Origin of the sequence: Fulvimarina endophytica, assembly GCF_003403015.1 — a bacterium.
GTDB classification, from domain to species: domain Bacteria; phylum Pseudomonadota; class Alphaproteobacteria; order Rhizobiales; family Rhizobiaceae; genus Fulvimarina; species Fulvimarina endophytica.
Map to the genome: position 1 here is coordinate 7,501 of NZ_QURL01000011.1, position 57,509 is coordinate 65,009.

Below are 57,509 nucleotides of genomic sequence, written 5' to 3' on the forward strand. Positions count from 1 at the left end.
GAGGACTGCTGCTGCTTCGACAGGTCGATGCCGACGAGCTCGCGCGCGAGATCCTTCAGCCCGTGCCGGTCCGTATAGGTGCGGGTGAGACGGGAGGCGATCTTGGTGCAGAAGATGCCGTCCGTCATCGCGCCGAAGGCATGGTAGAGCGCGGCGACGTCGAAGCGGGCATAGTGGAAGATCTTGGTTCGGGAGGCGTCCTTCAGGAGCGCGGCGATGTTCGGCGCCTCGCGCTGCCCCTTGGCGATCTGCACCACGTCCGCCGTTCCGTCGCCCGGCGAGAGCTGGACCACGCAGAGCCGGTCGCGACGCGTGTCGAGCCCGAGGGTCTCGGTGTCGATGGCCACCGGGCCGGTATAGCGGTCGAGATCGGGAAGGTCGCCCTTGTGGACACGGATGGTCATTGCGCTGGTCTCTCCTGGCTTGGCGTCTTGTGTCTGGCGTCTTGCGGCATGATGCGTGTTGCGGGGACGGGCACCAAGGCGGATCGTGCGGCGCGGTCCTCGCGCCACCCGTTGCGGGCTTTCCCCACCGAGGGGCTCCGTGACCGGATGCCGTCTTTCGAACCCTCGCTGTAGCCGGTTTGCCTGCGGGCCACAAACCGGCACTTGCGAGGGCACGGGGTGAGTCTTCCCTCGTCGCTGCGGGCAACACGGATGCGTTTTCGACTTTTTATGGAGCGCGAAACGCGCTAGCCCCGTTGCGATGCCATCGGACAGGCCGGCATCGAAAGACGACTGTTCAAGGATCCGGGAGACGGAGGCTCGATGGGCAAGACTGGCGGTGATGGACCGGAGGCGCGGATCGCCAGGCGGCTGGTCTGCCTCGTTCCGGGCTACGAGCCCATGGAGCCGGACGCCCATATCGCGCGCTTTCGCAGGGCGGCGGAGCGCTCGGCTTCCGTCTTCGGCGCCCAGGTCGCCTTCACCGCCGGCCCCGACGCCTCGCTCGGCGAGGCTGCGATGCAGCCGGACGGCCCGTTCCACCGTCTCGGCGCAGCGCTCACCCCAAAGGACGGGGCGGAGGCGACGCACAGCCGGATCGTCCTCTTCGCCTGGGACGATCTCATCGCCGCCTATGCCGGGCGCCCGCTCGCCAAGCGGATCGCGACGGGCTTTTCCGCGCTTTTCGCCTTCCTCTTCAACGGAACGTTCCTCAGCTATTGCCGGACCTCCTGGCGCTATGGCGCCTTCTTCCTGTTTCCCCTTCTCCTGACGCTCGCGATCCTCGCCCTCGCAAGTTTCGTCGCGCTCACCCTCGGCACGATCTTTCCCGGCCCCACCACCTGGCTCGTCGGAGCGCTGATCGCCGGGGTCGTCGCCTCGATCCTCTTCCATCTCGCCGATAAGCGCTGGCATCTGATGGTCGCCCTCGACGACTGGAGCCTTGCCCGCGATCTCTGCGAGCGCTCGAACCCCGCCATCGAAGCGCGTATCGCCGCCTTCTCGAAAGCCTTCAGCGCGGAGGCGGCGCGCGGCGATGTGGACGAGATCGTCGTCGCGGCCCATTCACTCGGGGCGAGCCTTGCCGTTCCGGCGCTCGCGGCGGCGTTCGAAGACGGGTTCGCGCCACGCACCCCTTTGCATGTCCTCACCGTCGGCTCGAGCCTCATGAAGACGGCGCTTCATCCGGCCGCCGGCTGGCAGCGCGAGGCGGTGCGCCGGATTCTCGTCGACCATGCCGTTGCCTGGACCGACTGCCAGGCGCTGAGCGATCCGATCAACTTCTACAAGTCCGATCCGGCCCGATCCCTCGGCATCGCCGCCGATCCGGGTCCGGTGGTGGTCAAGCTGCGCCTGAAGCACATGGTCTCGGCCGACACCTATCGGCGCATCAAGCGCGACTTCTTCCGGCTGCACCGCCAGTTCGTACTCGCCGTCGAGCGCCGCTGCCCCTATTCGTTTCACATGCTGCTTCTGGGTCCCGCGCCCCTCGAAGCGTTCCGCACCCTTAAAAGCGTCGACCGCCCGCCCCTCTGCGCCCCCGGCACGGATCCGCAGGCGGGTCGCGAGGACGCATCCGGCCGGGCAGCCAAAGGGAGGATCGCCCGATGAGCGCGTCCGGTCTTGGAATTCTCGTCTGGGTCGCCATGGTCGTCGGCTGGTACGTGATCCGCTATCCCTTCGAGCGCCGGGCCAAGCGCGGCAAGGTCGCGATCACGCGGCGCGGGGGACCCGAGACCCTGCGCATGCTCGTCTCCTTCAGCGGGCTCGGTCTTGTTCCCGGCCTCTACGCCGCGACCGGCTTTCCGGCCTTCGCCGACTATTCGCCCCTCACGATCCAGATCGCCCTCGGCATCGGGCTCGCGATCCTCGCCCTCGTTCTCTTCCGGCTGACCCACAAGGCGCTCGGCAAGATGTGGTCGGTGTCGCTGGATCTGCGCGAGGAGCATAAATTGGTGACGAGCGGCATCTATCGGCGAGTGCGCCATCCCATGTATTCGGCCTTCTGGACCATGGCGCTCGCCCAGGCCTTCCTCATGCCGAACTGGATCGCCGGCCTTGCCGGGCTCGTCGGCTTCGGCACCCTCTTCTTCCTGAGGGTCGGACCGGAAGAGGCGATGATGCGCTCGGCCTTCGGCGAGGACTACGACCGGTATTGCGAGCGCACGGCGCGGATCCTTCCCGGCATCTACTGACCGGTCCGGCGCCTTTCTCCCACGAATGGGCTCAAGCCAGCGACAGCCGGTCGGTGCGTCCCTGATCCTCGAGATCCCAGACCGCCGACCAGTCGCTCCCGTCGCGCGCGAGGATCATGTAGTTGCGCTCCTCCACGTAGATCGTATGGGCCGAAGGCATGCGGTGCATGCGGATCTTGCGTCCGGGCAGCGGGCTTTCGCCGAGCCGGGCAAGGAGGGTGAGAACGAGCGCATAGGCCTTCGGCGGCGCCCGGTGGGAGATGCCGGAGGAGACCAGCTGGTGGACGAGGCTGCGATCCTTCAGCTTCATCTCGCCGCGGGTGGCGAGATGAATCTCGCCTGACAGGAGGGTGACCCGGTTCGGCCGGTTCTCCTGGGTCTCGGCGATCGTCGTCAGCATCCGCTTCCACTCGTCGCGGTGGGTTCGGCTCTGCCACTGGTCGCGCAGGTCGTCCTCGTAGTCGCGCGCCTTCGGCACGTGGTCGGCGACGAATTCGAGCCAGGACAGGCGCGGGCCCATCACCGGAACGCTCGACATCACGAGGATGCGCGTCTCGGGCGGCGCGCCGCGCATGGCCGCCTCGAACCCCGCCCATCCCTTGGGTCCCATCACGCGGGTCGGGCGCCGCTCGCTGCGCATGTCGGGAACGACGAGGCGCAGACCCGGAAAATCGAGCGTATAGCCGAGGCTCTCACCGGACGGGTCGTGGAAGTTGGCGGGCAGATCCGTTCCGCCGACGCCGAGCTGGAAGAGGAGGAACATCTCGCGCGCCGCCTCGAACAGGCCCCGGCCGATCGGGCCGTCGAGAACCGGTTCGGCATGGCTGCCCCATCCGTCGAAGATATCGTGATCGTCCCACATCATCGCCGCCGGCACCTCGGCCGAGAGGGCGGCCATCGCGGGGCGCGTATAGGTGATCGCATAGCGCTCGAAATAGAAGCGGCGCACGGCCTCCCGCGCCTCGGCGGAGAGCGGCAGCGTCCCGCGATCCTCTTCGGGCGCCTCTTCCCAGGCGGAAATGTCCGGATGGCAGTCGAGGACGTCGTCGGCATAGAGCTGGTCGCCGCCCTCGCAGATCAGCGCGAAGGGATCGCGCGTGTGCTCCTCGGCGAGCCGCATCCACATGACGTCGCGTTCCTCGAGCGGGCGGTCGAGGTCTCCGTCCTCCTGGCCGTTGCACGAGACATAGGCGATGCGCAGATCCGCGGTCCCGCACGGGGCGATGCGATAGGTCCGCCCCTCGATCCTATAGGAGATAGCGGCCTCGACCGGGGCTTTTATCCGGTAGCGCCAGACCTTGGAGGCGAAGAGGGAGGCGAGGCATTCGGCCTCGACGGGGCCTTCCGTATCGCCCCCCGCGCCCGCATCGCTAAGCGTGAGATCGGGTGCCGGCCGGTCGGCCGGGCGCACGAGGACGATGTCGACGAGGTGGACGCCGCCGGAAGCGCCGCGCGAGATCAGGATCGGGCCGACGGAGTGCCCCGCCCCGGGGGCTGCGCCCGTCTTCGTCGTCGCTTCGCTGGTCATCGTCGGTCAGCCTCGCCTTCAGTCCCGTCCCGGGCGCGCGGCACGGGAGATCGCTTGTCTGGAGGCATGATCTAAGACGGCGAGGCGCAATCGCAACGCGGCGTTTCGCACCCGGACCCGAAGGACGGAGACCGAGGCCGGTTTTGGGGGCGCCGGCGCGGGACGGCTTATCGGCCGGAGGTCGCCGGTGCGCCGAAAAGGGCCATGAAGGGATTGGTCGCCGGCTTCTTGTCCGGATCGTCGAGGGCCATGGCGCTCGCGCGCCCGCCCGTCTGTGCCTCGGGCTGCGTCAGTTCGGCGAAATCGAAGCTCGGCCGTCCCGCCTTCACATCGGCCTGGGTCGCGAGCTTGGCATGGCGGCGCAGGGTCTTGCCGATCTTCTCGTAGAAGGAATTGCCGCCCGCGATCGCCACGTAATGCATGTTCGGATAGCTGAAATTGTGCCCGGCGGTGTGGAAGAAGCGGGCATTGCGCACGCCCTCGTGCCGCTCGCCGCGCAGGATGCGTGCCGCGCTCGCCATCGCCAGCTCCTTGCCCGCCCCCATCTCGCGGGTCATGACGCCTGGGGCGAACTGGCGGTTCTGGGCGACGACGGAACAGACGTCGTCGGGAAAGGACGGGCTCTCGACCCGGTTCATGACCACGGTTCCGACCGCCATCATGCCTTCTTCCGACGAGCGGTTGCTCTCGAAATACATGGCGCGCGCGAGGCAGGTCTGCTCCTTGAGGTCGACGGAGCCGAGAACCTCCTCGACGACGGGCTTGCCGGAGCCGACGCAGCCGGAGATCGTGACAACTGCGGCCAGAGGAAGGACGGCGCGCGCGAGGGTGGAGAGCGGGATCGTTTTCATGGCCGAACCGATCGGGTCGGAATCGGGCAGTTTCGCGTCACATTGAGGCAAGGGCGTTTCTCGGCCTGCAACTGTTGCCGGTTTGCGACGCCCGCCGCCGGCTTCGGGCAAGCCGGGGCGAGAGGGCAAAGCCCCCCAATCGATGCCCGAAGAGGCCGATCCGTCTCCCGACGACCGGGGCTCAGATCCCCGCCTGGGCGACGAGATAGCCGCCATAGGCGAGAAGCATCGCCGCCCCGGTCTTGCGGCCGATCACCCCTCGCGTGAAGAGATAGACCGCGCTGGCTGCTGCGACCGCGATCATGACCGGGCCGTCGACGAAGGCGAAGCGCTCGTCGACGGGGATCGGCATGATGATGGCGGTGATCCCCAGAATGCAGAGAATGTTGAAGATGCAGGAGCCGAAGACGTTGCCGAGCACGAGTTCGGATTCGTTCTTGCGCGCGGCCACGATCGCTGTCGCAAGTTCCGGCAGCGAGGTTCCGATCGCGACGATGGTGAGGCCCACCACGGCTTCGGAGATGCCGAGATCGCGAGCGATGCCGGTCGCTCCGTCCACCATGAAACGAGCGCTGAAGACGAGCATGGCGACACCTGCGACCACCGCCACGCCTGCGAGAAGCGGCGACATCGACGCCGTTTCGACGGCCTCGTCCCCCTGCGCCGAGGCCCGCGCCCGCCGCGTCTCCAGAACATAGCAGACGGCCACATAGACCAGCAGAGCGCCGAACAGCAGGAAGCCGGCGATCCGGTCGATCGTCCCCGTCAGGAAGAGGAGCACGATGACGATCGAGGCGGCCAGCGTCACCGCCGCGTCGCGCCGGATCGCCGGATCGCGATTGGGCAGCGGGGCGATGAGTGCCACGAGACCGATGATGAGGAGGACATTGGCGATGTTGGAGCCGACCACATTGCCGATCGAGATCGCCGGCGAGCCGGCAAGGGCCGCCTGGATCGAGACGAGGAGTTCGGGCGCGCTGGTTCCGAAGCCGAGAATGACGAGACCGACGATGAGCTTGGAGAGGCCGAGCCTGGCTGCAAGATCGGTGCTGCCCCGCACGAGCCCCTCGCCGCCTGCGACGAGCAGCGCCAGCCCGGATGCGAGAAGGAGGAGGTCCCAGGCCAGATGCGTCACGTCTCGTCCCTTCGGTCGTCTCGTTGGCGGGTTCGTGGTCGCGCGGCGAGGGAGCGAAATCCGTCCCTCAAACGCGGCGCCGTGCCGAAGATGGGATCGGCCCCGCGCAGTGGAAGAGCTTCGCCGGCTGACAATCGCGTCAGAATCGGCTTGAACGGACGGGGATGCGAACGAAAAACGGGCACCCGGCCTGACCCGGATGCCCGTTATAGATGTGTCTCGGCTAAGATGCGGCCCATCTGGGACGACTCAACTCCTTGAAGGGTGAGGTCCGAACCGGACCCGGCCCGCCGGCGCCGCCCCGTGTCAGACCCGGCGCTCGACCATCATCTTCTTGATCTCAGCGATCGCCTTGGCCGGATTGAGCCCCTTCGGGCAGGCCTGGGTGCAGTTCATGATGGTGTGGCAGCGATAGAGCTTGAACGGGTCCTCGAGCGCGTCGAGACGCTCGCCGGTCGCCTCGTCGCGGCTGTCGATCAGCCAGCGATAGGCCTGGAGCAGCACGGCCGGGCCGAGATAGCGCTCGCCGTTCCACCAGTAGGACGGGCAGGAGGTCTGGCAGCAGAAGCACAGGATGCACTCGTAGAGACCGTCGAGCTTCTCGCGGTCCGCATGGCTCTGGCGCCATTCCTTCTGGGGCTCGGGCGATTCGGTCTTGAGCCAGGGCTCGATCGAGCGCAGCTGGGCATAGGGAACCGTGAGATCGGGCACGAGATCCTTGACCACCGGCATGTGCGGCAGCGGATAGATCGCGATGGCCCCGTCGATCTCGTCCATGCCCTTGGTGCAGGCGAGCGTGTTGCCGCCGTCGATATTCATCGCGCAGGAGCCGCAGATGCCCTCGCGGCAGGAGCGGCGCAGGGTCAGGGTCGAATCGACCTTGTTCTTGATCCACAACAGCGCGTCGAGCACCATCGGACCGCAATCGTCGACATCCACGTAGAAGGTGTCGAGACGGGGATTTTCGTCGTCGTCCGGAGACCAGCGATAGACCTTGAACTCTCGAAGATTGTTCGCGCCCTTCGGCCGATCCCAGGTCTTGCCTTCGTTGATCGTCGAATTTTTCGGGAGGGCGAGTTCGACCATGGTCGTTCATTCCGGCTTGTTCGTAATGGTTCCAACATAGCGAGTGCGGCGCAAAACGAAAGAGGCGAATCCGCGCGCCCGCCGACATGCGGGCGCGATCATCACGTCAATGGGCGCGCAGGGCAAGGACGCCGAAGAGCTCCTCGGCATCGCTCCAGATCGCCTCGAGCGTCCATCCGGCCGCGCGCGCCGTTTGCGCGAAGGCGCCGAGATCGTATTTGCGCGAACTCTCCGTATGGATCGTCTCGCCGGCCGCAAAGGAGAACGTCTCGTCGCCGACCGCGACCCGGGTCTCCGCCGTGCAGAGAATATGCATCTCGACGGCCGCCGCCTCCTCGTTCCACCGGGCCTCGTGCTCGAAGGCGCGAAGATCGAAGGTGCCGCCGAGTTCCCGGTTGATCCGGGTCAGGATGTTGAGGTTGAAGGCGGCCGTGACCCCTTGCGCGTCGTCATAGGCGGCAAGAAGCCGCGAGACGTCCTTCTTGCGATCAAGGCCGAGGACGAACCCTCCGCCCTCGCCTACATGGCCGCGAACCCTTCGCAGAAAGGCCTGCGCCTGCGTCGGGCCGAGATTGCCGAGGGTCGAGCCGGGGAAGAAAGCCCCGCGACCCTCGCTCGCAAGATCCTCGGGCAGGTCGAAATCCGTCGTGAAATCGCCGGTGACGGGGCGCACGAGGAGGCCGGGAAACGTCTCGCGCAGCCGGTCTGCGGACTGTTCGAGAAAATCGCCCGCGATATCCATCGGCACGTAGCAGGCCGGGTCGTCGAGCGCGCCAAGGACGATCTCGGTCTTCAGCCCCGAGCCCGCCCCGTATTCGATCAGAACCGCCTTCTCGCCGAAGAAGGCGCCGATCTCGCCGGCATGATCTGAGAGGATGCGCGTCTCGGTCCGGGTCGGATAATATTCGGGCAGACCGGTGATGCGCTCGAAGAGCTGTGAGCCGAAATCGTCGTAGAGCCATCGGCTCGGCAGGGTCTTCTGCGGCTTCGACAGGCCTTCGAGAACGTCGGCGCGGAAGGCCTCGCGCTGGCCGAGGCCGTCCGCCATCGCATCCACGGCGGTCATCCGTCCTCGGCGAGACGCAGGCCGGTGAACTGCCAGCGCGCCTCGGGCGGGAAGAAATTGCGATAGGTGCGGCGGATATGGCCGGGCGGGGTCGCGCAGGAGCCGCCGCGCAGCACGAACTGGCCGCACATGAACTTGCCGTTATATTCGCCGACCGCGCCGGGCGCGGCCTTGAACCCCGGATAGGGCAGGAAGGCGCTGCGCGTCCATTCCCAGCAGTCGCCGAACATCTGACGAAGGCCCGTGCCTTCCTCGCGCCCGCCCGCGGGCTTCGGACGCAGCCGCCCGGTATCGGCGAAATTGCCCTCCATCGGAACGCCCGCCGCCGCATTCTCCCATTCGGCCTCGGAGGGCAGGCGCTTGCCGGCCCATGCGGCGAAGGCGTCAGCCTCGAAATAGCTGAGATGGGTGACGGGCGCCGAACGGTCGACCGGCTGGAAGCCGCGCAGGGTCATCGTCCAGTAGTCGCCGCCGCGCTTCTCCCAGTAGAAGGGCATGGACCAGCCGTTCTCCTTGACGTCGGCCCAGCCGGCCGAGAGCCAGAGCAGCGGGTCGCGATAGCCGCCATCCTCGATGAACGCGATCCATTCGCCATTGGTCACGAGCCGGTCGCTCAGCCGGTAGGGCTCGATCAGAGTACGATGGCGCGGGCCCTCGCAGTCGAAGGCGAAGCCCTCGCCGTCATGGCCGATCTCCACGATGCCGCCCTCGAAGGAGACGAAATTCGCAGGTTCCGGCTCGCCGCCCTCGACCGCCACCGGGCCGGGATCCTTGAAGGCCGGCTTCAGCGGGTTCTGCGAGAACAGATGCAGGATATCGGTGAGGAGAAGCTCCTGGTGCTGCTGTTCGTGCTGGCAGCCGAGCCCGACGAGCTCGGCGACCTCCGCGTCCGGCCCCTCGCTGAGAAGCCGGTCCATGGCCTCGTCCACATGGGCGCGATAGGCGAAGACCTCCTCCAGCGAGGGCCGGGTGACCATGCCACGCCGGGCCCGCGGCTGGCGCTCGCCGACCGTCTCGTAATAGGAGTTGAAGAGGAAGTTGTAGCTCTCGTCGAAAACGCGGTAGCCCGGCACGCGCTCCTTCAGGATCATCGTCTCGAAGAACCAGGTGGTGTGGGCGAGATGCCATTTGGCCGGGCTTGCATCGGGCATGGACTGCACCGTCGCGTCCGCGTCCGAAAGGTGGGAGCCGAGGGCCCGCGAGGCCTCCCGGACCGCCCGGTAGCGTTCGGCCAGATCGCTGGATCGGGCATCGAGGGCGAGGAAATCGGATCGAGCGCTCATGGGGGTTCCCGTCATCTGTCTGATCGGATCGGTCTCGGCGGTGCGGCAGGTTCGAGATCCGCACCAGGACTCAATGGATCAGGCAGGACTTGGTTCGCGGAAGGCCGAGAACAACCCGGCCGAGTGCGTGGCCGGCTGCGAAGTGACGTCGCAGGCGAACCCTTCGAACGCCTCGCCCGGCCACGCTCCCCGCCTCACTCCGGCGCCTCGCCCCGGCGCTCGCGCTCGGCGACGTCGGCGCGCACCTCGGCGACCTCGGCTTCGGTGATCAGGCCCGCATCGCCTGCCGCCCGGGCCGCCTCGTAGAGGGTCGGCGCGAGGGTGACGGGAATGTTCAGCGCCCGAAGCTCGTCGATGCCGTTGGTGATGTGGCTCTTCAGGATCCCCTTGGTCACGTCGCGGATATGCACCTGCAGCACCCGGCCCGGATGGGCGGCGGCGATATCGGCATAGATGCGTCCGTCGTCCTGGCCGGAATCGCCGATGAGCAGGAAGTTCAGATGGGGATAGGCGCGGAAGATGCGCTCGATCTGCTTGGTCTTGTGCCCGTCATGGCCGCCGGTCAGCCATTTCGTGGCGTCGAGGCCGAAATCCTTCAGGAAGAGCGGCCCGCGCGGAATGTCGTGGATGACGAGGAAGCGCTCGAACAGGTCGTAGAGGTTCCACGGGCTGGAGGAGACGTAGAAGACCGGATTGGTCATCGCCCCGTCGGCGCCCCGCGCCAGCGCCCGGTAGAAGTGCGAGACGCCGGGAAAGGCCGTGCGCGTCTCGGCGGAATTGGCGACCACGGTGCGCCAGTGCTTGACGAGGTTGAACGCGCCGGTCTCCACGATCGTGTCGTCGATATCGGAGATCACCCCGTATTCGGCGCGGCTCGAGACGACGCGGATCGGCAGCTCGGCGCCGATCGGCGCTTGCGCACGCTCGTAGCCCGGCGCCTTGCCCAGTTCGATGCGCGCGAAATCGACGGGTTTGTCGAGGCTTTCGGGATCGATGTCGATGAGAAGGTCGAAATAGCCTTCGATGTCGGTCCGCGTTTCTCCCTTTTTGTCGCCGATCTCCCAGAAGATCCTCGCATCGGCGATCTCGTCGGTCTCGTAGCGCTTGAAGGTCAGCTTGATGTTCTCGAAGAGCGAACGCGTCGGCGGCGCGCTGATCGCCCCGTTGTCCTCGATCACGCGGCCGCGGATCCACACCCCCTCCGCCCCCGCCATGCCGGCGAAGGGAAGAAGAATGGGGGTTCCCAGCATGTCGAGCTTGCGCTTGATCCTGAACCGGACGCGGTCCCACCGCTTCTCGGTCCAGTAGAGGGCTTTTCTGACGGTTCTTGCGGCCATCGGGCCAACATAGGCCTTGCGGCGCAAGCGCCAATCGCGGAACGCGCAGCCGGGTGGAGAAACCCTGCGCGAGCCCGGTTCCATGCACAGTCTTCGCTCGCCTTCCTTCTTGCTTTTGCCCTTTTTTTGCCCGACACCCCGAAGCACATGAACCAAGGGGACGAGACGGTTTGGCGCACAGGACGCTGGCTTTCGGCGACGAACCGCCGCTTCTGGTGGATCGGCGGCGCAAGCCTGACCGACGACAGGTATCGCTGCGCTGGCTCGCCGGCACGCTCCTGACGGGCGTGACCTCGAGCGCCCTGATGGGCATCGCCCTGTCGGCGGCCCTCGAAAACGGTCCCGGCGTCTCGGCACCGGTCCATCTCGCAAGCTTCGGTCCGGCGCCCGCCATCGCGCCCGACATCGCCGAGCGTGGCGGGCGCGTCTTCGCCACCGCCGTGCCTCTCGCCAGTTCCCATCAGGTCGTGGAACTCTCCACCCTCGTGCGCGAGGGCGACCGGGAGGTGGTCTCCACCCGTCCCTTCGCGCTCGTCAACATGCTGCTCGCAGCGCGCCATCCCAAGACCGAGGACTATCCGGCCTTCGATCCGATCGCGGTCCTCGCCGATACCGACGGGCCCTCCGAGGCCGCCGTGGAGGACCGGTTGTCCCTCGCCTCCACCGAGATCTACGGCGAGCGGATCGAATCCGATATCCGGCTCGAACTCTCCGATTTCCCCTTCGACGAAGCCGGCTACGAGGATGCGCCGGCGATCACGTCCGAGGAATCGGAGCGTCTGGTGCGCCAGACCCTGCCGTCCCTCCACGACACGCCGGTCCAGGTCGCCTCCCTGTCGCGGGTCGATCCGTTCCGCTTCGGCCTGAGCCAGGGCGACGAGGACTACGAGCCCGGCTCGGCCTTCCGCATCATCCAGGAGAACGTCTCCTTCGAGCAGTCGGAATGGTCCACCGACTGGCCGCGCTTCTACGAGGAGATCCTGCCGCTGCGCGAGGCCCAGACGGTCGGCGACGCGCTGGCAGGCCTCTCCGAGCGCGGCATCGAGAGCGAAGAGGCCGGCGAGGCGCTGGCGGGTCTTTTGAAGAACGGCGAGCTGAAGAGCGGCGACGCCCTGCGCCTCGGCATCGAGACGGCCGGCGAGACGCGCCAGGTCGTGCGCTTGTCGGCCTATCGCGGCAAGCGGCATCTCGGCACGGTGGCGCAGACCCGGGACGGCATGTTCGACCGGGCGGAAGCCCCGGAAATGGCCGATTCCGTCGCCGCGATCTTCGACGAGCGGGCGAACGAGGCGCCCATGCGCTCGGACATGCCGACGGTCTATGACGGCCTCTTCCAGGCCGGTCTCGCCTACGGGTTCGACCAGGCGACCTGCAAGGAGCTGATCCGCACCCTCGCGAGCGAGGTGGACCTCCAGTCGAGGCTGTCGCCCACCGATGCCCTGACGGTGTTCTACACCATGGACGAGAACGCCGAGGAAGGCGCGGGCACGAACCAGTCGGACATCCTCTCGGTCTCCCTGAAGATCGGCGACCTGCAGAAGACGCTCTACCGCTTCAAGCCGAAAAACGCCGAACACGCCTCCTATTTCGACGCCGACGGCCGCAGCGCCCGCCAGTTCCTGATCCGCAAGCCGATCACCGCGGGCCGCTTCACCTCCTCCTTCTCCACCGGGCGCAGGCATCCGGTGCTCGGCTATGTGCGGCCCCACTGGGGCGTCGACTGGGCGGCGCCCCGCGGCACCGCCATCGTCGCCTCGGCCGACGGCGTCGTGGAGGAAGCCGGCTGGAAGTCGGGCTATGGGCGGCACATCAAGATCAAGCATGCCAACGGCTACGTGACCTCCTATTCGCACCAGTCGGGCTTCGCCAAGGGGATCAGTCCCGGCGCGCGGGTCAAGCAGGGCCAGGTCATCGGCTATGTGGGCTCGACGGGCCTGTCGACCGGCAACCATCTCCATTACGAGATCGAGGTGAACGGCAAGAAGGTCGACCCGATGCGCATCAAGGTCGGCGCCGACACGGTTCTGTCGGGCGACGACCTCTCGACCTTCGCCATGGAACGCGAGCGCATCGACACGCTCATCAAGGAGCGCTTCGAGGCGCCCCGGATCGCCTCGAAATAGGGTTGACGGACCGTAAACGTCATCAAACGGTCACAGGCTTGGAACAACCGAAGGGCTCCGACCCCGGTCGAGGCCTAGGATCGCTTTCAAAGCGCGTATCGATTTCCTATAGCTTCGCTCGAATTTCGAAGGTCCAATCCAAAAAAGCGAGACTTCAGTGTCGTCCACATTCGACAAAGTCGCCGACATCATCGCCGAAACGAGCGAGATCGAGCGCGAAACGATCACGCCCGAAAGCCATGTCATCAACGATCTGGGAATCGACTCCCTCGATTTCCTCGACATCGTCTTCGCCATCGACAAGGAGTTCGGGATCAAGATCCCGCTCGAGAAGTGGACCCAGGAGGTCAATGACGGCGATGTGGAGACGGAGGAATACTTCATCATGAAGAACCTCTGCGCCAAGATCGACGAGCTGCGGGCCGCCAAGGCCGCCTGACCCGTCCCATCGCATCCGCTTTCCGGCCGCCCGGCCGGGAGCCTGTCCCCGTTCCCAGCATCAATCCGGCAAGTCAGCGCATGTCCCAAACTCCCCGCGACGTACTCGTGACCGGCATCGGGCTCGTCTCCTCGCTGGGAGAGGGTCTCGACGTCCATCTCGCACGCTTCGGCGAGACCGAGCCGAAGCCCTCGATCGAGCGCGAGGACTATGCGCCCTATTCGGTGCACACCCTGCCCGAGATCGACTGGTCGAAGCAGATCGCCAAGCGCGGCGACCTGCGCCAGATGGAGCTGTGGCAGCGCCTCGGCACCTATGCGGCCGGCCTCGCGCTGGAGGATGCGGGCATTCCCTTCGACGAGGACGCGCGCTCCACGATCGACATGGTGGTGGCCGCCGGCGGCGGCGAGCGCGATCCGGCGGTGGACGCCCTCGTGATGGAGCGCGCCCGCCGGTCGAACGCGCCCGAGACGGTCATCAACGAGACGCTGTCGACGGAGCTGCGCCCGACGCTGTTCCTCGCCCAGCTCTCCAACCTCCTCGCCGGCAACATCTCCATCGTCCAGAAGGTGACCGGGTCCTCGCGCACCTTCATGGGCGAGGAAGCGGCCGGCATGTCGGCCTTCTATTCCACCCGCAGCCGCATCGCGAGCGGCCAGAGCGAGATCGCCCTCGTCGGCTCCTCCTTCTCGGCCGAGCGGCGCGACCTCCTGCTCAACTTCGATCTCGCCGAACTTCTCCTCAAGGAGGAGTGGTCGCCGGTCCTGTCGCGCAAACCGGGCGCGGACGGCATCGCCATCGGCAGCGTCGGCGCCTTCCTGGTGCTGGAATCGCCCGAGCACGCGCAAAAGCGCGGCGCGAAGGTCTATGCCAAGCTCCTCTCGGCGAAGGCCGATCGCGGCAGGCGCGAGCCGCAGGCCTTCGCCGACCGCTTCCGCTCGCTTCTTCCCGAGGGCATGGACGGCGAGGATCTTCTCGTCCTGTCGGGCGCGAGCGGTCTTGCCGATCACGCGAAGATCGAGACCGAGGCGCTCGACGCCGCCTATCCGAAGGCCGCCCGCATCGCCTACGGCTCGCTGATGGGCCACTCCTTCGAGGCGCATATGCCGGCCGGCGTCGCGCTCGCGGCGGGACTTCTCGCCTCCGGCCGCACGGCTCGCCCAAGCGATCCGGCGAACGAGCGCGCACAGGCGCAGCCTGCCCGTCGCGCCCTCGTCACCGCGATCGGCCATCTCCATGCCGAGGGCGTCTGCGCCCTCGAAGCGGTGTCGTGACGGCGCTCCCCAAGGCGAGCCGTCCGGCCATGCAGGTGAATCGCAAGAGAAAGACCCCTCGACCATGACCACACCCATGCGCGATCATCTCGGACGTTCCATCATCGCCGTCACCGGCCTCGGCGTGGTCTCCGCGCTCGGGCGCGGCGTCGAGGAGAACTGGGCCAAGCTCACTTCGGGCGTTTCGGGCATTCACCGGATCGAGCGCTTCGATACCGAGGGCCTGCGCACGACGATCTGCGGCTCGGTCGACTTCATGACCGACCGCGAGACGAGCGCGGTCGATCTCTCCTATGCCATGGCCGAGGCGGCGGGCTCGGAAGCGGTCACCATGGCCGGCTTCTCGGACACCGATTTCGGCGGCCCGCTCTTCCTCGCCGCCCCGCCGGTGGAGATGGAATGGCGCTCGCGCCTCGCCCTCGACGCCATGGACGGTGCGGAGCGCGAGGAGGCCGGCTACGAGCGGCTGCTCGAGATCGCCCGCAAGCATCCCGATCGCTCGATCTATCACACCACCCAGTGCAGCCGCGTCTCGGAAATGCTGGCCGACAGGCTCGGCACGCGCGGCCTGCCGATCACCCTGTCGACGGCCTGCGCGTCCGGCGCGAGCGCGATCCAGCTCGGCGTCGAGGCGATCCGGCGCGGCGAGACGACGCGCGCCGTCTGCATCGGCACCGACGGCTCGATCAGCCAGGAATCCCTGATCCGCTTCTCGCTGCTTTCGGCGCTTTCCACCGCCAACGAGGACCCAACGAAGGCCTCCAAGCCTTTCTCCAAGGATCGCGACGGTTTCGTGATGGCGGAAGGCGCGGGCGCGCTCGTTCTGGAATCCCTCGAGAGCGCGCTCGCGCGCGGCGTGACGGTTCACGGCCTCATCCTCGGCTGCGGCGAGCGGGCCGACGACTTCCACCGCACCCGCTCCAAGCCCGACGGATCGCCGATCATCGCGACGATCCGGGCGGGAATCGAGGATGCGGGCCTGACGCCGCAGGATATCGGCTACATCAACGCCCACGGCACCTCGACGCCCGAGAACGACCGGATGGAGGCCACGGGCCTTGCCGCCGTCTTCGGCGATGCGCTGGCGACGACGCCGATCTCCTCCAACAAGTCGATGATCGGCCATACGCTGACGGCGGCCGGCGCCATCGAGGCGGTGTTCTCGATCCTCTCCTTGCGCGAAGGCATCCTGCCGCCGACCATCAATTACGACGTCCCGGACCCCAAGATCGAGCTCGACGTCGTCCCGAACGAGGCCCGCAAGGCCGATATCCGCGCGGTGCTGTCGAACTCCTTCGGCTTCGGCGGCCAGAACGCCTGCCTCGTCTTCGGCCGCGCGACCTGATACAGCCCGGCCATCGCGGCCGGGCATTCGGCGGAGCCTGACGGGCTCCGCGCGCCCGGCCCCCATGATCAATCTCCGCGGCCCCGCAGGTTCGGGCGAACCGGCGAGCGGCCGCGCGAGCGAACGGACGGACTAGACCGCATGCGCGCACTTCAACTCGTCGGCGACAAGGACCTGAAGATCGTCGACCTTCCCGAACCCGAAGCTCCCGCACCGGGCGAGGCACGGGTCCGGATCGCGACCGTCGCGCTCAACCATATCGATGTCTGGGGCTGGCGCGGCATGGCCTTCGCCAAGCGCAAGATGCCCCTCGTCATCGGCGCGGAGGCCTCCGGCACCGTCGAGGCGATCGGCCCCGGCGTGTCGCAGGTCCTGCCCGGCCAGCTCGTCTCGATCTACGGCGCGCGCACCTGCGGCCTCTGCAAGGCCTGCCGCGAAGGCCGCGACAATCTGTGCGAGCACGTCTCGGGGGTCCACGGCTTCCATCTCGACGGCTTCGCCCAGGAATATGTGAACCTGCCCGCCCGGCTTCTCGTGCCGGCGCCTCCGGGGTGCGACGGGGTGGGCGCAGCGCTCGCGCCGGTCACCTTCGGCACCGTCGAGCACATGCTCTTCGACAATGCCAAGCTCCAGCCCGGCGAGACGATCCTCGTCCATGCGGGCGGCTCGGGAATCGGTTCGGTCGCGATCCAGCTCGCCAAGGCCCATGGCTGCACCGTGATCACCACCGTCGGCTCGGACGACAAGATCGAGAAGGCCAAGGCCCTCGGCGCCGATCACGTCATCAACTACCGCACCGACCGCTTCGAGGGCGTCACCCGCAAGATCACGAAGAAGAAGGGCGTCGACGTCGTCTTCGAGCATGTGGGCAAGGACACCTTCGCCGGCTCCATGCTGTGCATGAAGCGGGGCGGCCGCCTCGTCACCTGCGGCTCCACCTCCGGGGTCTCGACCGACGTGAACCTGATGATGCTGTTCCAGCAGCAGCTGAAGCTGATGGGCTCCTTCGGCTGCCGCATGGAGAACATGGCTGACGCCATGCAGAAGATCGCGCGCGGCATCGCCCGTCCGGTCATCGACACCGAGGTGACGATGGACGAGATCGAGGTGGCGCTGAAGCGCATGGAGGGCCGCCAGGTCTTCGGCAAGGTGATCCTCAAGATGAGCGAGGCCTGAGGCCGGCATGAGCCTTGCCCGTGCCGCGCGCATGAATCCGCGCCTCCTGAAGCTCGTCCTGAAGACCAAGCGCTTCACGGACTGGCTGACGGCGAAAGTCCTGTTCGCGCTCCTGTCCATCGTGCGCCTGCTGCCACCCCAGACCGGCCTCGACCTCGCCGACAGGGTGGCGCGCACCCTCGGCCCCTTCACGCCGCGCCACAAGCTCGCCGTCCACAACCTGACGCGCGCCTTCCCCGAGAAGGACGCGGCCTGGGTGGAGGCCACGGCCCGCGCGAACTGGGGCCATATGGGCCGGATGGCGGCCGAGTTCGTCTTTCTCGACGACCTCTTCGACTACGATCCCGAGCGGCCGGATGCGGGGCGGATCGAGGTCACGGGCACCGACATCTTCGTCGACCTGCGCGAGCGTAAGGGCCCCTTCATCTTCTTCACCGGTCATATGGGCTGTTTCGAACTCCTGCCGATCGGCGCTGCCGCCCACGGGCTGGAATTCACCGCCCTCTTCCGCGAGCCCAACAATCGTTACGTGGCCGAGCGGGTGCAGGCGGCCCGGCACACGGCCGGCGGCCATCTCGTTCCCTCCAAGGCGGGAGCGGCCTGGGCGCTCGCGGGCATTCTCGACGAGGGCGGCTCGGTCGGCATGCTCACCGACCAAAAATTCCGCAAGGGCGCTGAGACCACCTTCTTCGGCCTTCCCTGCAAGACGAGCCCGCTCCTGCCAAAACTTGCCCGCCAATACGATGCGGAGGTCTACCCGGCCCGCTCGATCCGGCTGGAGAACGGGCGATACCGCCTCGAACTCTTTCCCGCCGTCACGCTTCCGCGCAAGGCGAACGGCGATCTCGACCAGAAGGCGACCTGCCAGCTCCTCAACGATATCGTCGAGGGCTGGGTGCGCGAATATCCCGAACAGTGGATGTGGTTCCACGATCGCTGGGCCCAGAAGAAGATCCTGAAGTCCTGAGCCGAACCGGCCGGACGAAACGCGTATGGCGGCCTGAAGCTGCCGCGCCGGACCCGGGGTGTCAGAACCGCAGGGGATCTCCGACGCCTGGAAGTCCGCTCGCCCCGCCCCGATCGCCCTCGATATCGCCCGAAATGTTCGGATCGGCGCCGAAATCGAGCACCAGATCGCGCACCGGATCGCTCGATCGGGCCGGCTGGTCGCCCGCCTCCGCCGACGGGCCCGGCTCGGCGGCGGGCGGTGCCGGGCGCGGCATGGGCTCGGGGGCGGATCGGACCGCCCGCGCGGCGGCTTCCGCTTCCGCCTGTGCTTCCGCCTGGGCTTGTGCTTCGGCCCGCGCCCGCGCCTCTGCCGCCGCACGCGCTTCCGCCTGGGCTCGGGCCGCATCCTCGGCACGCTGGCGCTCGGCCTGCACCTCTGCCTCCGCCCGTGCCTCGGCCTCCTCGGCGGCCCGGCGGGCGCGCTCCTCGGCATCGCGCTCCAGCCAGCGATAGAATCGCGCCTCCCGGCGCAGCCTCAGCGTCTCCTCGAGCCGCTCCTGCATCGCCTCCACGCGCGCCTGCTCGCGGTCGAGCGCGCGCACGGCGAGATAGTTCTCGAGCGCCGTCGAGCTGCGCGAAAGAACCGGCCGATCGAGCGGACCTTCGAGCGAATAGGCGACAAGGGCCTGCGTCCCCTCGATCGCCTCGTCGCCCGGATCGAGAACCAAAGCGAGATCGGCATCGAGGTCGAGATCGCGCAGGTCGAGGCGCCCCGACAGCGTCAGCTCGCCTCCCCCGTCCACCGACAGGGCGACCGGCGGCAGGACGGCCTCGCCCGCCGTCACAGAATAGCCGCTCGCGAGGCGGTCGACCGGAAAGCCCGGTCCATCGGAGAGGCTCGAGAGCACCGTCCCCGTATCCTCGGCCGCGACGAAGCCCTCTTTGTCGGCCGCCGACAGGATCGCGCCCATCGGGCTTGCGGGGATGCCTGGAAGAACGATCCCGGCCGCCGTCACCTCGCCCGCGCCCGTCAGGGCCGAGACGAGACCGGCGGCCGACTGGCCGGTGCCGTCGAGCCTTGCCGTCACCGTCAGGTCGGACCCCGCGCCGCTCACCGCGAATTCCGGCGCCAGTCTCTCCATCGCCATCTCGTCGGCCCGCAGATCGGCGCTGAGGCTGCCGAGCCCGCCGAGATTGCGCAGGACGAAGCCGCCGCTCACATCGCCGCCGGCAAGCCGCCCCTTCAGATTGCCGACCGCCAGCTCGCGCGCCGAGCTCGAAACGGTCATCGCGGCGTCTTCGAGCGTCAACCCCTCCGCCGCGAGCCTGTCCGTTCGCACGTCGATGGCGATCGGCCGATCGGGCAGGAGCGAGGCAGCGAACGGCGTTCTCGACCAGATGCCCTCGCCGGCAAGCGGCTGCGCGCCGTAGACGAGGCCGGCGAGCCAGCCAAGCGACACCTCGCTCGCACGCACCCGGCCCAAAACCGCGCCGTCCGGCCCGAGCGACAGGTCGCTCTCGACGCTGCGGTCGCCGATCGTGCCCGCGAGATCGAAGATCCTCCACGTGGAATCCTTCAGGGCGAGGCTCGCCGAAAGATCGGCGGACAGCCCGTCGCGGGTCTCGTCATCCAGCCCGAGATCGAGGCGAAGCGCGTCCAGCCAGCCGCCGAGCGAGGTCCCCTTCAGGCGCAGGCTCGCATCCACCGCCTCGACGGAACTCGCGGTGAGGTCGAGGACGCTTTCGAGACTGCCCTTGAGGCTCGGGCTCGAAACGGTCGCGCTCACCACGGCCGGCCCGCGTGCGGAGGCCGAGATCGAGCTTTCGATTTCGAGTGGCCCGTCGAGATGCCCCTCCTCGGCATCGATGCCGAGCTGCGACAGGAGGCGGGCCGGCACCGCGTTCGCAAGGTGCAGCTCGAGCCCGACCCGCCCGCTGGTGCGGATCGCCTCGAGGCCGTTCTCGATGGCGCTCGAAAACTCGATCTCCGTGCCCGCGGCCGTTCCCTTGAGGCTGACGAGAAGGCTCGCCGGTCCGCTGGCACGATCGATCGAGCGGATCTCGCCGCTGGCGTCGAGCGGCCCGAGTTCGCCCGCCCGGGCGCGAAGGGCGGCTATGAGGGGCGTGTCGGGGCGCAGCCTGTCGAGAAGCGCGAAGAAGGGGGCGGGGTCCGTAGCCTCGAACCGGTAGCTGATCTGGCCGGCGGTTTCCCCGGCGAGAACGCCGTCGACGCGGCCGGTCGCCGAGAAGCTGGCGCCCGCGAGATCGCTGACCTCGATCTTCGGGATCGACAGGAGCGAGCCGTCGTAGAAGACGTCCGCCTCGACACGCGCGGCCTCCACCCCGCTGTAGCGCACCGGCCCCGCACTCAGCGCGACGTCGTAGCGGTCGATCCCGGCGAGGAGGTCGTCGGAGCCGGTGAGCATGACCCCGAGGGCGCGCAGGGCCTCCAGATCCACCTCCCCGCCCGAGAGGCGCGCCGTCAGGCGGCCGCCGGCCGGATCGGGCAGCCGTTCGATCCGCCCCGTCAGCACCTCGCCGCCCAGATCGAGTTCCAGATCCTCGAAGACCTGCCGGTCCGGGTCGAGGTCGACGCGCGCGGCAAAGCCGGCCCGCGACAGGTCGCGGATCTTCGGCTCCACCCGCCCGGTCAGCCAGTCCGACAGGCCCGAGGGCTGCCGCGAGGCGAGAAGCAGGTTTCCGGCAAAGCCGTAATCGGTGCCGAGGCGCAGGTGCCCGTCCGCTTCCAGAAGGGTGCGGCCCGGCAGTTCGGCACGGAAGCCGGCAATCGTCCAGCCGTTCTCGGCCGGGCTCGCCTCGAAGGCGAGGCTGCGGATCGTCGTGTCGCCGAGGCGGACGACGGGCATCGCGATCTTCGCCGTGCCGTCGATCGGCGGCCGGGGCACGGCGCTGAGAAGCGCGCGCAGGGCATTGAGGCGCTGCACCGGAGACACCGATGGCAGGGCCGCCTCAGAGCCCGCTCGCGGAAAGGACGAGCGCGCCTCGCTCACCGTCACCGCATCCACGTCGAAGGTCTCGCCTTCGAGCGAGAGGGCGAAGCGGGGCTCGCCTCCCGCCGTCTCGATGCGCCCGTCGCCGGTCAGCACGTAAGGGGTCTCTCCCCCGCCGATCTCCACCCGCAGCGTCTCGCTCGCGAGCGAGCCCGCGGCGAGGGCGAGCGAGCCTCCGGCGCGCACCGGCGCCGGCTCGTTGCGCGCTTCCCTATCGGCCTCGGTATCGTCGGGGCCCGAAGCAATCCCGGCGAGTGAGGCGAAGCCGCCCTCCTCCTCGCCGTCCTGCCCTTGGGCCTCCCCCTCCGCATCCACCGTCACCGCTGGCTGCACATAGGAAAAGGCGCCGTCGAAGCGGGCGCCGGCCTCGCCCTCCGTCACCCGTCCGTCGAGATCGAGCCGGGCGGGATAATCCTGCGAGAGGAACGAGAGGCGAAGCGCGCCGCCTGCTGCCGGGTCGATCTCGCCCGCCGTCAGGTCGAAGCCCACGGCCTCCTTGCCGGGAAGGGCGAACCGGCCCGATCCGGAGAACGGGCCGCGCAGGCTGCCGGCGGAGAACTCCGCTTCGAGGCCCTCGATCCGCGCGATCCCGATCTCGGCCATGCGGCCATCGGAGGCGAACCGGATCGCGCCGTCATGGATCTCGACGCTTTCGAGGACCACGTCGGCATTGGTCGGCAAAGTGAGGTCCGGCAGCGCGAACGCTCCCTCGCCGAGGCTGAGGACCGGTCGGTCGAGCGCCATGGCGAAGATGCGGATCTCGCCGGAGAGGAAGGGGGCGAGTTCGGCATTCATGCGGAACTCGTCGACGGTGAGGATCGCCGCGCCGCTCTCGCCTGCGACGGTCACGTCCTCGAAGGTGACGGACGGGAAGGGCAGGAGGCGCGCCGAGGCCGTGCCTGCGACATGTACTTCGCGGCCGAGAATGCGGCTCGCCTCGCGCTCGAAATCGGCGCGATAGGCTGACCAGTCGATGAAGAGCGGTGCGATCAGGGCGGCGCAGAGCGCGAGGACGAGAAGCCCGCCGAACAGAACGAATGCCCGAGCCAGCGGTCGCCTCCCTCGCTTGCAGCATGCCCCATGCGCCATGTGACGCCGATGAGCGATCCTAGTTCATCGGACCACTCGGTGGGAACCTGTCCGCCGAAATTCCGATGCCGGTCCGAAGGACCGGCCCGAACGGCGATGCATCACGCGGGCTGCAGGACACGAAGAGGCCGAAGGGCCGTTCGCGCGGCCGGCGATCCCGGCAAGCTGAAAGTGGGCCTCGGGGACGACGCACGCAGACAGGAGCCGGAACGGTCCGAGCGACGGCAGGGCCTCCCGGATACGCAATACCTTGGTCCGGGCCCGGCCTCGCCGTCACCCAGACTATCTAGAGAAAATGGGTTACCGTTCGGTTAGCCCCGTCGAAGCCTTGCGGACGCTTCTGTCCTACGCCAGCCGGTCGGCATTCAACTGGAGGCGCTCGACCGCCGGCCCGAGGGTCTTCGACGCGAGTTCACCGAAGCCGTTCAGATAATCGTGGGGATCGAACCGCCCCTCGACGAAGGCCGCCTGCATGGCGAGCGTGGAGGCCGCGAACTGGCACTGGAAGGCGATCGTGCCCTCCAGAACGGCCTCCGCCTTCTCGGCGACGGCAAGGCGCGTCTCGTCGCGATCGAAGGGCGAATAGATCATGGTTTCGGCGAGAAGCTTCGGAATTCGTGCTGCGAGCACAAAGGGCGTCAGGTGGCACAGGGTCAGGAAACTGGAGAGGGTGGTCGCGGGATGGGCGTCGAGCCCGATATCGGCGATGACCGTCGGCATGGCTTGCGCCACCGTCTCGGGCTCGCTTTGGCTGGAACGATCGTCTCGCATGGCGCGACATCCTTTCGATCGGTTGGGCGAAAAGGCCGGCGCTGTCTGGCGGGGGCCTGAAACGGGATCGTCCGTCCGGCAGCATTCCGTCCGGCAACATGCCTGCCTTCGCGGCGAGATCGCCGTCACGACGGCGCCCGGCCTCGCCTTTGCTGCGCTGCAACATAGTAACGAATGCGGTCTTTGGGAAGGGTCAGGCCCGATGCGGGACCACGGGCGGCCGCTCCCCGCGCCTCGCTTTCCCGCCCGCAACGGGCATCGGCCAACCGCGTACGCCCTGCCGCAAAGCCTGCGCGCCCACTCTTAGCCGGCGCGCGGCTTTTCCGACGCACCGGAGCGAAAAGTGGCCCCGGTTCTCGGACCATTCGATGCGCCGGCAGGAAACCGGAGCCACGGACGCGACCCTTGCATCGGGCCCCGAGGCTCTAGGCCTCGTCCTCCGCGCCCGCCCCGGCGGGCGATGCGCCCGTGCCGCGACGGGATGAAAACGCACGCTCGCGCGCCTCGCGCTTGCGAAACTCGCGCCAGGCGAGCGGGATCGAGCAGAAATAGACGAGGGCCGTCACCGTGAGGGTCGCCCAGAAGAAGCTGATCAGCGTCGCGATGTAGAGAACGAGGGCGAGGATCACCGGAATGGCGTAGGTGCGCGGAATGCGCAGGCCCGCGCCCTTGCCCGACCAGGTGGGAATCCGGCTCGACATCAGAAGGCCGACGAAGACGAGATAGATCGCCGAGACGCCGGCGGTGAACTCGGGCACGCCGAGATCGGGGCCGAGAAAACCCACATACATGGGAAGAAGCGCGAGGCCGGCGCCGGCCGGGGCCGGAACGCCGACGAAGAAGGCGCCATGCCATTTCGGGCGGTTGGGATCGTCCAGCATCGTGTTGAAGCGGGCGAGCCGCAGGGCGCAGCCGGAGGTGTAGAGCAGCGCGCAGATCCAGCCGAACGCCCCGGCATCGGCGAGGATGTAGCTGTAGAGGATGAGCCCCGGCGCAAGGCCGAAATTCACGATGTCGGCAAGCGAATCCATCTCCGCCCCGAACCGGCTCTGACCCTTCAGGAAGCGCGCGATGCGCCCGTCGATCCCGTCGAGGACGGCGGCGCCGAGGATCATGCCGACGGCGAGCTCGTAGCGCCCCTCGAAGGCGAGCCGCACGCCGGTCATCCCCGCGCAGATCGCGAGAATGGTGACGAGGTTGGGCACGATCTGGCGGAACGGGATGCGCCGCCGGCTGCGCCCGTCGTCGTCGTCCGGCTCGCCGGGTGCAAAGGGCGGGAAGAGGTCGGGAAGCGACATCAGTCGCGCCTCGCGCCGTAACGCGCGAGGTTTTCGCCGAACTCGGCGATGATCGTCTCGCCGGCCACCGCACGCTGGCCTTCCGCCACGCGCGGCACGAAGCCGGGCGGGCAGTAGATGTCGAGGCGCGAGCCGAAGCGGATGAGGCCGAAGCGCTCGCCGGTCCGCAGCCTGTCGCCGGTTTTCGACCAGCAGATGATGCGGCGCGCGACGAGACCTGCGATCTGGGTGACGCCGAGGGCGCCGTGCGGGCTGTCGATCACCAGCGAATTGCGCTCGTTGACCTCGCTCGCCTTGTCGAGCTCGGCATTCTTGAAGGCGCCCTTGCGATAGGCGATCTGCCGGATCGTGCCGGGAACGGGCGCCCGGTTCACGTGACAGTCGAAGACGTTCATGAAGACCGAGATCCGCAGCATCTCGGCCGTGCCGAGATCGAGTTCGGCCGGCGGCACCACATGGCCGACGAGCGAGACATGGCCGTCTGCGGGGCTCACCACGAGATCGTCCGAGACCGGCGTCACCCGCTCGGGATCGCGGAAGAAGTAGGCGCACCAGGCGGTGAGGACGAGGCCGATCCAGAACAGCGGCTCCCAGAGAATTCCGAGAACCACCGCCACGACGAAGAAGATCGCGATGAACGGATAGCCGGCGCGGTGGATCGGAACGAGCGCGTTCCGGATGGACGTGATGATATGCAAGGGTTCGCTGTCGCCGTTTGCCGATGAATTGTGCGCAAGGATATAAGCCGAACCGCGCCGACTTGCACCCCGGTGCGGCGCCGATCGGGCCCGCGCCGTCACCCGGCCCCCGCCGCCCGGTGGCCGATCATGCGCGAACGGCCCCGGCGATGCCGCCGCGAACGGCTCCCGATGCCCCATGAAAGCCCGGCAGAGCGGGCGCTCGGGCCTCCCCGGCCCCGGGCCCCGCGTTCTTGTCCTTCGGCGGCGGAGGCGATAAGACCCCGATCAAGATTTCGCCAGGGATATCGAACCCCGACCGTTTGCCGATGAAAACCCGACCGTTTGCCGTCATCCTCGCCTGTCTCATGATCATCGGCGCGATCATCGCCGGTTACTGGGACATGCTGGAAAGCGAGCGGACCCAGCTGAAGAGCCTCGCCCAGCACGCGATCGAACGGTTGTCCGAACCCGAAGAGGAGCCCGAGGGCGCCGACCGCTCTCCGGCCCAACCTTCGGATACGCCCGCCGCCGACGACGCATCGACCGGTTCATCGCGGCCCGGTGAAAGCTCGAGCGAACCGGGTTCAGCCTCGAACGGAGACGCGGAAGAGGGTCGGGAGAGGGGCACGGACGGGGGCGCGGACACGGCGGCGGCGGACGGAGCCGGCGCGACGCCGGCCTCGGACGAAGCCCAGTCCCGGTCCCAACTCGCGTCCGAGCCCGGGGACGAGCTGCGCTTCGACGTGATGCGGGTCGAACCGGACGGGTCCATGGTGGTCGCCGGCAGTGGGCCGGCCGGCGTGAAGATCGATCTTCAGGATCGCGGACGCGTTCTCGGATCGGACGTGTCGGGCCCGGATGGCCAGTTCGTCATCGTTCTCTCCGAACCCCTTTCCCCCGGCGCCCACACGATCAAGCTCTCGGCCGAGGACGGCAAGGGCGGCCGTGAGGTTTCGGTGGAGACCGCGATCGTCGACGTTCCGCCGGAAGGCCGCGAGAGCGAACTCCTCGCCCTCATCGAGGCGCCCGACCGCCCGTCCCGCCTGATCGACCTGCCGAGCCTCGATGTCTCCGATCAAGCGCAGACCGCCGCGACCGGCAAATCCGCGCGGGCCGTCTCCGGCGAGCCCGGCGGGACCGCCGACGAGGAGGCCGACGCAGCCCGGCGGATGGCCTCGGTCGCACCGGACCTCAGACCCGCCGAGGATGGAACCGGGACCGATACCTCCTCATCCGGCGAGGGTCCGGATCTCCTGCGCATCGAGGCGATCGAGATCGAGAACGGGCGTATTTTCATCGCGGGCGCTGCGCCCGCCGGCGCGCCGATCCGCGCCTATCTCGACAACGGTCTCCTCGACGAGGCCCGCACCAATGCGTCGGGCCGCTATCTGGTCGAGACCGATCGCGAGGTCTCCGTCGGCGATCACATGGTTCGCGTCGACCGGCTCGGTCCCTCCGGCGAAGTGGTCGCCCGCGTCTCCGTTCCCTTCTCGCGGCCGGGCGAAGGCGCGATGGCGGCGGTCTCGCCCGAGATCGGGCTTCCCTCGGCCGGCGCAGCCGAGGCCGTGACCGCTCCCCGCGACCCGTCGCAGGCGCAGGTCCAGGCCGATCGAGGCGACGACAGGCAGATCGCGTCGGCCTCCCCGCAGACACCGGCTCAAACGCCGGATCCGGCGACGGCTCCTGCGATAGCTCCAGCGCCGCCCCGGACGACATCCCCGGACACGCCGTCCGGGCCCGCCGCCTCCTCCCTTTCGTCGAGGCTCTCGACGGAAGGGACCGGAGCCGATGCGCCGCGCGATGCCGCACCGCAGGCCTCCGGCCCGGCCGGTCCGGCATCCGGCGCCGAGGAGCCCATGGCGGCGGAGGCCGCGATCCCGAGCCGGGTCCAGTCTCCGCTCGAGGCCCGCGCGGGCCGCGTCCTCATCCGCAAGGGCGACACCCTCTGGGACATCTCGCGCACCACCTATGGCGCGGGCAATCGCTATTCGGTGATCTATCTCGCCAATAACGACCAGATCAGCGATCCCGACCTCATCTATCCCGGCCAGATCTTCAGCATGCCCGACACGCCGGACGGGGCGGAAACGCCCGAAGCCGGCGAGACGCTGAACGAGGCGAGCGCGGCCGATCCTGCCGCGCTTGTCCGTGCCGGCGATGGGCGGTGACGCGCCGTTCGCATTGATTGTCCCGGGCCCCTCGCCCAATTAGGACTTGTTCCCGCGCTTTTCGCAAAGCGCGAGGCTTCGGCATGGCGCCGTTCCGATCCATTCCATCCGAAAGACCGAGCAGCGCCTTGGCAGACGCACACAGGACCATATCCGGCGATAGCGGCCAGACGCTTTCGACGATCCGCAATCTCTGGCCCTATATGTGGCCCGACGACCGGCCAGACCTCAAGCGCCGGGTCGTGGTGGCCGGCCTCTTCCTCGTCGCCGCCAAGCTCCTCACGGTCGGGGTTCCCTATTTCTACAAATGGGCGACGGACGCGCTCGACGGCGGCGCCTCCGCCGACGACTGGCTGCCGCTGTTTCTCACCGGCGCGATCACCCTCGTCGTCGCCTACAACGTGGCGCGGGTCATCTCCGTCGCCCTCAACCAGGCCCGCGACGCGCTCTTTGCCAGCGTCGGCCAGTATGCGGTGCGGCGTCTGGCCTATCGCACCTTCGTGCACATGCACCGCCTCTCCCTGCGCTTTCACCTCGAACGGCGCACCGGCGGTCTCTCGCGGGTCATCGAGCGCGGCACCAAGGGCATCGAGGCCATCGTGCGCTACACGATCCTCAACACGGTGCCGACGATCCTCGAATTCGTGCTGGTGGCGCTGATCTTCGGCTTCGCCTACGGCGTCTCCTATATCGCGGTCGTTCTCCTGACGATCGGCCTCTACAGCTGGTTCACCATCAAGGCGAGCGACTGGCGCATCGAGATCCGGCGCCGGATGAACGATTCCGACACCGAGGCCAACACCAAGGCGATCGACTCCCTCCTCAATTTCGAGACGGTCAAATATTTCGGCAACGAGGAGATGGAGGCGCGCCGCTTCGACGAGTCCATGGCCCATTACGAGACCGCGGCCACCCGCATCTGGACCTCGCTCGGCTGGCTGAACTTCGGTCAGGGCGTGATCTTCGGCCTCGGAATGGGCGCCGTCATGGTCATGTCCGCATTGGAGGTGCGCGCCGGCACCCAGACGCTCGGCGACTTCGTCTTCGTCAACGCCATGCTGATGCAGCTCTCGATCCCGCTCAACTTCATCGGCTCGATCTATCGCGAGATCCGCCAGGGGCTCACCGATATCGAGGCGATGTTCGCGCTGCTCGCCGTCAGAGCCGAAGTACGCGACCGCGAGGGGGCGCCGCCCCTCTCCGTCTCGAAGGGCACGATCCGCTTCGAAGACGTCCGCTTCGGCTACGATCCCGAGCGCGAGATCCTGAAAGGCGTCTCCTTCGAGGTGCCGGCCGGCAAGTCCGTCGCCATCGTCGGCCCCTCGGGCGCCGGCAAGTCGACCATCTCGCGGCTCCTCTTCCGCTTCTACGACGTCCAGTCCGGCAGGATCACCATCGACGGTCAGGACGTCTCGCAGGTGACCCAGGAGAGCGTGCGCGATGCGATCGGCATCGTTCCCCAGGACACCGTGCTCTTCAACGAGACGATCGCCTACAATATCCGCTACGGGCGCATCGGGGCGAGCGAGGAGGAGGTGCGCCGCGCCGCCGAACTCGCCCAGATCGGCCGCTTCATCGAAGAGCTTCCCGGCGGCTACCAGTCCATGGTGGGCGAGCGCGGCCTCAAGCTCTCCGGCGGCGAGAAGCAGCGCGTCGCCGTCGCCCGCACGATCCTGAAGGCGCCGCCGATCCTCGTTCTGGACGAGGCGACGAGCGCCCTCGACACCCATACCGAGAAGGACATCCAGTCGGCCCTCGACCTCGTCTCGAAGAACCGGACGACGCTCACCATCGCCCATCGCCTGTCCACGGTGATCGCGGCCGACGAGATCATCGTCCTCAAGGCCGGCGAGATCGTCGAACGGGGCCGGCATGGCGATCTTCTGGCGCAGAACGGCCTTTATGCCGAGATGTGGGCCATGCAGCGCGAGGCGAGCGAGGCGGAGGAGGCCCTGCGCCGGGCCCGCGAGGCCGATGCCATGGGCGTGGTCGAGCGCAAGCCCGCCCCCAGCCCGACGCCTGTTCCCATGCCGGGTTCCGAGGGCTGATCGGCGGTCCGAAAGCGCGTCTGCGCGCATCACGTCCCACGCGCACCGTTGCGGCCGGGTTTCTCGCGGGCTATCGAGAGACCCGATCACCGGACGAGGCCTGCGGCAGAGCCCTGCCGCGAGCCGCTGCGCCCGCCGTCCGCAACGCCAACAGGGGGGTCGTTGAAAGCCGTGCCGCAGAGGCTGAACACTGCCGATACCGATTTCGAAGCCCGCTTCGCTGAGCTTCTCGACGGCAAGCGCGACGCATCGCCCGATGTGGGCGACCGGGTTCGCTCGATCATCGCCGAGATCCGTTCGCGCGGCGACGCGGCGCTTCTCGATCTGACGCGCGATCTCGACAAGCTGGACATCGCCGAGGCCTCGGCCCTGCGCGTCGATCCGGTCGAGATCGAGAAGGCTTGGCACGAGGCGGACGCGGTGACGCGCTCGGCGCTTGAAACGGCCCATGCCCGCATCCGCTCCCATCACGAGCGCCAGCGCCCGAAGGACGATCGCTACACCGACGATCTCGGCGTCGAGCTCGGCAGCCGCTGGACACCGGTGGAATCGGTCGGCCTCTATGTTCCCGGCGGCACGGCGAGCTATCCCTCCTCGGTGCTGATGAACGCCGTTCCCGCCAAGGTGGCGGGGGTGAAGCGCATCGTCATGGTCGCCCCGGCGCGGGCCGGAACGCTCAATCCGCTGGTGCTGGCGGCCGCCCATCTCTGCGGCATCGACGAGATCTACCGCATCGGCGGCGCCCAGGCCGTCGCGGCCCTCGCCTACGGGACCGAGACGATCGCGCCGGTGGTCAAGATCGTCGGGCCGGGCAATGCCTATGTGGCCGAGGCCAAGCGCCAGGTGTTCGGCCGCGTCGGCATCGACATGATCGCCGGGCCCTCGGAAATCCTCGTCATCGCCGACGCGCGCAACGATCCGGACTGGATCGCGGCCGATCTCCTCAGCCAGGCCGAACACGACACCGCCGCCCAGTCGATCCTCATCACCGACACGTCCGGTTTCGCCGACGCCGTCGAGGCCGCCGTCGAACGCCAGCTCGAAACCCTGCCGCGCATGGCCGTCGCGCGCGAAAGCTGGAGCACGAACGGCGCGATCATCGTGACGCGGTCCCTCGATGAGGCGCCCGCCCTCACCGACCGCATCGCGCCCGAGCATCTGGAGATCGCGACCGAGGAGCCGGAAGATCTCGCCAACCGCATCTCGAATGCCGGCGCGATCTTCCTCGGCCGCTACACGCCGGAGGTCATCGGCGATTATGTGGGCGGCTCGAACCACGTCCTGCCCACCTCGCGCTCGGCCCGCTTCTCCTCCGGCCTCTCGGTCCTCGACTTCGTCAAGCGCACCTCCATCCTCAAGCTGGGTCCCGACCAGCTGAAGGCGCTGGCGCCGGCGGCCATGGAGCTTGCCCGGGTGGAGGATCTGGCGGCCCATGGACGCTCGGTGGGCATCCGCGTGAACCTTCCGGCAGACGGGGAGCGATAATGGCTGACGACACCCATGGCCGGCTGGTCGATGTCGAACTCGACGAGAGCATCGGGCGCACCACGCCCGATATCGAGCACGAGCGCAATGTCGCGATCTTCGATCTCATCGAGGAGAACCGCTTCGATCCGGAGGGCGCGCCGGAAGGCGGCCGGTTCAGGCTGAAGCTGTCGATCGCCGACAGGCGCCTCGTCTTCGACATCCGAGACGAGGCGGGTGAGCACCTCGTCACGCACATCCTCTCGCTGACGCCGTTCAGAAAGGTCATCAAGGACTATTTCATGATCTGCGACAGCTATTACGAAGCGATCCGCTCCTCGACGCCCCAGCAGATCGAGGCGATCGACATGGGCCGGCGCGGCATCCACAACGACGGCTCCGAGACGCTGATGGAACGGCTGAAGGGCAAGATCGCTGTCGACAAGGACACCGCGCGCCGGCTCTTCACCCTGATCTGCGCCCTGCAGCGGCGGGCCTGATCTCTTGGTCCGCTCCTTCGACGACGAGGCTGGGGCGGGGCGGCGAAAATGACCAGCGACGCCGAGCCCCGCATCTCCTCCGTGCTCTTCATGTGCGGCATGAACTCGATCCGCTCGCCCATGGCCGCGGCGATCGCGAGCCGTGTCATGCCGCGCGGCGTCTATGTCGCCTCGGCCGGCGTCAATGCCGGCGAGAACGATCCCTTCGTGGACGTGGTCCTGAAGGAGAACGGCCTCGATCTGGGAAGCCACAAGCCGCATCTCTTCGAGGATCTGGAGGACGGCTATTTCGATCTCGTCGTGACCATGGCGCCCGAGGCCCATCATCTCGCGCTCGACACCATGGGCTCGACCTATTCGGACGTCGAATTCTGGCCGATGCCCGATCCCTCGCTCGCCACCGGCACCCGCGAACAGGTCCTCGACGCCTATCGCGATCTCTTCAGGCGCATCGAGACCCGGCTCATCGAACGCTTCGGCTGAGATCGGCCCGCGCCTCGTAGAGCCGCGCCAGCACGATCGCGGCGCTGGTCGCGACGTTGAGACTGTCCACATCGCTCCGCATGGCGATCCGCACGCCCGCGATGCGATCGGTCACCGCGCGCGGCAGGCCCGGCCCCTCGGCACCAAGGACGAGAGCGCGGGGCCTCGATGGATCGAGGGAGCCGAGCGAGCCTTCGGCCTTCGGATCGAGCGCCAGCGGCTCGTAGCCGGCCGCGATCGCCGCCTCGATCAGGTCGATCGGGGTTCCGCCCCGCGCCCAGGGCTCGGTCAGCACCGTTCCCACCGAGACGCGCACCGCCTTGCGGTAGAGGGGATGGCAGGACGCCTCGTCCATGAGGACGGCGCCGGCGCCGAAGGCCCGCGCATTGCGGAAGAGCGCGCCCATATTGTCGTGATTGGCGATGCCGAGCGCGATCAAGATCGGCGCCGCCGGATCGCCCGCCCGCGCCACCGACAGGACATCGGCCGCCGTCAGGCCTGCCGCCATGTCGATGCCGTGGGCAAGGACCCCGCGATGCATGGGAAAGCCCGCGATCGCGTCGATCACCTCGCGGCTCGCCACGTAAACGGGGCAGTCCTGCGGCAGGCGCGCGATCCGGTCCGTAATGCCGGCAAGACGGCTGTCGAGCACCAGAAGCGCGCTCGGACGGAATCGTCGGCTGAGCGCCAGCTGGTCGAGAACGACGCTGCCCTCGGCGATGAAGCCGTGCCGGCCGGTCAGATCCTTTTCGCGCACCGCGCGGAACACGGCGATGCGCGGATCGTCCGGGTCTGTGATCGGAATCGGGGCCGGCCGCCCGGCAATGGCGTCTGTCGTGGTCATGCCCGCCCGATGACCGAGCCGGCGGGCGAATGCAAGCCGGGTGCCCTGAAGATGCTTTCACGTCGCGGCAACATGAAACGATCGCCATCCCGGCCCGGCAGAATTTGAATTTCATGCATTCTGAATCGTGCTGCTGTTCGAATACCTCGAACAAACCCGGACTGCGAAAGAACGACGAGCGGGAGCATCGACAACCCGAGGTTATATTTTTAAGTCCTCCGAGGCCACATTTGCCCATTCGAGGCGAAAACGAACAGCGATCCGCCCATGATGGAGAGATCGTCGATACCGGCTCGTTTTTGAATTCAACAAACGCCAGTGAATGCGATTTCTTTTCCGGCACCGCAATTTGGGACGGAATGGATACGGGATGAAATTATGAACAGAGATATATTAAACGTAATCGGCGCGCTCTTCATCGGTTCGACGGTTATCATAATCACTGCTTTATACAGCATCACATCGGTGGAGCCGCTTGAGCGTTATTTGCCAGAACGATACAAAAACGGCGGGTATGAGATTTACCGATATGGCGCGATCTCGTACATCGTATGCTTGAAGGTTCAGCTCGACCGGGATGAAATCGATCACTTTATTCAGGAGTTGTTCGAAAGAGAGAGCAGGGACAGGCATTTAATGGTCGATGATCTTGAAACGGGGTGTGGATCGGCGCCGTTCTGGCCAATCTCCTTCGCCGACAAAACGCTCGCCTACGAGGTCAACATGACACCAGACGGCAACCATATCAGGAGCAGTCGAGGCATCGTCTATCAGGATGGATTCGCCTACTACTGGTCGTATGTCTGAGGTCACCAATCCCATGATCATCGGGGAGTGCTACGTTCGGGCCGCCCCCGGCACTCAGGCAGACAGCGGCCGCTCGGCAAGGTTGAGATCGCAGGCTTCCAGGAAGATGTCGGCGCAGGCCTCCCAGGAAAAGTCGAGCGAGCGGCGCAGCGCATCCCCGCGATCGAGCGTCAGTGCGGCCAGGGCGGCCTCGCGCAGATCGTGCGAGATGACGCCCGCCGCCGAGGAGCCGAGAACGTCGAGGGGCCCCGGCTCGCGATAGGAGGCGAAGGGCGTGCCGCAGGCCAGCGCTTCGAGAAGCACGATGCCGAAGGTATCGGTGCGCGAGGGAAACACGAAGACATCGGCCGAGGCGTAGTAGCGCGCCAGCGTTTCGCCCGTCTGGAGCCCCGCGAAGTGGACGTCGGGATAGCGCGCGACGAGGGCCTCCCGGCTCGGACCGTCGCCGACGACGAGTTTCGAGCCCGGCAGGTCGAGATCGAGGAAGGCCTCGATGTTCTTTTCCGGCGCAAGGCGCGAGACGGTGAGGAAGATCGGCCCCGGCAGGTCGAGGGCGAGCGGCGGATGCGGTTTGAAGATGCTGCGATCGACGCCGCGCGTCCAGGTCTTCAGATTGGCGAAGCCGCGCGCGGCGAGCTCGGTGTGCATGGTCCGGGTCGGTACGAGACAGGCGAGCGACGGCGCATGGAAGCGCCGCAGCCAGCCATAGGACCAGCGCTCGGGCACCGGCACGCGCGCGCTCAGATATTCGGGGAAGCGGGTATGGAAGCTCGTCGTGAAGGCGATGCCGCGCGTGAGGCAGGCCTTGCGCATGGCGCTGCCGATCGGGCCTTCGGTCGCGATGTGCACATGGTCCGGCCGCACCGCGTCGAGCCGCCGGCCGGCGAGCCGCGCCGTCGCCAGCGACAGGCGGATGTCGGGATAGGTGGGGCAGGGAAAGGTCAGGAAGTCGTGCGGCGAGAGGACATGGATCTCGTGGCTGCGCCGCTCGAGCGCCCCCATGAGGTTCGACAGGGTGCGAACCACGCCGTTGACCTGCGGCTCCCAGGCATCGGTTGCGAACAGGAAACGTCCCATCAGGCGGCCTCGCTCGTCGTCTTTGCCTGGCGCTGCGGCTGAACGGGCAGGCGCAGGACCGTTGCGGCCGTGTGCTCGTCGCGCAGGATGTCGGCGAAGCGGATCAGTTCGAGCCGGCCGTCGAAATGCTCGGCGACCGCCGTCAAGCTTTCCACCCAGTCCCCGGTATTGACGTATTCGACGCCCGAGAGGGCGCGAAGCTCGGCATGGTGGATATGGCCGCAGATGACGCCGACGCAGTCCCGCCTTTCGGCCTCGCCCGCCAGCGCCTCCTCGAAGGCCCCGATGAAGCTGACGGCGTTCTTCACCTTGAGTTTCGCCCAGGACGAGAACGACCAGTAGGGAAAGCCGAGCTTCCGCCGGATGGTGTTGAAGACCACGTTGAGGGCGATCGCCGCGTCATAGGCCCAGTCGCCGAGATAGGCGATGAGCCGGGCATTGCGCACCACGATGTCGAATTCGTCGCCGTGCATCACAAGGAAGCGTCGGCCGTCGGCGGTCACGTGGACGTCGTTCTGGCGCACTTCGACGCCGCCGAAATGCTGGCCGGGAAAGCTGCGCAGGAACTCGTCGTGATTGCCGGGAATATAGACGATGCGCGTGCCCTTGCGCGCCTTGCGCAACAGCTTCTGCACCACGTCGTTATGGCTCTGCGGCCAGTGCCAGGACCGCTTCAGGCGCCAGCCGTCGACGATGTCGCCGACGAGGTAGAAGGTCTCGGCGTCGTAGCGCCTCAGGAACTCGATGAACATGTCGGCCCGGGCCGCCTTGGAGCCCAGATGGATGTCCGAGACGAAGATGGTCCGGAAGGTCTTGGATTCGCTCGATTGAGACATGTCGCTCCCGCGTCCTCGTTCTCTCATCGTGACGGGACATGCATTGGGCGAGTTGCGTAACATCCGTGTGACGCGCGGGCGCCCGGGAGCCCTTGTGGCACCCGGGCCGGGTCCGGCCGGCAACAGTCGGATCGCTCGCGCTATCGTTAGCCGGGAAGATGTGGATCGAGGCCCGGGGCGCGTTGGCTTCCGCCCCTCCTGCCTCTATCTTCGCCCGCTCAAGCGATGTGGTAGGGAGCCGGTCAATGTCATCCGAAAAAGAAAACGAACGCCTGTCAGAAGGCGATCTCGACCAGCAGGCGATCTTCTACCACCAGAATCCGCGCCCCGGTAAGCTCGCGATCACCGCGACCAAGCCGCTCGGCAACCAGCGCGACCTCGCCCTCGCCTATTCGCCCGGCGTCGCCGCGCCCTGCCTCGAGATCGCCGCCGACCCGCACAAGGCCGCCGACTATACCAGCCGCGGCAATCTCGTCGCGGTCATCTCCAACGGCACGGCCGTTCTCGGCCTCGGCGATATCGGCCCCCTCGCCTCCAAGCCGGTGATGGAGGGCAAGGCCGTCCTCTTCAAGAAGTTCGCCGATATCGACGTCTTCGACATCGAGATCGATGCCCGCGAGATCGATCATGTCTGCGAGGTGGTCGCCGCGCTCGAGCCCACCTTCGGCGGCATCAATCTGGAGGACATCAAGTCCCCCGAATGCTTCGAGATCGAGGACCGGCTGCGCAAGCGCATGAAGATCCCGGTCTTCCACGACGACCAGCACGGAACCGCGATCATCGTGGCGGCGGCGGTGCGCAACGCGCTGCGCCTCAACGGCAAGAAACTCGAAGAGGTGAAGATCGTCGCCTCGGGCGCGGGCGCGGCCTCGCTCGCCTGCCTCAACCTCCTCACCGAGCTCGGCGCCCGGCGCGAGAACATCATCGTCACCGACCGCGAGGGTGTCGTCTACGAGGGCCGCAATTCGGGGATGGATCCCTGGAAGGACAAGTACGCGCGCAAGACCGACAAGCGCACCCTCGAGGATGCGATCGACGGCGCCGACATCTTCCTCGGCCTTTCGGCGGCGGGCGTCCTCAAGCCCGAACTCCTGAAATCCATGGCGAAGGACCCGCTGATCCTCGCGCTCGCAAATCCGGTGCCCGAGATCATGCCGGATCTCGCCCGCGAGGTGCGCCCCGACGCGATGATCTGCACCGGCCGCTCGGACTATCCGAACCAGGTCAACAACGTCCTGTGCTTCCCCTTCATCTTCCGCGGCGCGCTCGATTGCGGCGCGACGCACATCACCGAGAAGATGAAGATGGCCGCCGTCGACGCCATCGCCTCGCTCGCCCGCGAGAACGTCAACGAGGTGGCCGCCAAGGCCTACGGATCGGACACGCCGGTCTTCGGGCCGGAATATCTGATCCCGACGCCCTTCGACCCGCGCCTGATCCTGAAGATCGCGCCGGCGGTGGCCAAGACCGCCGAGGAAGAAGGCGTCGCCACGCGCCCGATCGCCGACATGAACCAGTATCTGGAGACGCTGAACCGCTTCGTGTTCCGCTCCGGCCTCATCATGAAGCCGATCTTCAAGAGCACGCAGGACACCAATCACCGGGTCATCTTCGCCGACGGCGAGGACGAGCGCGTCCTGCGCGCCGCCCAGGTCCTCATCGAGGACCGGGTCTGCCAGCCGATCCTCGTCGGGCGCCCCCAGGTCATCGAGACCCGGCTCGAGCGCTTCGGCCTGTCCGTTCGCCCGGGCGAGAATTTCGAGATCATCGATCCGAGCAACGATCCGCGCTATCGCGACTATGTCGACCACTATTTCCAGAAGGTCGGGCGCAAGGGCATCTCGCCGGATTCGGCCCGCACCATCGTGCGCACCAATTCGACCGTGATCGCGGCGACCGCCGTCTCGCGGGGCGAGGCCGATGCGATGATCTGCGGTCTCGAGGGCCGCTATCCCCACCATGTGCGCGACATCAGCCATGTGATCGGCCTCGAGCCGGGCGCCAAGCGCTTCGCGGCCCTCAGCGTGCTGATCGCCTCCCAGGGCACCAAGTTCTTCGTCGACACCTATGTCCAGCGCAATCCGAGCGCGGCCGACATCGCCGAGATGACCATCCTGGCCGCCGACGAGATCCGGCGCTTCGGCATCACCCCCAAGGCCGCCCTCGTCTCCCATTCCAATTTCGGAACCGACGACACCGAGGATACCCGCAAGCTGCGCGAAGCGCTGGCGCTCATCCGAGAGCAGGCGCCCGATCTGGAGATCGACGGCGAGATGCACGGCGATTCGGCCCTCAACGCCCTCACGCGCGAGCGGGTGATGCCGAATTCCACCTTGACCGGCGAGGCCAATCTCCTCGTCTTCCCGACGCTCGATGCCGCCAACATCACCCTCAACGTGGTGAAATCCATGCTGGACGCCCTGCATGTGGGCCCGATCCTTCTCGGCACCCGCTCGCCGGCCCACGTCCTCACCCCCTCCGTCACCTCGCGCGGCGTCGTGAACATGGCCGCGATCGCGGCGGCCCAGGTGGTCAAGAAGGAACGCGAAGGCAGCGAACGCTGAACGGGTTCCCGCCCCGCCCGCCCGAAAGTGTGGGCGGGGCGCAACACCTCGTTTTTCGCGGTCCCGCGTGGCGGAACGCTTCGATGCTAAGGCCGTAATACATATTCCACCGGTCGGCGATCCGAGGATCGACCCGACGGATGCAGCATGAGGACCCCGTGGCCATGACCGACACGACAAGCCGGTTCCTTCCCCGGTTCCTGCTCGCGGCGAGCGTTCTGGCGGCAGGTCTCGTTCCGATGGCTCCGCAGCCCGTGGCCGCCCAGTCCTTCCTGCAGAAGATGTTCGGCGCCCCGACGGCCGAGCATCGGCGCAAGATCAGGCAGCCGGTGCGCAAGGTGATCCGCAAGAAGCAGGTGCGCAAGCGCACGGTCTCGCGCCAGGCGGTGAGCCGTTCGAGCAGCCATTCGAGCGCGCGCGCGTCACACGGCGCGGCCGCCTCCAGCCATACCTACCAGACGCTTTGCGTGCGCAAGGCGGACGGCTACTTCTTCCCGATCAGCTTCTCGACGACCGAAACCTATTTCGACCGCGACCTGGAAGCCTGCGAGGCGCGCTGCCCCGGCACGGATGTGGATCTCTACGTCCACCGGGTCCTGCGCGAGGAGCCCGACCAGATGGTGAGCCACACCTCGGGCCGAAGCTATACCGACCTGCCCTCGGCCTTCCTCTACAAGACCGCCGGCATCGACGAGACGGCGGCCAAGGCCTGCGAGATCGCGCCCGAGCTCGACCCCGTGATCACGGTCGCCGAGAATCTGGGCGCGCTTCCCTTCCAGTCCGCGATCCCCCTGCCCGCGCGCCGGCCCGATCCCTTCTCGGCGATCGCGGGGCTGGAGACGGCGGCCGTGGAGCCGCAGACGGCGAGCGCGGAGCCGGTGGTCATCCGCCAAGTCGGGCCGCAATTCTTTCCCGACCAATGAGCGGCAGGAGCGCGGCCAGTTCCGGTCCGTGATCGAGGCCCGTGAGGGCAAGCCTCAGCGGCATGAAGAGCTGGCGCCCCTTGCGTCCCGTCGCAGCCTTCAGGGCCTTGGTCCAGGCGCTCCATGTTCCCTCGTCGACCGGCCCTTCCGGCAGATGGGCGAGGGTCTCGCGCAGGAAGGCCGCGTCCTCGCCGGGCAGATCCGCCGGATGCGGCACCTCGCCGTAGACGATCTCGCGCCAGCCGGCGGCATCGTTCACCCTCGAACAATTCGCCCGGACCGCCTGCCAGAACGCGTCGTGATCGTCGGTGGGCACCGCGAACCGCTTGAGGCGCCCGGCAACGGCCGGCGTCTCCAGCCGGTGCACCAGATCCTCGTTGAGGCGGTCGAGTTCGGCGGGGTCGAATTTCGAGGCGGACGGCGAGACATCCTTCAGGTCCAGCCGGTCGGCCAGCGCGTCCAGATCGTCCATCGCCTCGATCGAGCCGGCAAGGCCCACGAGCACCGCGAGCGAGGCGAGCGCCATCGGCTCGTAGCCCTCGCGCCGCAGGGCATCGATCGAGAGCGCGCCGGAGCGCTTGGAAAGCCCCTCCCCGGTCAGCGTCGTGATGAGGTTGTGATGGCCGAAACGGGGCGGCGTCAGGCCCAGCGCCTCGAAGATCGCGATCTGGACCCCGGTATTCGTCACATGGTCGTCGCCGCGAACGACGTCGGTGATGCCGAGATCGCCATCGTCGACGATCGAGGGAAGGGTATAGAGATAGCTGCCGTCCTCGCGGATCAGCACCGGGTCCGACAGGGAGGCGAGATCCACCGTCTGGGGGCCGCGGACGAGATCGTCCCAATGGACCTCGCTGCGCTTCGTGATCGCCGGGTCGCCATCGTGATTGGGCAGGAGAAAGCGCCAATGGGCCTTTCGCCCGTCCGCCTCTAGCCTGGCCTTCTCCTCGGCGGAAAGGCGCAAGGCCTCGCGGCCATAGACCGGCGGGAGCCCGCGCGCGGCGAGCCGCTTGCGCTTGCGGTCGAGTTCGTCCGGCGTCTCGTAGCAGGGATAGAGGAGCCCCCGGCTCTTCAGGCGTTCGGCCGCCTCGTCGTAGAGCCGCACCCGGTCCGACTGGCGCACGACGAGGTCCGGCACGATGCCGATCCAGGCGAGATCGGTCTCGATCCCGTCGGCGAAGGCCCGGGTCGAGCGCTCCTGGTCCGTATCGTCGAAGCGCAGGACGAAGCGCCCGCCCGTCTTTTTGGCCTGGAGCCAGTTGAAGAGCGCGGTTCTCAGGTTTCCGATATGGATGAGACCGGTCGGCGAGGGAGCGAAGCGAAATGTCGGGTTCATGGGACGAGGCGTTACCAGACTGCCTCCGCGCCGCGCAATCGTTCCCGGCGGAGCACGATGCCGAAGAGTTGTATGACGCGTCCGGCGAGATCGCGCGGCAGAACGACGTCTCGAAGCGAAATGCCGGCCCCGCCTCCTCGCATTTCACGTCGGCGCATTGCTCGCGGGCCTTGCGGCTACAGATTGCGCCAAGAGCCAACGCCCGGAGCCCTCGATGTACGACATCGCCCACCTGAAGACCCTCGTCAGAAAGCGCGTCGAACTGCGTGTCCTGATCGCGATCCTCCTTGCCGCCGCCGCGATCTGGGCGTTCGTGGCGATCGCCGGCGAGGTGACCGAGGGCGACACCCAGGGCCTCGACGAGGAAATTCTCCTCATGATGCGCAGTCCGGCCGATATCAGGGAGCCCTACGGCCCCCATTGGCTGGAGGTTCTCGGCCGCGACCTGACGGCGCTCGGCGGCACCGGCATCCTCATCATGATCACGGCGTTCGCCGCCCTCTACATGATGATGCGGGGCGGCCTGCGCACCGCTCTCGTGATGGTGGCGGCGATCGCCTCGGGCTTTGCCGCGAGCCAGCTTCTCAAATGGGGCTTCTCGCGGCCGCGCCCCGATCTCGTCCCGCACGGGACCTATGTCTACACGTCGAGCTTTCCGAGCGGCCATTCCATGATGTCGGCGGTCGTCTACCTGACGCTCGCGATCCTCACGGCCCGCACCGAGGCCCTGTGGCGGGTGCGGGTCTTCCTCATTCTCTCGGCCGTCGTCCTCACCGTCCTCGTCGGCATCAGCCGGGTCTATCTGGCGGTCCACTGGCCGAGCGACGTCCTCGCCGGCTGGACGATCGGCGCGGCCTGGGCGATTGCCTGGTGGTTCGTCGCGCGCTGGGTGAGCGAGCCGGCGGCAGGCCGGGGCGGCGAGGCGGTCGCAGCCTCCGATCCCGCGGCCGGCATCGAGGAGACCCGCGCGCCGGAGACGGAGGCGGACCGGATCGCCGAGGCCGACCGGCCGGCACGATAACGCCCGGCGAGGAACCCGCCGGGCGTCGTTCATGATCGGATGGGAGTGCCGGTCGGCCCGGCCGGCGGAAAGGCCGGTCTCAGGCCTCGGCGCTCCGCTTCATCGCCTTGCGCATCACGTCGGGCGGCGTGGCTTCGGCGGCCAGCGTCTCGACCGCCTCTTCGAGGCCCATCGCCGTCTGGTCCTTGGAGCCGAGGCGGCGGATATTGACCGCCCGCTCCTCGGCCTCCCGCTTGCCGCAGACCACGATCACCGGGACCTTGGCGAGCGAATGCTCGCGCACCTTGTAGTTGATCTTCTCGTTGCGAAGATCGGTCTCCACCTTCAGCCCCGCTTCGCGCAGGATCCCGGCGACCTCGAGGGCGTAGTCGTCGGCTTCCGAGGTGATGGTCGTGACCACCGCCTGCACCGGCGCGAACCAGAGCGGCATGTGGCCGGCATGGTTCTCGAGGAGGATGCCGAGAAAGCGCTCCATCGAGCCGCAGATCGCGCGGTGGATCATCACCGGCCGCTTCTTCTCCGAATTCTCGTCGATATAGAAGGCGCCGAAGCGTTCGGGCAGGTTGAAGTCGACCTGGGTCGTGCCGCACTGCCATTCGCGGCCGATCGCGTCGCGCAGGGTGTATTCGAACTTCGGCCCGTAGAACGCGCCCTCCCCTTCCAGAATACCCGTCTTGATACGGCCGTCCGACTGGGCCTCGATCTCCTTCAGGACATCGCCCATGATCTTTTCGGCATGGTCCCAGTTCTCGTCCGAGCCGACGCGCTTCTCGGGCCGCGTGGAAAGCTTCACCACGATCTCCTCGAAACCGAAATCGGCATAGATCGAGAGGATGAGATCGTTGATGCGCATGCATTCGGCGGCGAGCTGGTCCTCGGTGCAGAAGACGTGCGCGTCGTCCTGGGTGAAGCCGCGCACGCGCATCAGCCCGTGCAGGGCGCCCGAGGGCTCGTAGCGGTGCACATTGCCGAACTCGGCATAGCGGATGGGCAGTTCGCGATAGCTCTTCAGGCCATGCTTGAAGATCTGCACATGGCCCGGGCAGTTCATCGGCTTGATGGCGAAGACCCGGTGATCGGCCTCCGCGTCGTCGGGATGGGTGAGCGCATGGGCCGACTTCACCGCGAACATGTTCTCCTGGTACCAGCCCCAGTGGCCGGAGGTCTCCCAGAGCGACTTGTCGAGGATCTGCGGCGCGTTCACCTCCTCATAGGTGCCGTCGAGCCGGCGCCGCATGTAGGAGACGAGGTTCTGGAACATGCGCCAGCCCTTGGAATGCCAGAACACGACGCCCGGCCCCTCCTCCTGGAAGTGGAACAGGTCCATCTCCCGGCCGAGCCGGCGATGGTCGCGCTTCTCGGCCTCCTCCAGCATGGTCAGATAGGTCTTGAGCTGGTCCTTGGTGGCGAAGGCCGTGCCGTAGATGCGCGAGAGCATGGGCCGGGTGGAATCGCCGCGCCAGTAGGCACCGGCCGTCTTCATCAGCTTGAAGGCGTCGCCGATCTGTCCCGTGGAGGCCATGTGCGGGCCCCGGCAGAGGTCGAACCATTCGCCCTGGCGGTAGATCTTGAGATCCTGATCAGCGGGAATCGCGTCGACGAGCTCGACCTTGAAGTCCTCGCCCTTCTCGGCGAACACCCGGCGCGCCTCGTCGCGCGACCAGACCTCCTTGGTGAAGGCGGCGTTGCGCTGGATGATCTCGGCCATCTTCTTCTCGATGACCGGCAGGTCCTCGGGCGTGAAGGGGGTCTTGCGCGAAAAATCGTAGTAGAAGCCGTTCTCGATCACCGGGCCGATGGTGACCTGAGTGCCCGGCCAGAGCTCTTGCACGGCCTCGGCGAGCACATGGGCGCAGTCGTGGCGGATGAGTTCGAGGGCGCGCGGATCGTCCCGCGTCAGGATTTCGAGGGCACCGGCACGGCCCACCGGATCGGAAAGATCGCGCACCTCGCCGTCGAGGGCGTAGGCGACGGCCTTCTTGCCGAGCGATTTGGAAATGCCCGATGCGATCTCGGCGCCGGAGGTTTCGGGCGCGTACTCCTTGATCGAACCATCGGGAAAGGTGAGGGAAACGGCCTCGGCCACTGGCTTGCTCCTTGGGTTTCCAGTCCCGCCTACGAGCGCGGGTGGGGTGAATGAAGTCGCCCTCCTCAACACCGGAGAACGGGCCCGGTATAGGCGGAACGCAGATGGGGCTCAAGCAGAGAGACAGGAAGAGAGAGGACCCTTCGATGAACACGAATCCAGACCTTGCGAGCGACTGGACGCCGCCGGAACGGATCAGGCCCATCGCGATCGGCCTCATCGTCGCCGACGGCCATGTCCTCCTGATGGAAGTGCGGGACCGAACCGGTTTCCTCAAGGGCTTTCGGCCGGTCGGCGGCGGCATCGAATTCGGCGAGAGCGCGGAACAGGCCCTGCTTCGCGAATTTCGCGAGGAACTCGGCTGGGAACCGCATGCGGCCTCGCTCCTGACGGTCTGCGAGAACCGCTTCGAACACAATGGCGCACCCGGCCACGAGATCGTCTTCGTCTTCTCCGGCGAGCGCCCCGAGGGCGCCCCCGCCCCGCTCCCGGACACCCGTCTCGATTTCCTCGACCACGGGGTCGCGACGTCGATCCGCTGGGTTGCGCCCGACGAACTCGAACGGGTGCCGATCTATCCGGAGGCGATCGAACCGCTTCTGCGCACGGCGATCGCCGGGACTTGATCACTCCGGCACGTTGTCGATCCCGCCCTTGCCGAACGGCCCGCAGCGGCCGACGCGCTTCGCCGTCAGCCAGCCGCCGCGCAACAGCCCGTGCCGGGCGATCGCCTCATAGCCATATTCCGAACAGGTCGGCAGGTGCCGGCAATGGCCGCCGATCAGTGGCGAGAAGGTGAGCTGGTAGAGGCGTACGAGCCCGATGCCGAGAAGCCGGCCGGGCGTCTTCGCCCAGGGGCCGGAATAGTTACGCGACATCTTCGCCGGCCTCGCTGAGGATCGGTTCGAGCGCTGCCTTGAGAACCGGAATGTCCCGGCGACCCGTCGCGACGACGATCGCGACGATGACGTCGTCATAGCCGTGGACCAGACGGTTGCGCATCGTGTAGGCGGCAAGCAGCTCGAGTTCGGGATGGGCGGCAGCAAATCCCGGATGCTTGCGAAGAATGCGTCCGCTGAGCTCCCCCACCTGCTCCACGGCCTTGGAAAGCGCCAGCTCGTGCACCCGCCTGGTCTCGAAAAGGGTATCATTTGCGCCTTCGAGCAGAGCCTCGACTTCACGGCACCAGTCATGGAGCGACAGGAGCCGGTCGATAAGATCGGATGGAAGATCGGCGTTCACAGGGGAACGGCGCCTCTGCCGATCCGCTCGCGCGTTCGCATCGGAAAGCCGTTTTCCAGACGAATATCGACGCGAACCCCGGTTTTGCGCGTCAGTTCGATCTCCATCCTGGCCAGATCGAAATAGGTGAATGTCGGCGCACGCTCGTCCGAGGCGAGAAACTCCACGAGAATATCGAGATCGCTCTCCTCGCCGTCCTCGCCCCTCGCCACCGATCCGAAGACGCGCGGATTGGCGACGGGATAACGCGACAGGATCTCCCGGATCGTCTCGCGATGCCTGTCGAGGGCTTCGGAGGGCTTCATGTCGCGGCGCCGCCTCGCTCAGGCCGCCTGCGAGGAGGACTTGCCGTTCGCCTCGATCTGGTCGAGGGCGTCCACCACCGCGTCGAAGGTCAGCATGGTGGAGGCGTGGCGCGCCTTGTATTCGCGCACCGGCTCCAGATATTTCAGGTCCTCGAACCGCCCTTCGGGCGCCGGGCCGTTCTCCTTCAGCATCGCGCGCATGGTCTCGCGCACGGCCCTCAGTTCGGCCGGCGTCGCGCCGATGATGTTGCGCGCCATCACCGAGGAGGAGGCCTGGCCGAGGGCGCAGGCCTTCACCTCGTGGGCGAAATCGGACACCTGGCCGCCGTCCAGCTTCAGGTCGATATGGACGGTCGAGCCGCAGAGCTTGGAATGGGCCGTCGCGCTCGCATCGGGCGCATCGAGGCGTCCGGTGCGCGGAATATTGCCGGCCAGTTCCAGGATGCGGCTGTTGTAGACGTCGTCGATCATGAGGCAGGTCCGTTGGATGCGTGAGGCCGGCAGCTTCCGCTCCGGCAGTCCGATCGCCGGCGGCGATTCTTGTCTATCATTCGGCGAACGGCCTCTTTATATAGGCGCCATCCGGCCGGGTCGAAAGGGACCCCGAACGCCGGGCGCCGCAGGTTTCGCGCGAAGCTCGCCGCGAGAGGCGGACGGACAGGCGCGCACGAAGACGTCAGACGGAGGGTTGCCCGTGACGAAGGACGACAGGACCGACGGTTCCGCCCCCTCCTCCCAGGCGCCGGACCTCCATTCGGTCTGGGTGGCGGCGCGGATTCCGCATTTCAGGGAGAAGACAGCGATGGAAGCCGTGGTCAAGCCGTTTCCCGCAAGCGCCGGCACCGAGGCGGCGGGCCGTCCCGACCGCGCCGAGGCCGAGGAGGCCGTCCGCACGCTTCTGCGCTGGATGGGCGAGGACCCGACCCGCGAAGGTCTCCTGGAGACGCCTGCCCGTGTCGTCAAAGCCTATGGCGAACTCTTCGGCGGCTACAAGCAGGAGGCCGGCGACGTGCTCGGCCGCACCTTCGAGGACGTGTCCGGCTACGAGGACATGGTGCTCGTCAAGGATATCGACTTCCATTCCCATTGCGAGCACCACATGGTGCCGATCATCGGCAAGGCGCATGTCGCCTACGTGCCGCACGGGCGCGTGCTCGGCCTGTCCAAGATCGCCCGCCTCGTCGACATCTACGGGCGGCGCCTGCAGACCCAGGAATCCATGACCGCCCAGATCGCCGACGCCATGCAGCGCCTGCTCCAGCCGGCGGGCGTCGCCGTCATGATCGAGGCCGAGCATCTGTGCATGTCCATGCGCGGCATCCGCTCGCGCGGCGCGACCACCATCACCACCGCCTTCAACGGCGCCTTCAAGACCGATGCCGAACTGACCCGCCGGTTCATGAAGCTGAGCGGCCAGTCCACCTGAGCGACCCCGCCATCATGTCCGAACCCTTCGCATCCCCCGCTTCCGCCCGTGAGCAGGAAGAGGGCGAGACCTTCCGCCCGCGCTTCGATGCCGCAGGCCTCGTCACCGCCGTCGTCACCGACCACGAGACCGGCCGGCCGATGATGGTCGCGCACATGAATGCCGAGGCGCTGGACCTCACCCTCGAAACCGGCATCGCCCATTACTGGTCGCGCTCGCGCGGCTGTCTGTGGAAGAAGGGCGAAACCTCGGGAGCCCTCCAGAGCGTGCGCGACATCCATGTGGACTGCGACCAGGATGCGGTCTGGCTGTCGGTCGTCTCGGCCAAGCCCGAGGACACCTGCCATACGGGGCGGAAATCCTGCTTCTATCGGCGGCTCGATTCAGACAGCAGAAAGCTCGTTGCCGCACACTCGTGAGGGAAGGCGGCGCCGACGTGTTGAGCTGGCCCTTGCGATCGGACCCTCGCCCGAGACCATCGCGCCATCCGGGGGTCCGCGCGAGGTCCATGCTCGAAACGGACCGGCCGCGTCACGGGGGGTGAAGCGCAGGCGATGATGAACCGAATGATCCACCGGCGCGACGCATCGGCCGCGAGTGTCACACCGGGCGAGACGGCGGACCCGCAAGGGGCCGGCGGCGCCGCCTCGGCAGGCGCCACCCCGAAGCGCCGCAAGGGCGACCGGGAGGGCATCGCGCTCGCGCTCGGCGGCGGGGCTGCGCGGGGCTGGGCGCATATCGGCGTGATCCGCGCGCTGGAAGAGGCCGATATTCCCGTCTCGATGGTCGCGGGCACCTCCATCGGCGCGCTGGTAGGCGGCTGCTATCTCGCCGGCAAGCTCGACGACCTCGAAGCCTTCGCCCGCTCGCTGACCCGGCGCGGCATGTTCCGCTTCCTCGATTTCCATCTGGGCGGTGCCGGTCTCATCCGGGGCATGCGCCTGTCGGACCGGCTCACCGATTCCCTTCACGGCGTTGCCATCGAGGATCTGTCTCGGCCCTTCGTGGCGGTGGCGACGGATTCCCGGTCGGGCCACGAGGTCTGGCTCGACAGCGGCTCGCTGGTGCTCGCCATGCGCGCCTCCTATGCCCTTCCCGGCGTGTTCGGCCCGGTGGACTGCGCCGGGCGGCGCCTTCTCGACGGCGCGCTGGTCAATCCGGTGCCCGCCAATGTCTGCCGCACCATGGAGGAGAGGATGGTGGTCGCCGTCAATCTCAGCCACGACCTCTACGGCCGCGCCGCCGTGGTGCGCCTGTCTGCGCGGGACTGCGATCCCTCGAGCCCGGACTGGCGCGAACGCCGCAATCCCGAAGGCCGCGCCCGGCGCGAGAATTTCGGCATCGTGCGCTCCATGGTCGATGCCTTCAACATCATCCAGGACCGGATCTCGAGGTCACGGCTCGCCGGCGATCCGCCGGACCTGTCGCTCAATCCGCGGGTGCGCGAGATCGGCCTGTCGGAGTTCAACCGCGCGGCCGAGGCGATCGATCTCGGCTACGAGGCGGCGAGCGCCCGCATCTCCGAGATCAGGCAAATCGCGAGGGAAATCTCGGGCGATCGCGACTGACGGACGCCATGGCCCACCGGGGCCGGCCATGCCGTCCGCCCCCGGACCACAGGCGCCCGTCTTCAAGGCTCCTCAGGTCGTGTGGATATAGTCGCGCAGATTGCTGGCTTCCGCCTCGGCTTCCGAGATCTTGCGCTTGACCACGTCTCCGATCGACACGAAGCCGCTTAGGCGGCCATCCGCATCGGTGACCGGCAGATGGCGGAACCGGCGCTCGGTCATCAGGACGAGCGCCTGATCGATGGTCATGTCTTCGGTGGCGGTGACGACGCGCGGGGTCATCGCGTCCTTGACCGACTGCTTCAGACTGTCCGGCCCGCTCTTGCCGACCACGCGCACGATGTCGCGTTCCGAGACGATGCCGGCGACGCCGCCCTCGCCATCGGTGAGGACGATCGCGCCGATGCGCCGTTCCGAGAGCAGCTTGGCGACCTCCGCCAGGGTCACGTCCGCGGACATGGTGGTCACGTCCCGGCCCTTGTCCTCCAGTATCCGCTTGATCGTCATGCCCGTTCACTCCCTCACTGGCAGAACACGTCCCGCCCATGGTGCGACGGCGCGGGCTTCCTCGCAAGTCGCCAAACGGGTAGTGATCAGATCGCCGGGCGGCCGGGTCCGATCGTGTCGCGGCGATCGAAGAGGGCAAATCCCAGAAAGCCGAAGATGAAACCGCCGAGATGGGCCTGCCAGGCGACGTTGCCCGGGCCGAACGCGCCGCCGAGACCCGTGGAGAAGGCCAGATTCGTCACGAAGAAGACGGCGACGAAGACGACGACCGTCCGGTTGGTGAGACAGGAGAGGATCGGCTCGAGCGGCAGGCGCGCGCCTGCCCGCATCAGGCCGATGCCGCCGGCCCGCGGAAGCGCGAAGCGGCACGCACCGCCCATCAGCGCCGAAACGCTGCCCGAGGCGCCGATCATCGGCGCGAGGAGGCCGGGCTCGAAGACGTAGAACAGGGCCGCGCCGGCGACCGAACCCGCGATCATGAAGGCGAGGAAGCGCTGGGCGCCGATGCGCCGGGCGACCGGCGTGCCGAAGACGAGAAGCCACAGACAGTTGAGGCCGACATGCATCCCGTCGCCGTGGAGAAGCAGATAGCTGGCCGGCGTCCAGGCGCCGGCACCGGGCTCGCGCACCAGGCAGAACTCGGCGAGATCGGCATAGCAGCCCGGAATGAAGGAGAGATTCAGGATCATCCAGCCTTCGACGAGCGGACTTGCCAGATAGACCCGGAAAACGTGGATGACGACGAGAAGCGCGATCACGCCGAGCACGACGTTGGGCGTGTTGAAGGCCGGCGGCTGGCGGCGGCGGATCGGCGTATAGGGATCGGGTTGGGGCGTCACGGGTTCGGGTCCGGCCTTCTCGGGTTCTGATACGGGATGCGCGGAACCGCGCCAGCTTCATGCGAGGCGTTCGTCCCCACTCGCCACTCATACCAGCGGATATGTGAAAGCATCGCTTCCGAATATCCGTTGGCAGCCCGAGCGGGGCCTAAAGCATCGGGGCGAAAAGGGGATCCGGTTTTCGGATCATCCGATGCGTCGGCGAGAAAGCGGAGCCTCGCCGGACGTGGATCGACCCCAAGGGGACAATTCACGTCCGGCGGTATGATAGGGCACCGGACGGCAAAGTGGTGTCGGGCCCCCCATGTTCCGGATCGGAAATGAGACAAGTCCGGGTCGACCTTCCGGTCGAAGGACGCGCCAGCGCCGGCCACCGGGCAAAAAAGAGGCCGCACACCGCGACGGGCGCGGCGGCGGCCTTGAAGAGATCGGCCGGAGACCTGGAGGTCAGTCCCGTCCCGGCGAAACGATCCGTGCTGCGGATCGAGAACCAACGCTCGTTCCTCCGATCGATAACCCGGCCGCCTGCGGCGCGCAAAGCATTCCGTTCGGCGTCGTTAACGCGGTGGGCGAGGCCCGATTACCGTGATGGTGTGGGCACCGCGGTGGAAGGAGACGAAGGGGCGGCGGGCGAGAGGACGCCGCCCACCCCGTGGCCTCAGCCCCGGTTCTCGCCCTCGGGAAGAAGGCGCGGCGGGCCTTTGAGAAGCTTTTCGTCCACGAAGGGGCTCGGCGAGGCCGCTTCCGCCTCCTCCTCGGACCGGTACCACTGTTCGTTGCGATAGAGCGGCAGCTTGTCCCGGCCGAGCGCCCGGATGAGGCCCCACATCAGGACGAAGAGGACGAAGGCGAAGGGGAAGCCGGCGACGACGGCGGCCGCCTGGAGCGCGTTGAGGCCGCCCGCCGCAAGGAGAATGGCGGCGATCACGCCCTCGGTCGAGACCCAGAACAGGCGCTGGATCTTGGGCGGATCGTCGTGTCCGCCGGCCGTCAGCATGTCGATGACGAAGCTGCCGGAATCGGAGGAGGTCACGAACCAGACGACGATCATCACCACGATCAGCCCCTGGATGAAGGTGGTCAGCGGATAGGACTCCATCAGCACGAAGATCGTGTTGCCGTAGCTCTCCTTGGTGGCTTCGATCAGCCCCGGATCGCCGGCAAGGCTCATCTCGATCGCAACGCCGCCGAAGGCGGTGAACCAGAAGAACAGGATCGTCGCCGGAATGAACATGATGCCGAGCATGAATTCCCGGATCGTGCGTCCGCGCGAGATGCGGGCGATGAAGATGCCGACGAAGGGCGACCAGGAGACCCACCAGGCCCAGTAGAAGATCGTCCAGTCCACCTGCCAGTTGGTATCGGAATAGGCCTCAACCCAGGTTCCGAGATCGACGAGGGAGCTCAGATAATTGCCGGTGTTCTCGACGAAATGGTCGAAGATCGAGAGCGTCGGGCCGAAGATCACCGCGAAGGACAGGAGCGCGAAGGTGAGCCAGATGTTGAAGGCCGAAAGCCGGCGGATGCCGTCGTCGAGCCCCATCATCACCGACACGCCCGCGCAGGCGGTGATGATCACGATGAGAATGATCTGGACGAAGGGATCGGTCGGAATGTCGAACAGCATCTGAAGGCCGTCATTGACCTGGATGACGCCGAGCCCGAGCGTCGTCACGATGCCGAACATGGTGCCGAACACCGCGAGGATGTCGACCGTATGCCCCCACGGACCGTAAATCCTCTTGCCGATCAGCGGATAGAGCGCCGAGCGGATCGAGAGCGGCAGGCCGTGGCGGTAGTGGAAATAGGCGAGCGACAGGCCGACGATGGCGTAGATCGCCCAGGCATGCAGGCCCCAGTGCATGAAGGACAGCACCATCGCCTCGCGGGCGGCCGCCACGGTCTCGGGCTCCTGAAGCGGCGGCGCGAAGAAGTGATAGAGCGGTTCGGCGACCCCCCAGTAGAGGAGGCCGACGCCGATGCCGGCCGAAAACAGCATCGCGGTCCAGTTGAACAGGCTGTATTCGGGCTTTTCCGTCTGGGCGCCGAGGCGGATATCGCCGAACCGGCTGAAGGCGAGGAAGAAGCTCATGACGAGCGCGGCGTTCACGAGGATCACGAACACCCAGCCGAACTTGTTGGCGATCTCGTTCTGAAGGAACGGGAAGACCTCGGAGGCGACTTCGGTGAACAGGGCGCCGAACAGGATGAAGCCCAGGATCAGCACGGCGGAGACGATGAAGACCGGTCGGCTGACATGGGGGAAGGGTCCGAGTGACCCCGTCTTGACCGAAAGCTCCTTCTCCGACTGCTCCATGACGTCCCTACCCCTGTTTCGCGTTCTCCGGACGCCGGAGACGTCCGGCGGGTCGTCACACTGCAGATAGAAGCAGATCGCGTGCGACAACCACGTGAACTGCCGCAAGACCGGTCATGGGCAAATTGCAGGCACGGGAGCGATCACGTCCTCGTCAGAAGACGGCATGGCGGGAAATATCCCGCTCCCGGGGCACGCGATGCGGTGGCTGGTGATGCAACCCTTTGGCATCGCCGCGCATTTACGGGGCAAGTCAATTTTCCGATCAACGAAGAATGAGGCTCGAACCCATGATCCGCAGCATCTTGAAGGCGCTTTTCGTCGGATGGGTCACCAAGAAGATCACCGGGCGTGGAAGCAACCGGCGCGCACCGCGCCGCTACTGACACCATTCCCGGCCACCCGCCCGGCGCCTTGTGCCAGGCGGGTCCCGATCAGGGGCTGGCTTCGAGCCGGCCCCTTTCGTTTGCGCCGTTGTCCCTCGACCGGCGTCGCAGCGCCGGCCCCTCAGGCCGGCACCTCATCGAGCGATTTCGGCTCGTGGAACGGGCAGCCGTTGAGGGTGGAGCGCAGTTCGGCGCTCTTGTCGTAGGCGCGCCGGCGCACCCGGTTGACGCCGCCGAGCGGACGATGGGCGGCGAGCCCCGTCCAGGGCGAGAAGCGGATCTCGTCGTCCAGCCGTTCGTTGCGCGTCGCCTCGAATGCGGTCTGAGGCTCGATCGTCACCTCGGCCACCGTGACGAAGGGGCTGAGGTCCTCGGACCATTCCACCGACGGGTCCTCGACGGGCATCGCGATGAGGTCGCGGCACAGCTGCACGCGCAATTCGAAGGTTCCGCCCGCCTCGCCGGTCGCAGCGTTCATCTCCTCGCGAAGCGCATCGGCCCGCCCCTTCACGGCGATCTCCTCGCCCGCGAGAGCCTTGGGCTTTCCGGAGGCCGGCGCGAACTGGAGCTTGGCGATATAGTCGCCATAGCGATAGGCCGTCTGGGTGAAGAAGGTCTGGCCGAGGGGATGGGTGTCCGGCGCACCGCCCAGCGTTTGGAGCGTGGGAGACCCGCCGAGACCCGACTTTTCGAGCCCCTTCTCCACGGTCTGGAGAAAGGCGGAGGCGAGTTTCTTGAGGCCCTCCGCCCGGTCCGTCGTCGCAGCGAGCGCCTTGAGCGTGCGGGCGAAGTCCTTGGCCGACGGCGCCGAGAAGACCGGACCGTTGATCATCACGAAATCCTGCGTCGTCTCGCCTTCCGAGCCCGGCAGGCGTTCGCCGCCCTTCACGTCCAGCACCTTGATCGCGAGACCGCGCGGCACGGAGACCTCGTCGTGAAGGATATCGCCGGGATTGGTGGAAAAGCGCAGGATCACCGGATGCTCGCCGGGGGAGGCGAACAGACCCTGGGCCAGTTCCTCGGGCAGGTTCTCCCGGATCCGCATCCGGCCGACGAGCTCGCCGTGGTTCTTGGCGTGGACGCCGCGCGCCGCCCGGCCCTCCTCGGCCTTGGTTCTCCTGACGATGTAATCGAAGCTTTTCTCGAGGCTTTCGTTCGTCTTCGCCTCGTCGTCCTCGCTCGTCTCGACGATCGGACTGAACCGGATCGGATCGGGGATGGAAGTGGTCATGTCTCGCCCTTCTGGATCGTGATCGCACCGCGACTTCCAGTCAGACGGACCGAATGCGTGTGCTTCCTGCGAAACGAAATGATTCAGACGTGAATGAGTTCACGGCGAGTTCGAGAGGAAGTCGTCGCATGGGCGTCTCGCGGGCCTTGCCCGTCCTTCGCGCTGCATCCCGTCATCCGTTCGAGGCACCGCTCGCCAGAAGAACGAGAACCAGAACCGCGAGGACGGCCGAGATCGCCTGCCAGAAGCGCACCGGATCGCGCTCGGCAAAGGAGGGCCGCCGGTCCCATCCGAGCGCGCGATTGGGGGTGGCGAGATCGGCGACGAGCTCGGCCACCTCGTCATAACGCCGGTCGGGATCGGGATGGACGGCCCGTTTCAGCGCCGCATCCGCCCAAAGCGGCACGGGGCTGTCTTCGCCCGAGGCGCTGTCATAGGCGATGCGCCGCTGCTCGCGCCTCGTGCGCGTTCGCGCCATGGCCGCGCCATAGGGCAGGCGGCCGGTGAGAAGCTGGTAGGCGAGCGTGCCGAGGGCGAAGACGTCGGCCTTGGGCGTGATCGGATCGCCGAGCAGGATCTCGGGCGCCGTGTATTGCAGCGCTCCGGGAATGTCGGCGCGGCTCGAGACGGGCGCCGCGCCCTCGACGCCGGCAATGCGCGTCGAGCCGAAATCGATGACGGTGACATGGCCCGTCTCGTCGATCATCACATTGGCGGGCTTCAGGTCGCAATGGACCATGCCGCGCCGGTGCATCTCCTGAAGGCCCGAGGCGATCTGGGCGACGATCGGCCGAATATCGGCGAGATCGGGATTGCGATTGTCCCTCATCCAGTCGTCGAGGGTGATGCCCTCGACGAGCGCCATGGTCGTATGGGCGAGGCGGCGCGGCCGGGGCGCTGCGACCGCCTTCAGAAGATGGGGGTGGGCGAGACGGCGCGCGACCCATTCCTCCATGGCCATCGCGCGCAGATGCGCCTGATCCTCGGCCTTGTCCCGGGCCGCGACCTTGAGCGCCGCCCTCTCGCCGGTCTCGGTGTCCTCGGCCTCGAAGACATGGCTTCTCGCCGAGGCGTGAAGCACGCCCAGGATATGCCAGCCCTCGAAGATCTCGCCGGGCTCGGGAACGGCGCGCGGCAGCGGAAGAAGAAGCGCTGCCTCCGGATCGTCTGCGGCATCCTCCCGCAAGGCCTCGGCAGGCTCCGGCAGGGCGTCGACCCGCAGGATCTGGATCGTGAGGTTATCGGCGGAGCCGGCCTTCAGCGCAGCCGAGACGATCGCCCGCGCCGCCGCGTCGAGATCGCCGGCCTCCTCGATCGCCAGGGCGATGGCCGACGCGGGCAGATGGTCGTGCACGCCGTCGGTCGTGAGCAGGAAGACGTCGCCCTCGGCCACCGGAAAGGCGGCATGGTCGATCCGCACGTCCCTCGCCATTCCGAGCGCGCGCGAAAGGGCGGGGCCGGCCGGGCCCTCGGTGTGGTGATCCTGCGTCAGGCAGTCGAGCCGCCCTCCCTCGAGGCGCTGGATGCGGCTGTCGCCCACATGGAAGAGGTGGGCCATGCGCCCGTGCAGAACGAGCGCCGAGAAGGTGGTGACGAAGCCCCGCTCCGCGCCGCCTTCGGGGTCCGCGAGCCGCGCCGCCCGGCCCTGACCGTAGAGCCAGGCATTGGCGGCGGCGACGACCCGGCCCGCCGAGGTCGCCACGGTCCAGCCGTCCGAGGTGCAGTAATAGTCCTCCAGAAAGCTCCTCACCGCCGTCTGGGCGGCGAGATGGGAGACGGGCGAGGAGGAGATGCCGTCGGCGATCGCAAGGGCCACGCCCTTCATCTGAAGCGCCGGCCCCTCGGGCACGATCGCCCCGTAAAAGTCCTGGTTGACCGGCTTGCGGCCGGCGGCCGAGTGCTGGCCGAGGGAGATGGCGAGTGTGCTGGCCATGCGCGAAGGAACTGCGGGGAGGACTGGGGAGAATGATCGCCGATCGCGGACGGCCAAACGGCCCCGGCCCGTTTCGGGCGGGGCCGTCCGACAGCGTTCCGGCGATTATTCGGCGGGCTGGCCGGAGAGCGGGCTCACCGGTCCGACGGCCGCCTTCGACTTCGTCGTCTTGCTCGTCGCGATGTTGTAGGTCGAGTAGAGCATCGCGCCGACAAAGGTGATGCCGCCCACCAGATTGCCGACCACGGTCGGGATCTCGTTGTAGAAGAGATAGTCGCTCCAGGTGAAATCGGCACCGAGAAGCAGGCCGATCGGGAACAGGAACATGTTCACGATGGAATGCTCGAAGCCGAGATAGAAGAAGACGAGGATCGGCATCCACATGGCGATCACCTTGCCGGAGACAGAGGTCGACATCATCGCGGCGACGACGCCGGTGGAGACCATCCAGTTGCACATCACCGCGCGGATGAAGAGGGTCAGCATGCCGCCCGCGCCGGCATCGGCATAGCCCACGGTCCGCGCATGGCCGATCTCCATCAGCTTGGCGCCGACGGCGTTCGGATCCATGGTGAAGCCCATTGTGAAGATGATCGCCATGAAGATCGCGGTCGTCATCGCGCCTGCGAAGTTGCCGCAGAAGACGAGCCCCCAGTTGCGCAGCATGCCGTTGACGGTGACGCCCGGACGCCGGTCCCAGAGGGCGAGCGGCACGAGGGTGAAGACGCCGGTCAGAAGATCGAAGCCGAGGAGATAGAGCATCGAGAAGCCGACCGGGAAGAGCAGCGCCCCGATCAGCGGATTGCCCGTGTTGACGGTGACCGTCACCGCGAAGGCGGCCGCGAGCGCGAGGATCGCACCGGCCATATAGGACCGGATCAGCGTGTCCTTGGTGCTCATGAACACCTTCGCCTCTCCGGCATCGACCATTTTGGTCACGAATTCCTGTGGCGCGAGATACGACATCGGTCAAAACCCCTTTCGATGTCCGTTGATCGAAACGGAAGCGGTGCGCCCGCTCCCGGTTGATTGGCTCGTCCGCCGCTTGCGGCAGGCCGCGCGGCGACGAAACTCTTCCTTCCGGCCAGGGCCGGCGGCCTTTGCCGCAGCCCTCCTCCGCCCGCCCCGTCCGCTCTTGGGGCGCACTGAAACGCAAAAAGGCTGCTCGACCCTTCCGCACATGCCGGCGGCCACCGGTCGAAGCCCGGTCCGCGAACATGAGAAAGGTCGGCAGCCCTGCCGAGACGGCATCCGCCCTTGGATGCCTTGGAGAGGGATGGACCGCCCCCAAGCGATCCATCCTTCGCATCGATGATTACGGCGTCGGCGCGGGAGGCGCAACCGCAATCTGACGCATTTATCATCTTTTTGTTATTCTGATTGATATTTGTGCATTTCGCCTCGGCGGGCGGCAGCAGACCCGCTCAATCCGCGATCAGCTTCCAGCCCCGCGATCGGAGCGCGGGGCTTCGGCCGATTGCCCGAGAGGCACGGACCCGGCCCCGTGCGGATCGCCGCCGATCGCGCGGGCATGAAGATCGGGCCGAAACACGCCTCGCGCGACGGCCTCCTCCTCCGGCCCGCCGGCCGCATGGCCCCACCGGACCATCTGGCGATGGAGCCATGCGGCATGGCCCGGATCGGGCGGGTTCATGCCGGGCGCCGCGAAGGCGAGGAAGTCCGCCACGTGGCGGGTCCGGCCGCCGCCGATCTCGATCCGGCCCGAAAGGCCGGGGGCGAGGTCGGCGGGATCGACGCCCACATGCTCCTTGCGCGAGAGGAGTTCGGCGAGTTCCGCGTGATTGCCCTCCTCGCCGCACCAGGCCCCGGCATCGAGAAGACAGCGGATGGTGCGCTCCAGAACCTCCGGGCGCTCGGCGAGGAAGCCCGGCGAAACGCCGAGCACCTTTTCGGGACTGCCCGGCGAAAGCTCGGCCTTGGTCGCGGCGATCACGCCGCCGCCCGAGCGCACGGCGATGGTGTTCCATGGATCGCCGGCCGAAAAGCCGTCGATCTGGCCGCTCGACAGATGGTCCGGCATCATAGAGGGCGGCAGGACCGTGATCTCCACGTCCTCGTCGGGCACCATGCCGCTCGCCGCTAGCCAGTCGCGCAGATCGTAGTTGTGGCAGGAGAAGCGGTGGACGACGGCAAAACGGGCCGGCCGGCCGCGCGCGGCGGCAAGCCCGGCAAGGGCCGCCTGGAGGGCCGGGCCCGTCCGGCGCGGATCGTCGAGCGAGGCCGGCGCGCGCGCGATGACCTCGGCGCCGAGGTCCCGGCTAAGGGTGATGGCGTTGCCGCCGGTGTTGAGGACGAGGGGGGCGAAGACCTCGCCGCCGAGCGGGCCGACGGACAGGCTCATGGCGATCGGCAGCGGCGCGGGCATCTGGGCGCAGTCGAAATGGCCGACGCTCATGCGGTCTCGGATCGCGGCCCAGGAGCGCTCGCGGTGAAGAACGAGGTCGACGCCGTGGGAGCGGGCGAAGCCGAGCCGCGCGGCGGTGACGAGGACCGCGCTGT

At 67.4% G+C, this 57,509-nt stretch carries 48 protein-coding genes and 1 pseudogene (2 of these 49 only partly in view); 21 read left to right on the forward strand and 28 right to left on the reverse strand.

Annotated elements, in window-relative coordinates; translation table 11 throughout:
- On the reverse strand, positions 1–404 hold the 5' portion of the coding sequence (locus tag DYI37_RS18475; protein ID WP_116684758.1) for a ribonuclease D. 220 nt of this gene lie to the left of the window's left edge; 404 of the gene's 624 nt are visible here — the first part of the coding sequence; its start codon is at positions 402–404; its stop codon lies beyond the left edge, outside the window.
- 363 nt (positions 405–767) lie between these two features.
- On the opposite strand from DYI37_RS18475, the gene DYI37_RS18480 reads away from it, so the two are divergent.
- Together DYI37_RS18480 and DYI37_RS18485 are read left to right on the forward strand one after the other, a co-directional pair.
- Positions 768–2,054, forward strand: a complete 1,287-nt coding sequence (locus DYI37_RS18480; RefSeq protein WP_116684759.1) for an alpha/beta hydrolase family protein — start codon at positions 768–770, stop codon at positions 2,052–2,054.
- Positions 2,051–2,638 carry a protein-S-isoprenylcysteine O-methyltransferase gene (locus DYI37_RS18485; RefSeq protein ID WP_116684760.1) on the forward strand — a complete coding sequence of 196 codons (588 nt, stop codon included), beginning with the start codon at positions 2,051–2,053 and terminating at the stop codon, positions 2,636–2,638. Before DYI37_RS18480 ends, DYI37_RS18485 begins: the two co-directional genes overlap by 4 nt.
- Before the next feature lie 31 nt (positions 2,639–2,669).
- Here DYI37_RS18485 and DYI37_RS18490 read toward each other — a convergent pair whose 3' ends face one another.
- The 7 genes from DYI37_RS18490 to DYI37_RS18520 all read right to left on the reverse strand — a co-directional run bounded on the left by DYI37_RS18490 (position 2,670) and on the right by DYI37_RS18520 (position 10,924).
- Entirely contained in the window at positions 2,670–4,166 is a 1,497-nt protein-coding gene (locus DYI37_RS18490; protein WP_116684761.1) for an alkaline phosphatase D family protein, read from the reverse strand.
- Positions 4,167–4,333: 167 nt separating this feature from the next.
- Positions 4,334–5,017: a cell wall hydrolase gene (locus tag DYI37_RS18495; protein WP_116684762.1), complete on the reverse strand. Its 684-nt coding sequence runs from the start codon at positions 5,015–5,017 to the stop codon at positions 4,334–4,336.
- A gap of 181 nt (positions 5,018–5,198) precedes the next feature.
- On the reverse strand, positions 5,199–6,152 hold the full coding sequence (locus tag DYI37_RS18500; protein WP_245414001.1) for a calcium/sodium antiporter: 954 nt from the start codon (positions 6,150–6,152) through the stop codon (positions 5,199–5,201).
- Positions 6,153–6,458: 306 nt separating this feature from the next.
- Positions 6,459–7,238 carry a succinate dehydrogenase iron-sulfur subunit gene (locus DYI37_RS18505; protein ID WP_116684763.1) on the reverse strand — a complete coding sequence of 260 codons (780 nt, stop codon included), beginning with the start codon at positions 7,236–7,238 and terminating at the stop codon, positions 6,459–6,461.
- 106 nt (positions 7,239–7,344) lie between these two features.
- Complete coding sequence (gene egtD, locus DYI37_RS18510) at positions 7,345–8,304, reverse strand: L-histidine N(alpha)-methyltransferase (RefSeq protein ID WP_245414002.1); 960 nt, start codon at positions 8,302–8,304, stop codon at positions 7,345–7,347.
- On the reverse strand, positions 8,301–9,587 hold the full coding sequence (gene egtB / locus DYI37_RS18515) for an ergothioneine biosynthesis protein EgtB (RefSeq protein ID WP_116684805.1): 1,287 nt from the start codon (positions 9,585–9,587) through the stop codon (positions 8,301–8,303). Before egtB ends, egtD begins: the two co-directional genes overlap by 4 nt.
- A 194-nt stretch (positions 9,588–9,781) precedes the next feature.
- A complete protein-coding gene (locus tag DYI37_RS18520) occupies positions 9,782–10,924 on the reverse strand; it encodes an App1 family protein phosphatidate phosphatase (RefSeq protein WP_158555219.1) in 1,143 nt (380 codons plus the stop codon).
- Between the two features lie 170 nt (positions 10,925–11,094).
- Between DYI37_RS18520 and DYI37_RS18525 the strand changes: the two genes are divergently transcribed.
- The 6 genes from DYI37_RS18525 (at position 11,095) to DYI37_RS18550 (ending at position 18,248) form a co-directional block, all read left to right on the forward strand.
- Positions 11,095–13,047: a M23 family metallopeptidase gene (locus tag DYI37_RS18525; RefSeq protein ID WP_116684765.1), complete on the forward strand. Its 1,953-nt coding sequence runs from the start codon at positions 11,095–11,097 to the stop codon at positions 13,045–13,047.
- 157 nt (positions 13,048–13,204) lie between these two features.
- A complete protein-coding gene (locus DYI37_RS18530; RefSeq protein WP_116684766.1) occupies positions 13,205–13,486 on the forward strand; it encodes an acyl carrier protein in 282 nt (93 codons plus the stop codon).
- A gap of 80 nt (positions 13,487–13,566) precedes the next feature.
- Positions 13,567–14,760 (forward strand): beta-ketoacyl-ACP synthase, encoded by a 1,194-nt coding sequence (locus DYI37_RS18535; RefSeq protein ID WP_116684767.1) that lies wholly within the window; start codon positions 13,567–13,569, stop codon positions 14,758–14,760.
- A gap of 64 nt (positions 14,761–14,824) precedes the next feature.
- Positions 14,825–16,105: a beta-ketoacyl-ACP synthase gene (locus tag DYI37_RS18540; RefSeq protein WP_116684768.1), complete on the forward strand. Its 1,281-nt coding sequence runs from the start codon at positions 14,825–14,827 to the stop codon at positions 16,103–16,105.
- Positions 16,106–16,246: 141 nt separating this feature from the next.
- Positions 16,247–17,281 (forward strand): zinc-binding dehydrogenase, encoded by a 1,035-nt coding sequence (locus DYI37_RS18545; protein ID WP_116684769.1) that lies wholly within the window; start codon positions 16,247–16,249, stop codon positions 17,279–17,281.
- 31 nt (positions 17,282–17,312) lie between these two features.
- Positions 17,313–18,248 carry a lipid A biosynthesis lauroyl acyltransferase gene (locus DYI37_RS18550; RefSeq protein WP_116684806.1) on the forward strand — a complete coding sequence of 312 codons (936 nt, stop codon included), beginning with the start codon at positions 17,313–17,315 and terminating at the stop codon, positions 18,246–18,248.
- Between the two features lie 61 nt (positions 18,249–18,309).
- Here the strand turns inward: DYI37_RS18550 and DYI37_RS18555 are convergent, their stop codons facing one another.
- From DYI37_RS18555 to DYI37_RS18570, 4 genes are all read right to left on the reverse strand, one after another.
- Positions 18,310–22,329, reverse strand: coding sequence for an AsmA family protein (locus tag DYI37_RS18555; RefSeq protein WP_116684770.1), 4,020 nt, complete (start codon positions 22,327–22,329; stop codon positions 18,310–18,312).
- A 345-nt stretch (positions 22,330–22,674) separates the two neighbouring features.
- On the reverse strand, positions 22,675–23,100 hold the full coding sequence (locus tag DYI37_RS18560) for a hypothetical protein (protein ID WP_116684771.1): 426 nt from the start codon (positions 23,098–23,100) through the stop codon (positions 22,675–22,677).
- 425 nt (positions 23,101–23,525) lie between these two features.
- The gene (locus DYI37_RS18565) at positions 23,526–24,398 is read right to left on the reverse strand and encodes a CDP-alcohol phosphatidyltransferase family protein (protein ID WP_116684772.1); all 873 of its coding nucleotides are present in this window, start codon (positions 24,396–24,398) and stop codon (positions 23,526–23,528) included.
- Positions 24,398–25,276 (reverse strand): phosphatidylserine decarboxylase, encoded by an 879-nt coding sequence (locus DYI37_RS18570; RefSeq protein ID WP_116684773.1) that lies wholly within the window; start codon positions 25,274–25,276, stop codon positions 24,398–24,400. The genes DYI37_RS18565 and DYI37_RS18570 overlap by 1 nt, the downstream gene beginning before the upstream one ends.
- 128 nt (positions 25,277–25,404) lie before the next feature.
- On the opposite strand from DYI37_RS18570, the gene DYI37_RS18575 reads away from it, so the two are divergent.
- The 5 genes from DYI37_RS18575 to DYI37_RS18595 all read left to right on the forward strand — a co-directional run bounded on the left by DYI37_RS18575 (position 25,405) and on the right by DYI37_RS18595 (position 31,741).
- On the forward strand, positions 25,405–27,246 hold the full coding sequence (locus tag DYI37_RS18575; RefSeq protein ID WP_116684774.1) for a LysM peptidoglycan-binding domain-containing protein: 1,842 nt from the start codon (positions 25,405–25,407) through the stop codon (positions 27,244–27,246).
- An 83-nt stretch (positions 27,247–27,329) separates the two neighbouring features.
- The gene (locus tag DYI37_RS18580; protein WP_116684775.1) at positions 27,330–29,294 is read left to right on the forward strand and encodes an ABCB family ABC transporter ATP-binding protein/permease; all 1,965 of its coding nucleotides are present in this window, start codon (positions 27,330–27,332) and stop codon (positions 29,292–29,294) included.
- A 171-nt stretch (positions 29,295–29,465) separates the two neighbouring features.
- On the forward strand, positions 29,466–30,779 hold the full coding sequence (hisD, locus tag DYI37_RS18585; protein ID WP_116684776.1) for a histidinol dehydrogenase: 1,314 nt from the start codon (positions 29,466–29,468) through the stop codon (positions 30,777–30,779).
- Positions 30,779–31,258 (forward strand): UPF0262 family protein, encoded by a 480-nt coding sequence (locus tag DYI37_RS18590; RefSeq protein ID WP_116684777.1) that lies wholly within the window; start codon positions 30,779–30,781, stop codon positions 31,256–31,258. The genes hisD and DYI37_RS18590 overlap by 1 nt, the downstream gene beginning before the upstream one ends.
- Positions 31,259–31,306: 48 nt before the next feature.
- On the forward strand, positions 31,307–31,741 hold the full coding sequence (locus tag DYI37_RS18595; RefSeq protein WP_116684778.1) for an arsenate-mycothiol transferase ArsC: 435 nt from the start codon (positions 31,307–31,309) through the stop codon (positions 31,739–31,741).
- Here DYI37_RS18595 and DYI37_RS18600 read toward each other — a convergent pair.
- Positions 31,722–32,585 carry a TrmH family RNA methyltransferase gene (locus tag DYI37_RS18600; RefSeq protein WP_116684779.1) on the reverse strand — a complete coding sequence of 288 codons (864 nt, stop codon included), beginning with the start codon at positions 32,583–32,585 and terminating at the stop codon, positions 31,722–31,724. The genes DYI37_RS18595 and DYI37_RS18600 overlap by 20 nt on opposite strands.
- 378 nt (positions 32,586–32,963) lie before the next feature.
- On the opposite strand from DYI37_RS18600, the gene DYI37_RS18605 reads away from it, so the two are divergent.
- Positions 32,964–33,392, forward strand: a complete 429-nt coding sequence (locus tag DYI37_RS18605; protein ID WP_116684780.1) for a hypothetical protein — start codon at positions 32,964–32,966, stop codon at positions 33,390–33,392.
- A 54-nt stretch (positions 33,393–33,446) separates the two neighbouring features.
- Here DYI37_RS18605 and DYI37_RS18610 read toward each other — a convergent pair whose 3' ends face one another.
- Both DYI37_RS18610 and DYI37_RS18615 read right to left on the reverse strand, forming a co-directional pair.
- Complete coding sequence (locus tag DYI37_RS18610; protein ID WP_116684781.1) at positions 33,447–34,469, reverse strand: glycosyltransferase family 4 protein; 1,023 nt, start codon at positions 34,467–34,469, stop codon at positions 33,447–33,449.
- Positions 34,469–35,305, reverse strand: coding sequence for a UDP-2,3-diacylglucosamine diphosphatase (locus DYI37_RS18615; RefSeq protein ID WP_116684782.1), 837 nt, complete (start codon positions 35,303–35,305; stop codon positions 34,469–34,471). Before DYI37_RS18615 ends, DYI37_RS18610 begins: the two co-directional genes overlap by 1 nt.
- A gap of 245 nt (positions 35,306–35,550) precedes the next feature.
- Between DYI37_RS18615 and DYI37_RS18620 the strand changes: the two genes are divergently transcribed.
- Positions 35,551–37,869 (forward strand): NADP-dependent malic enzyme, encoded by a 2,319-nt coding sequence (locus tag DYI37_RS18620; RefSeq protein WP_116684783.1) that lies wholly within the window; start codon positions 35,551–35,553, stop codon positions 37,867–37,869.
- 164 nt (positions 37,870–38,033) lie between these two features.
- Positions 38,034–38,792, forward strand: a complete 759-nt coding sequence (locus tag DYI37_RS18625; protein WP_158555220.1) for a DUF2865 domain-containing protein — start codon at positions 38,034–38,036, stop codon at positions 38,790–38,792.
- On the opposite strand, the gene gltX is transcribed toward DYI37_RS18625, so the two are convergent.
- A complete protein-coding gene (gltX, locus tag DYI37_RS18630) occupies positions 38,752–40,128 on the reverse strand; it encodes a glutamate--tRNA ligase (RefSeq protein WP_116684785.1) in 1,377 nt (458 codons plus the stop codon). The genes DYI37_RS18625 and gltX overlap by 41 nt on opposite strands.
- Before the next feature lie 214 nt (positions 40,129–40,342).
- Between gltX and DYI37_RS18635 the strand changes: the two genes are divergently transcribed.
- Entirely contained in the window at positions 40,343–41,149 is an 807-nt protein-coding gene (locus DYI37_RS18635) for a phosphatase PAP2 family protein (RefSeq protein WP_116684786.1), read from the forward strand.
- Between the two features lie 79 nt (positions 41,150–41,228).
- Here the strand turns inward: DYI37_RS18635 and thrS are convergent, their stop codons facing one another.
- Entirely contained in the window at positions 41,229–43,235 is a 2,007-nt protein-coding gene (thrS, locus tag DYI37_RS18640; protein WP_116684787.1) for a threonine--tRNA ligase, read from the reverse strand.
- Between the two features lie 146 nt (positions 43,236–43,381).
- Here thrS and DYI37_RS18645 point away from each other — a divergent pair, with 146 nt between their 5' ends.
- Entirely contained in the window at positions 43,382–43,861 is a 480-nt protein-coding gene (locus DYI37_RS18645) for an NUDIX hydrolase (RefSeq protein WP_158555221.1), read from the forward strand.
- A 3-nt stretch (positions 43,862–43,864) separates the two neighbouring features.
- Here the strand turns inward: DYI37_RS18645 and yidD are convergent.
- The 4 genes and pseudogenes from yidD to DYI37_RS18665 all read right to left on the reverse strand — a co-directional run.
- Positions 43,865–44,113, reverse strand: a pseudogene (gene yidD / locus DYI37_RS18650) (membrane protein insertion efficiency factor YidD); the annotation flags it as partial.
- Positions 44,103–44,477 (reverse strand): HepT-like ribonuclease domain-containing protein, encoded by a 375-nt coding sequence (locus tag DYI37_RS18655; RefSeq protein WP_158555222.1) that lies wholly within the window; start codon positions 44,475–44,477, stop codon positions 44,103–44,105. The pseudogene yidD and the gene DYI37_RS18655, both read right to left, overlap by 11 nt.
- The gene (locus DYI37_RS18660; protein WP_116684791.1) at positions 44,474–44,782 is read right to left on the reverse strand and encodes a nucleotidyltransferase family protein; all 309 of its coding nucleotides are present in this window, start codon (positions 44,780–44,782) and stop codon (positions 44,474–44,476) included. The genes DYI37_RS18655 and DYI37_RS18660 overlap by 4 nt, the downstream gene beginning before the upstream one ends.
- Positions 44,783–44,800: 18 nt before the next feature.
- Positions 44,801–45,253: an iron-sulfur cluster assembly scaffold protein gene (locus DYI37_RS18665; RefSeq protein WP_116684792.1), complete on the reverse strand. Its 453-nt coding sequence runs from the start codon at positions 45,251–45,253 to the stop codon at positions 44,801–44,803.
- A 331-nt stretch (positions 45,254–45,584) separates the two neighbouring features.
- On the opposite strand from DYI37_RS18665, the gene folE reads away from it, so the two are divergent.
- The 3 genes from folE (at position 45,585) to DYI37_RS18680 (ending at position 47,776) form a co-directional block, all read left to right on the forward strand.
- Entirely contained in the window at positions 45,585–46,208 is a 624-nt protein-coding gene (gene folE / locus DYI37_RS18670; protein WP_116684807.1) for a GTP cyclohydrolase I FolE, read from the forward strand.
- Between the two features lie 14 nt (positions 46,209–46,222).
- Positions 46,223–46,627 (forward strand): phosphoribosyl-AMP cyclohydrolase, encoded by a 405-nt coding sequence (gene hisI, locus DYI37_RS18675; RefSeq protein ID WP_116684793.1) that lies wholly within the window; start codon positions 46,223–46,225, stop codon positions 46,625–46,627.
- Between the two features lie 135 nt (positions 46,628–46,762).
- Positions 46,763–47,776, forward strand: a complete 1,014-nt coding sequence (locus DYI37_RS18680) for a patatin-like phospholipase family protein (RefSeq protein ID WP_116684794.1) — start codon at positions 46,763–46,765, stop codon at positions 47,774–47,776.
- A 72-nt stretch (positions 47,777–47,848) separates the two neighbouring features.
- On the opposite strand, the gene DYI37_RS18685 is transcribed toward DYI37_RS18680, so the two are convergent.
- The 7 genes from DYI37_RS18685 to DYI37_RS18715 all read right to left on the reverse strand — a co-directional run.
- A complete protein-coding gene (locus tag DYI37_RS18685) occupies positions 47,849–48,283 on the reverse strand; it encodes a CBS domain-containing protein (RefSeq protein WP_116684795.1) in 435 nt (144 codons plus the stop codon).
- Positions 48,284–48,369: 86 nt separating this feature from the next.
- Positions 48,370–49,122 carry a rhomboid family intramembrane serine protease gene (locus tag DYI37_RS18690; protein WP_116684796.1) on the reverse strand — a complete coding sequence of 251 codons (753 nt, stop codon included), beginning with the start codon at positions 49,120–49,122 and terminating at the stop codon, positions 48,370–48,372.
- 658 nt (positions 49,123–49,780) lie between these two features.
- A complete protein-coding gene (locus DYI37_RS18695; protein WP_116684797.1) occupies positions 49,781–51,439 on the reverse strand; it encodes a BCCT family transporter in 1,659 nt (552 codons plus the stop codon).
- A gap of 507 nt (positions 51,440–51,946) precedes the next feature.
- A complete protein-coding gene (locus DYI37_RS18700) occupies positions 51,947–53,056 on the reverse strand; it encodes a catalase family protein (protein ID WP_116684798.1) in 1,110 nt (369 codons plus the stop codon).
- 172 nt (positions 53,057–53,228) lie between these two features.
- Entirely contained in the window at positions 53,229–54,989 is a 1,761-nt protein-coding gene (locus DYI37_RS18705; RefSeq protein WP_116684799.1) for a bifunctional protein-serine/threonine kinase/phosphatase, read from the reverse strand.
- A gap of 105 nt (positions 54,990–55,094) precedes the next feature.
- Entirely contained in the window at positions 55,095–55,955 is an 861-nt protein-coding gene (locus DYI37_RS18710) for a formate/nitrite transporter family protein (protein WP_116684800.1), read from the reverse strand.
- 469 nt (positions 55,956–56,424) lie between these two features.
- Positions 56,425–57,509 carry the 3' portion of an ABC transporter substrate-binding protein gene (locus DYI37_RS18715; RefSeq protein WP_116684801.1) on the reverse strand. 43 nt of this gene lie beyond the right edge of the window, so the window shows 1,085 of its 1,128 coding nt (coding positions 44–1,128); its start codon lies off the right edge, out of view; it ends in the stop codon at positions 56,425–56,427.

Coding starts and splice junctions, on each gene's coding strand:
- DYI37_RS18480 (WP_116684759.1), top strand. CDS start 768: ATGGGCAAGACTGGCGGTGATGGACCGGAGGCGCGGATCGCCAGGCGG.
- DYI37_RS18485 (WP_116684760.1), top strand. CDS start 2,051: ATGAGCGCGTCCGGTCTTGGAATTCTCGTCTGGGTCGCCATGGTCGTC.
- DYI37_RS18490 (WP_116684761.1), bottom strand. CDS start 4,166: ATGACCAGCGAAGCGACGACGAAGACGGGCGCAGCCCCCGGGGCGGGG.
- DYI37_RS18495 (WP_116684762.1), bottom strand. CDS start 5,017: ATGAAAACGATCCCGCTCTCCACCCTCGCGCGCGCCGTCCTTCCTCTG.
- DYI37_RS18505 (WP_116684763.1), bottom strand. CDS start 7,238: ATGGTCGAACTCGCCCTCCCGAAAAATTCGACGATCAACGAAGGCAAG.
- egtD (WP_245414002.1), bottom strand. CDS start 8,304: ATGACCGCCGTGGATGCGATGGCGGACGGCCTCGGCCAGCGCGAGGCC.
- egtB (WP_116684805.1), bottom strand. CDS start 9,587: ATGAGCGCTCGATCCGATTTCCTCGCCCTCGATGCCCGATCCAGCGAT.
- DYI37_RS18520 (WP_158555219.1), bottom strand. CDS start 10,924: ATGGCCGCAAGAACCGTCAGAAAAGCCCTCTACTGGACCGAGAAGCGG.
- DYI37_RS18535 (WP_116684767.1), top strand. CDS start 13,567: ATGTCCCAAACTCCCCGCGACGTACTCGTGACCGGCATCGGGCTCGTC.
- DYI37_RS18540 (WP_116684768.1), top strand. CDS start 14,825: ATGACCACACCCATGCGCGATCATCTCGGACGTTCCATCATCGCCGTC.
- DYI37_RS18545 (WP_116684769.1), top strand. CDS start 16,247: ATGCGCGCACTTCAACTCGTCGGCGACAAGGACCTGAAGATCGTCGAC.
- DYI37_RS18550 (WP_116684806.1), top strand. CDS start 17,313: ATGAATCCGCGCCTCCTGAAGCTCGTCCTGAAGACCAAGCGCTTCACG.
- DYI37_RS18555 (WP_116684770.1), bottom strand. CDS start 22,329: ATGGCGCATGGGGCATGCTGCAAGCGAGGGAGGCGACCGCTGGCTCGG.
- DYI37_RS18560 (WP_116684771.1), bottom strand. CDS start 23,100: ATGCGAGACGATCGTTCCAGCCAAAGCGAGCCCGAGACGGTGGCGCAA.
- DYI37_RS18565 (WP_116684772.1), bottom strand. CDS start 24,398: ATGTCGCTTCCCGACCTCTTCCCGCCCTTTGCACCCGGCGAGCCGGAC.
- DYI37_RS18570 (WP_116684773.1), bottom strand. CDS start 25,276: ATGGGGCATCGGGAGCCGTTCGCGGCGGCATCGCCGGGGCCGTTCGCG.
- DYI37_RS18575 (WP_116684774.1), top strand. CDS start 25,405: ATGAAAACCCGACCGTTTGCCGTCATCCTCGCCTGTCTCATGATCATC.
- DYI37_RS18580 (WP_116684775.1), top strand. CDS start 27,330: ATGGCGCCGTTCCGATCCATTCCATCCGAAAGACCGAGCAGCGCCTTG.
- DYI37_RS18590 (WP_116684777.1), top strand. CDS start 30,779: ATGGCTGACGACACCCATGGCCGGCTGGTCGATGTCGAACTCGACGAG.
- DYI37_RS18595 (WP_116684778.1), top strand. CDS start 31,307: ATGACCAGCGACGCCGAGCCCCGCATCTCCTCCGTGCTCTTCATGTGC.
- DYI37_RS18600 (WP_116684779.1), bottom strand. CDS start 32,585: ATGACCACGACAGACGCCATTGCCGGGCGGCCGGCCCCGATTCCGATC.
- DYI37_RS18605 (WP_116684780.1), top strand. CDS start 32,964: ATGAACAGAGATATATTAAACGTAATCGGCGCGCTCTTCATCGGTTCG.
- DYI37_RS18610 (WP_116684781.1), bottom strand. CDS start 34,469: ATGGGACGTTTCCTGTTCGCAACCGATGCCTGGGAGCCGCAGGTCAAC.
- DYI37_RS18615 (WP_116684782.1), bottom strand. CDS start 35,305: ATGTCTCAATCGAGCGAATCCAAGACCTTCCGGACCATCTTCGTCTCG.
- DYI37_RS18620 (WP_116684783.1), top strand. CDS start 35,551: ATGTCATCCGAAAAAGAAAACGAACGCCTGTCAGAAGGCGATCTCGAC.
- DYI37_RS18625 (WP_158555220.1), top strand. CDS start 38,034: ATGACCGACACGACAAGCCGGTTCCTTCCCCGGTTCCTGCTCGCGGCG.
- gltX (WP_116684785.1), bottom strand. CDS start 40,128: ATGAACCCGACATTTCGCTTCGCTCCCTCGCCGACCGGTCTCATCCAT.
- DYI37_RS18635 (WP_116684786.1), top strand. CDS start 40,343: ATGTACGACATCGCCCACCTGAAGACCCTCGTCAGAAAGCGCGTCGAA.
- DYI37_RS18645 (WP_158555221.1), top strand. CDS start 43,382: ATGAACACGAATCCAGACCTTGCGAGCGACTGGACGCCGCCGGAACGG.
- DYI37_RS18660 (WP_116684791.1), bottom strand. CDS start 44,782: ATGAAGCCCTCCGAAGCCCTCGACAGGCATCGCGAGACGATCCGGGAG.
- DYI37_RS18665 (WP_116684792.1), bottom strand. CDS start 45,253: ATGATCGACGACGTCTACAACAGCCGCATCCTGGAACTGGCCGGCAAT.
- folE (WP_116684807.1), top strand. CDS start 45,585: ATGGAAGCCGTGGTCAAGCCGTTTCCCGCAAGCGCCGGCACCGAGGCG.
- hisI (WP_116684793.1), top strand. CDS start 46,223: ATGTCCGAACCCTTCGCATCCCCCGCTTCCGCCCGTGAGCAGGAAGAG.
- DYI37_RS18680 (WP_116684794.1), top strand. CDS start 46,763: ATGATGAACCGAATGATCCACCGGCGCGACGCATCGGCCGCGAGTGTC.
- DYI37_RS18685 (WP_116684795.1), bottom strand. CDS start 48,283: ATGACGATCAAGCGGATACTGGAGGACAAGGGCCGGGACGTGACCACC.
- DYI37_RS18695 (WP_116684797.1), bottom strand. CDS start 51,439: ATGGAGCAGTCGGAGAAGGAGCTTTCGGTCAAGACGGGGTCACTCGGA.
- DYI37_RS18700 (WP_116684798.1), bottom strand. CDS start 53,056: ATGACCACTTCCATCCCCGATCCGATCCGGTTCAGTCCGATCGTCGAG.
- DYI37_RS18705 (WP_116684799.1), bottom strand. CDS start 54,989: ATGGCCAGCACACTCGCCATCTCCCTCGGCCAGCACTCGGCCGCCGGC.
- DYI37_RS18710 (WP_116684800.1), bottom strand. CDS start 55,955: ATGTCGTATCTCGCGCCACAGGAATTCGTGACCAAAATGGTCGATGCC.